Genomic DNA, 57,671 nt, shown 5'->3' with positions numbered 1-57,671 from the left:
ACGCGATTATTTACGAAGTACCAGTTCGGGCTTTTGCCGACAGCAATGCAGACGGCATCGGCGACTTTAGAGGACTGACAGAAAAACTGGATTACCTGCAAAACTTGGGAGTAACAGCAATTTGGGTACTGCCATTTTTTCCCTCGCCGCTCCGAGACGACGGTTATGATACATCTCACTATACCACCGTCAACCCGATTTACGGCACATTAGAGGATTTTAAAGACCTTTTAGAAGCAGCGCACGATCGGGGAATTCGAGTCATTATTGAGTTGATTGTCAATCACACTTCCGATCAGCACGCTTGGTTTCAGCGAGCGCGCCGCGCCCCGAAAGGCAGTAACGAAAGAGATTTTTATGTGTGGAGCGACACGCCGGAAAAATATCAAGATGCTCGGATTATTTTCCAAGATTTTGAAACATCTAATTGGGCTTGGGATGCGGTAGCAAAAGCTTATTACTGGCACCGTTTTTATTCCCACCAACCCGATTTGAATTACGACAATCCCGCCGTCCGCCAAGCCATCTTAGATGTAGTAGATTTCTGGTTGGCACTGGGAGTAGACGGACTGCGAATGGATGCGGTGCCTTACCTGTACGAGCGGGAAGGTACTAACTGCGAAAACCTGCCAGAAACTCACCTATTCCTGAAGCAATTGCGGCAGCACGTAGATGAGAAATTCCCGAACCGGATGCTGCTGGCTGAGGCGAATCAGTGGCCGGAGGATGCGGTTGAATATTACGCTGCTGGCGATGAATGTCACATGAACTTTCATTTTCCACTGATGCCGCGTTTATTTATGGCTTTGCACATGGAAGATAGCTTTCCAATTAGCGATATTCTCCAGCAAACTCCCCATATTCCTAATAACTGTCAGTGGGCCTTATTTTTGCGGAATCACGATGAATTGACGCTGGAAATGGTGAGTGATGAAGACCGAGATTATATGTATCGGGTTTACGCTCAAGACACTCAGGCGAGAATTAATTTGGGCATCCGCCGCCGCTTGGCTCCTTTGATGGGAAATAACCGCCGCCGCATCGAGTTGATGAATGCTTTGCTGCTGTCTCTTCCGGGTACGCCGGTGCTTTACTACGGCGATGAAATTGGCATGGGAGACAATATCTATTTGGGCGATCGCAACGGGGTGAGAACTCCGATGCAGTGGAGTGGCGATCGCAATGCCGGTTTCAGCCGTGCTAACCCGCAGCGACTGTACGCACCGCCCATTGTTGACCCTGAATATCACTACGAATCTGTTAACGTGGACACGCAGCGGGCGAATCCGAGTTCTCTTTGGTGGTGGATGAAACGCCTAATTGCAATTAGGCAGCGCTTCCAAGCATTCGGCCGCGGAACGTGCGAGTTTCTGTCCCCGGAAAACCGCAAAGTTTTAGCTTTTGTGCGGACTTATCAAGACGAACACATCCTCGTAGTCGCTAATTTGTCGCGGTTCGTGCAGACGGCAGAATTAGACCTTTCGCCCTTTAAAGGTGCTGTTCCGGTGGAGATTTTCGGTCGCACTGAGTTTCCGGCGGTTGGCGAATCACCTTACTTTTTGAGCTTGAGTCCTCACACGTTTTACTGGTTTACTCTTACTGTTAAACACGAAGATTTTTCCCTGCACGGTTATCATACAGACTTGCCGAGTTTGGCGGTCATCGGCAATTGGAAAAATGCTTTTTCTACAAGCCAGTTAAGCGATATGCTGCTCAATCTGTTGCCGGAATACTTGCGCCGCAATCGCTGGTATAGCGGTACAGACAGGACAATTCAATCCTTAGAAATAAGTGAGGTGGTGCCTGTTGAATGTAAAGATAGTGCCGGGGAGGAATCAAAAGTTTACGTTCTGTTTTTGCTGTTGAATTATACTGAAGGTATGCCGGAAACTTACGTTTTGCCTTTAGGTTGGGAAGAGATAAAAGGCGATGTGGACGATCGGGCGATCGCGCGCCTGCAGTTCCCAGAAACAAACAAGGAAGTCGGGGTACTATTTGACGCTGCCGGGGACAAAGGTTTTCTGAGCGCGCTGCTGGAGGCGATCGGCAATTCTCGCAGTTACAGAGGTGTTGCAGGTCAACTGGTAGGAATTGCCGACAGTGCATTCAGCTCAGAAGAAGATTTATCGCAGCTCGACCCTCACCTGTTCAAAAAAGAACAAAGCAATACATCCGCAGGTTACGGCGACCGCTTCGTCCTGAAAATATTGCGAAAAGTCGAGGAAGGAATCAACCCCGAATTAGAAATCGGACGCTTTTTAACAGAGCGCAACTCGATCCAACATTACGCTCCAATTGCCGGAGCATTGGAATATCACACACCAGCAAAACAAGTCCTTACAGTCGGAATCCTACAAAAATTAATCCCCGACAGCGTAGATGCTTGGTCTTATACATTAGACACACTGCGCGACTATTTCGAGCAAGTAATGACAGTAGAAGCAAAGCATGCCGGTGAGAATTTATCTACCGCCCCCGAAAATTATTTACCGAACGCTTTGACCGGACAAACGCAGCGGCAGCAAAACTCGCTAGTAGCCGATTTATCGCTAGAAATTCCGGAATTAGCTCGCGAACTCATCGGCTCTTACTTAGCATCAGCCGAACTTTTAGGTCAGCGGACAGCCGAACTTCACCTCGCTTTAGCTTCTGACACAGAAAATCCCGCTTTTGCCCCAGAAAACTTCACCTCCTTTTACCAGCGTTCCATTTATCAACACATGAGAAATCTGGCCGGAAGAACTTTGCTGGATCTGAAAAAACGGATGTCCAAACTGCCACCAGAAGTACAAAAATCGGCTCACAAGCTCCTCAACCGCGAAGAGTTAATCATGGAACGTTTCAAGTCTATTTTGAACTTGAGAATCACGGCCGATAGAATTCGGTGTCACGGGGACTTTCATTTCGGACAAGTTCTTTATACAGGCAAAGACTTTGTAATTATTGATTTCGGAGGAGAACGGAATCGACCGTTAAGCGAGCGGCGGATGAAGAGGTCGCCCCTGCGAGATGTTGCGGGAATGCTGCAATCTATAAGTTACGCTGTTACTTTGGCACTCCGCAATGAAGTAGAAAGTGGGATGATTCGCCCGGAAAATCTCCCGGAGATGCAGCAGTGGGCGAACGTTTGGCTCCGCTGGGTCAGCCTAACTTTTGTCAAGAGTTATTTGGCGACTGCCGCCGATGCAAATTTCTTGCCAAAATCTATCCCGGAACTACAAGTTTTGCTGGATGCTTACATTTTGGAAAAAGCGGTTGCCGAACTAGCATACGAACTCAATTACCGCTTGGATTTGGCCGAAATTCCGCTGCAGCGGATTCTACAATTGCTAAATTAATAAGGGCGGGTTATCTATACCCGTTAGGGTGCGTGACTTTCTAGCCACTCAAGTGGCAGCGAGATGCTGGAGAGTCACGCACCTTACACCATACCCAATCTACTTTGATAACGATTTGATCGGCGAATATAATTCGCTCTTCTACAAACAAATTCCGCGCCCAGCGAGGCTAGAAGAAAAGATGGTAAAAAAGTGATTTCCTATTACTTAAAATAAAGAGCGGCTTGATATAAAACTTGTTCTTGATGAGTTAACAAAGTGCAGTCAGAAAGCGGGTAAGCCACACAAGTAACAGCGTAGCCAGCTTGCAATTCTGACGGCTTCAAAAACTTTTGTTCGCTTTGGTCTATTTCACCACTCAGCAGTTTGACAACGCAAGCAGAACACTCTCCTTGCTTGCATCCGTTGGGCAAGCGAATGCCGGCATCTTCTGCCATATCTAAGATATACTGGTCGTCTGGTACTGCGATCGTGCGATCGAGCGCGAGAGCCTCATTCACCAACCGAACTTGATAAACTGCCATTTTTTTCTTATTCCTCGCGAAAGCGAAAGGGCGGGTTTACGATGCTGTTAGTCCTAGCAAATATTTCGGGGAAAACCCGCCCATACAACTAGAAAGGGCGGATTTATATCGTGTATATCTAGACAATTGCTTCCTGATAATCGAGATTTTCATCTAGATAAATAGCCCGAATATCCTCCGGCAAGTTAGATTCTAAACTTTGATATCCTTTTTGCAGCAAAGCCTTTACCTGAGCGGGCGAAATAGCTTCGCCTTCTGCTTGCAAATAAGCTGCAATGCGAGTTTCGCTCCAGCGGAAAGTCTGAGCCATCAACACCACTAAACGCGGCAGCGGGGCTAACAATTCTAAGGCTTGTTTGACGTAACACCACAGGGGAGGCGGAGCCGATTGCAAAGAGTAGTGAATTGACTCAACAGGGGGCAATTGCGCTTGATTTATGCAGACGGCCGTGACATTAATCAGCCAGTTTTGGAGACTGAGATTTTCGCCTTCAGACTCTTGGATTTCGCGGCGCAAATCCAGACCTCGCAGTTCGTGATAGATGTGCAGCCAAGTGTGGGCAAATAGGTAATCTCCTTGTACGGGCGATCGTACGGAATGGCGAATCAGGGAGTGTACAATTTGAGCGTAGCGGCAAAAAATCGCCGTGAAGAAGCGACCCTGATCGGGATGGTTTTGAAACAGAGTCAATAATTCCTGGTCGCTGTGATGGAACAGGGATTTGACCACAGGATGGTTGAGTTCGGAAAAATTAGGTGTTTGCACAATTGTTCTGGAATAACTTTGAGAATAAATGCTGGTGCAGCCCGATTCTACACGATTTATTGATCGACATTCCACAGTTGAGGATAATTTTCTAGCGGTGCGGTGTCCCCAGAGCGGTATTTCTACCATTTTGTCCCTCTTTCAAGATAATATATACTTTTCACTTATGCGATCGAGCTTTTCCGACCTCAGAAAAGTTATCAAAAACTCTGGCTATATTACTTCCCATAAAAAAGAATCTTCACGGGAACAATGCGTGTCGGTTCATGACGAGAAATTAAAAGCGAGCGCTTACTTATATCGTTTCTGGTATCATCATAATGATACCGAGCACACGGCAGTGCCGTGTCCCTACCCCGATTAATTGTAGGGACAGGGCACTGCCGTGTCCTGACTGTGGGTAAGATTAATTCCGATGCTACCGGAGTTGATATTACTACTATAAATAACCATATCCTCCACCCCCAGGAGTCTCAATGACAAACACATCCCCAGCCCGCATTTCCACACTCGCCGTACTCCCCAATTCCTCAACTTTACCATCAACCATTTCAACATAATTCCGCCCAACTTTCCCCGCTTCACCCCCATTCAAACCGCAAGGAGAAATCACCCGCCTCCCCGATAAAATTCCCGCCGTCATCGCCTCCCGAAACCGGACTCGCCGCACCACTCCATTACCGCCGCAATGATATCCATTCCCCCCGCTATTAGCCCGAATTGCAAAACTTTCTAACAACACCGGAAACCGCCATTCTAATACTTCTGGGTCAGTTAAACGCGAATTAGTCATGTGAGTTTGTACCGCATCCGTACCATCAAAATCTGCACCAGCACCCGTACCGCCGCAAATAGTTTCATAATATTGATAGCGCTGATTCCCAAAGGTGAAATTATTCATAGTTCCCTGAGAAGCAGCCATCACTCCCAAAGCACAATACAAAGCATCGGTAATATTCTGCGATGTTTCCACATTTCCGGCAACTACCGCCGCTGGATAGCGAGGATTCAGCATACAGCCTTCCGGATTGATGATTTCGAGAGGTTTCAAACAGCCCGCATTTAGAGGAATATCGTCATCTACCAAGGTGCGGAAAACATACAAAACAGCGGCTTTGCACACGGCTGCGGGAGCATTAAAATTGTTTGTTTGTTGACCTGAAGTGCCAGTAAAATCTATTTTCGCACTGCGCGCAACTTTGTCAATTGTAATCGCTACCTTAATTTGTCCGCCACTATCCATCGGATAAGTAAACTCGCCATCACTCAAAACATCAATTACCCGCCGTACCGACTCTTCCGCATTGTCTTGTACGAAGCCCATATAAGCTTGCACAGTCTCTAATCCATAATGTTCTACCATCTTGAGCAGCTCTTCTGCGCCGCGCTTGTTAGCAGCAATTTGTGCTTGCAAATCTGCTATATTTTGAGCGAAATTGCGAACAGGAAAATTACCCGTTGTCAGAATTTCTAGTAATTCTTTTTCTCGAAAATTTCCCTTCCTTACTAACAGAAAATTGTCAAGCAATACACCTTCTTCCGTTACTGTTGTACTGTTAGGAGGCATGGAACCGGGAGTAATGCCGCCGATGTCGGCGTGGTGTCCCCGCGAGGCAACATAAAACAAAGGAAGGGAGGAATCCGGATCAAATACTGGAGTAATAACGGTGATATCTGGTAAATGCGTGCCGCCGTTGTAGGGATTGTTAGAAACATAAACATCGCCCGGTTGAAGCGCATTGCCTTGTGCTAAAATTAAAGCTTCAACGCTTTCGCTCATCGAACCCAGATGTACGGGAATGTGCGGCGCGTTGGCAACTAATTGCCCGTTTTTGTCGAAAATTGCACAGGAAAAGTCGAGACGTTCTTTGATGTTGACTGACGAACTTGTGTTTTGTAATGTGACGCCCATTTGTTCCGCGATCGCCCGAAACAAATTATTAAAAATTTCCAGCAAAACCGGCTCGGATTTAGCCGCAGATAAACGCGAATGAACGCCGATATTATCTGCGTCCATCTGCGTGCATCTGCGGTTCAAAATTAAATCATTATTTTCGGTGATTTCCCCTTCCCAGCCCGGTTCTATGATATTAGTTCCCGTTGCTTCAACAATCATAGCAGGGCCTTCTATGCAGTCGCCCGATCGCAAATCGTCTCTCTGATAAACAGGCGTTTCCCGCCACCCGCCAGCAACATAGGTTTGCACGGTTGAAACTGGTTGCACAGGCAAGATGCCCGTCCCACCCGAGGGGGAAATTGTGGATGCTTCCGGCACATCCATTCTTTCTACAACTTCCACCGAAACCGCTTCCACAATCAGCGGTTTTTCTGGCATAATAAAACTGTAACGCTGTCGGTGGGCTGCTTCAAATTCAGCCTGCATCGCCTCCATATTGTCAGCAAAATTGACCGCCAAAACAGAATCACTTCCCTGATATTTTAAGCGCAACTTGCTAACAACTAAAACCTCTGACTCATTCTCTGTGTTCTCTGCGCCTCTGCGGTTCAATTCCCTCTTTCCCTCAGCCTCCAATTCGGTTAAAATATAATGCAAATCAGGTAATAATTCTGCATTTAATTGTTGCTCGATCGCCCTTTCGCGAATAGCCCGCACATCAGCCAAACCCATACCGTAAGCCGACAACACACCCGCATAAGGGTGAATAAATACCCGTTTCATCCCCAAAGCATCGGCGATCGCACAAGCGTGTTGGCCGCCCGCACCGCCGAAACAGCACAATGTATACTCGGAAACATCGTAACCGCGCTGAAGCGAGATTTTTTTGACAGCATTTGCCATCTTTTCCACCGCGATCGCCAAAAAACCCTCCGCCACCTCTTCGACCGTCCTCTCGCCCCCAATTTCCCCCGCTAATTGCCCAAATTTTTGCTTTACTACGTCAGAGGCGATCGGCAAATCTGCATTCAATCCAAATACTTTCGGGAAAAAATCCGGTTGAATTTTCCCCAACATCACATTGCAATCAGTCACCGTCAAGGGGCCGCCTTTGCGATAGCAAGCAGGCCCAGGATTGGCCCCTGCAGACTCCGGCCCGACGCGGTAGCGAGCCCCGTCAAAAAAGACAATTGAACCGCCGCCGGCTGCTACAGTGTGAATTGCCATCACGGGCGATCGCAATCTCACCCCAGCAATTTCCGTCTCAAATTCGCGTTCGTATTCGCCGTTAAAATGGGCAACATCTGTCGAAGTTCCGCCCATATCAAAGGTAATAATTTTATCAAAACCTGCCTTTTTGCTCGTTTGAACTGCACCGACAATTCCCCCAGCAGGCCCCGATAAAATACTGTTTTTTCCTTGAAATTGTGCCGCGTCCACTAAGCCACCGTTCGATTGCATAAACATTAATTTGGGGACTTGGGCATTGGGACTTGGGCATTGGGCATTGGGCATTAATAATCCCTCGTTCCCGGAATCTGCCTCTATTAACTGACTGGTTACTTGTTCGACATAACGCCGTAAAATCGGAGATAAATAAGCATCGACAACCGCAGTATCTCCCCGCGAAACCAGTTTCATCAGCGGGCTAACTTCGTGAGATACTGAAATTTGAGTAAAGCCAATTTCTTTCGCTATTTTAGCAACTTGTTTTTCGTGTTCCGAGTAGCGGTAGCCGTGCATGAATACGATCGCACAACTGCGAATTCCCTCATCGTATGCTTGCTGCAAAGACGGGATAAACTCGGGATTGACAGCAGTTAACTCCTCACCTTGAGCGCTGTAGCGTTCTGCAACTTCAATAACTCGATCGTACAGCATCTGGGGCAAAACAATGTGGCGCGCGAAAATATTCGGGCGGTTTTGATAGCCAATTCTCAGCGCATCGCCGAAACCTTTAGTAATTAACAGAATTGTGCGATCGCCCTTTCGTTCCAGCAAAGCATTTGTCGCCACCGTCGTCCCCATTTTAATCGCTTCAATTTGTGTAGCGGGTATGGGAACATCTGCAGCAATTCCCAAAATGTCGCGGATTCCTTGAACTGCGGCGTCGGTGTAGTGTTCCAGGTTTTCCGATAGCAGCTTGTGAATGACTAACTTACCGTCGGGGTTCTTGGCGACAATATCCGTAAAAGTGCCACCGCGATCTATCCAAAATTGCCAGCGAGTGCGATCGGGAGAAGTAGGATTCATATCTCTTTTTTTTGAAATTTTTGCTTGATTAATTTATAAGTATTCAACAAACTTCTGTTCGAGTCAATTCATAAAATTCATAACTTCTGGTCATAAAAGTCATAATTTCTGGTCGCTCAAACTAGCAGGCGCTCGATCGTGTTAATTATAGATGTCGAATGCCCTTGACTAACCCCTGACAAACACCAGCCAGAAAATCCAAATCCAAAGTCTCAATCCTATCGCTTTCTCGATGATAATGCGGATTTCGCATATTAGCAGTATCAGTCACCATAATAGCCGGATAACCATTATCCCAAAAAGGAACATGATCGCTGCGGCGAGTATCGGGGACAATTAAACCTCGATTCGGCACCGGCAGCCACTCGCAGGGCTGACCAGATTGGCGAATTTTGCCACTCAAATTAATCAAATCGGGAACCGTCTGCAAAGTGCCAATTAAAGCAATAAAATTACCACTATTTGGATAAAAATATTTCAAGCCAGCGGGATAGCTTTGAGAATTAGGATTATGGTTGCAATAACCCAACATTTCCAAAGAAATCATTAACCGGATTGACTTTTGCTGTTGCTTGTATTTAGCTGCATGAAGACTGCTTCCCAAACAACCGTATTCTTCCATATCGAAGGCGACTAATTGCACTGGATATTTGAGCGGCGCAGATGCGATATCCCTTGCGATTTCCAGCAAAACAGCCACACCAGTAGCATTATCATCGGCCCCAGGCGATCCGGGTACAGTATCGTAATGAGCACCAATTACGATCGGCGGCAACTGCTTTTTACTCGCCCGATCGAAGGGGGGTAAATCCAAGATAAAATTGTGATGAATTCGGCCACGCACGGAAAAATCGTCAATTTCTACAGTCCCCCACTGTGCCAACTGTTCGCGGATGTATTGCTGGGCATAAAAATGCCCTTCGGATGCCAAGCAAGGATTGCGATCGCGTACAATTTGAATCAGATGGCTGTGCAGGCGTTCCTTGAGATTCATGCGATCGGAGATACAATGACTACACTAAGATTATATGGGATTGAATTATGATTGGAGAAGTCAGAATCGAAAATTATAAGTCCATTCAAAAGCTGAAACTAGAGTTAGGACGAGTTACCGTATTGATCGGTGAAAATGGCTGTGGCAAGAGCAATATTCTAGAGGCGATCGCCCTTGCTTCTGCTGCGGCTGATGACAAGCTGGATAACGAGTTTTTAGCATCTAGGGGCATCAGAGTTACAGAACCTCAATTTATGCGATCGGCTTTTGAAATGGAAAACTTGGTTAAAGATATCAAAATTGAGTTAAGAGGGAATGAGGGACAACCATTTAGTTGTATTTTGCAAAATGATAATTCTCCCTATTCTCAGTGGGTTAGTAAAAACTTTTTGGGTGATAGTGAAACCTCTATAAAAAATGCTATTAATATTGTTATTCAAAAATACGGTGGAGCAGAAAAAATAAGAGCTATTTTATTAGACCAAACCGAATCTTCTGAACAAGAATTTTCAAAAATTCTCAAAGATTCACAATCATTTATTAGAATTATTAACCTTAATGAATTTATAATTTTTTCTCCTGAAAACCAAGCTTTACGAACTTTTGAAAAAGAAGGTCAAATTCAACCATTAGGGATTAATGGAGAAGGTTTGTTTAAACTATTAAAATTTTTAACTTCCGATGATAACCAAGAGCAGGTTAATGAAATCAAAAAAAAGCTGCAATTGATAGATTGGTTTCAAGATTTTGAAGCTACTCTAAATTTATCACATCTTCACAATTTTCTCCAAATTAAAGATAGGTACTTATCTCCTGATTTAACTTACTTTGACCAAAGAAGCTCTAATGAAGGCTTTTTATTTTTGCTTTTTTACTTCACTTTATTTATTAGCGCTCTCACTCCTAAATTTTTTGCAATAGATAACATTGATGCTTCTCTCAACCCCAGATTGTGTCGCAGATTAATGCAAGAATTAGTCGACTTAGCAAAAAAACACGACAAACAAGTTATATTCACAACCCACAACCCGGCAGTTTTGGACGGTTTGGATTTAGATGATGATGAACAGCGGCTGTTTGTGATCTACCGCAACCAATTAGGGCATACTAAAGCTAGACGCATTCTCAAACCTGAACCTCTCGAAGGACAGGAACCTGTAAAATTATCCGAGGCTTTTTTGAGGGGCTATATCGGCGGACTTCCTAAGAATTTTTAATATGATTAGTTTTGGATTAATTAGTGAGGGATTGACTGACCAGATTGTGATTGAAAATATTCTAGCAGGATATTTCAAGAATCCCGATCTAGATATTAGACCGCTTCAACCCGAAAGAGATAAAAAAGATGAAAACAAATTTAAAGGTTATGGTAGTTGGAGTCAAGTTTTTGCTTATTGCCGTTTAAAAGATTTTCAAGAAGCGTTTCAATTTAATGACTATATAATTATCCAAATAGATACTGATGTTTCAGAAGAGCATGGTTATGATATCCCACAGCGACATGAAAATGGCGAATTCACTCCTAAAGAGTTGATTGAAAAAGTTATCGAAAAGTTTAAAGAGGAAATTGGCGAAGATTTCTACAGTCAATGTCAACAGCGAATCATTTGGGCTATATCAGTACACTCTATTGAGTGTTGGTTGCTGCCACTGTATTATAAAGACAACAAGAAGTCTAAATTCAAAAAGTGTTTAGAAACCTTAAATAAGGAGCTTGTCAAGAAACATAATTTTACAATTGACGCCAAAAAGCCTGAATATTATCGGGAAATTTCCCAACAATATCGCAAGCATAAGGATTTGATGGCTTGTTACCAACACAATCCCAGTTTGACAAGTTTTGTAGTAGAGATTGAAAGCAAGAAAATTGTTATTCCTTTAGAAGACGAGTGGTAAATTTAGGCAATTTTGCCTAAACTTTTCCACCTGCTAAACTTCTGATTCCAATTCGCTAACCCGCAACTGCACGGGTAATTCTACAGAATTCAACTCAGACGACTCTAACAATCCTGTTGCTTCAACTTCTGCACTCGCTTCGCCGTGCCGCACTTTTCGCAATTTCTCACCCAAAGTATCCCGCTGGTTAATCAAATAAATACTCACCAAAGTCAGCCCGACTCCCATCGATTGTAGCGGATTGAGCACTTCGCCCAAAAACAAATTGCCGAATAGCAAAGCAAAAACAGGCGTAAGAAAGGTAAGAGAACTTAAACTGGTTAGACTTCCACTCGAAGCAAAATAAAAGAATAAACCGTAGGCGATCGCACTTCCGAACACAGTAGAATAAGCTAACGCCATCCAGCCGGAAAAATCAATATTCACAAACTGTTCGGACTCAGTTACAGCCGAAATTGCCAACAGTGGCAAACCACCCAAAATCATGTGCCAACCAGTCGCCACCACCGGGTCAACATAACGGCAAACCCAGCGCACCAAAACCGTACCCACAGCCATCGACAAAGCAGCCAACAGCATCAACCATTCTCCACCCTGAAACAACTGTTCGATACCCCCAGAAACCTCCCTGTTTTCAGGATGAAAAAGCCCCAAAATCCAGCCATCGGGCAACCCGATCAAACTGATGCCCGCAACGCCAATAACTAATCCCAACCAGCCCCAAAAACCAATTTTTTCTTGAAACAGCCACAAACACAAAATCGCCACTGCTAGCGGTTGAGAATCAATCATCACCGAACCCAAACCCGCACCGGTTCTCGCCAAACCTTCAGCTAAAAAGCCTTGAAACAAAGTAGCGTCAACCAAAGCAAACAGGGAAATCCACAGCCAAGCTTTCCAACCCTGCGGCTGCGGTTTTCCCATGAATGCCGCCGCCAGCAGCACCAACACGCCCGCAGGTACTAAACGCACAAATGCCACAAACAGTGGCGTTGTGTGCGGCATCACCCCCTTCATGGCTACCATCGCGGTTCCCCACAGGAAAAACGGCGCAATTAGCAACAGCGGGGCAAAAGGCAGTTTTGAATCGGTAAGCTTTAGCTGCATGGCGGAGACTCCAAATAATTGATGAGATTGATTCTCGTGGGGATGATGTAGTTTTGTTAAGCAATTTTTACAATTATATATTGGTGTTGAGTTAAATGCGATCGCACAAATCTTGATCGGCCATTAGGAATAGGCAAGATGCCTGTTGCACAAAATCAAGGTGGAACAGGCATCTTGCCTGTTGCAAACAATCTGGAACGGGCTCTTCGGTCTGTTGCGAACACAGGCACAACATCTACCCCTATGAATAAGGCACACTATAAGAAGTTAGCTACAAAAATCCGTAACATTGCCTGTACACTGCCCATGATTTGGCCATTCAAGCCCCGCTACCGCAAACAAATAGCCCGTATCGAAATCACCGGAGCCATTGCCGGAGAAACCCGTAAACGAGTCCTAGAAGCTCTCAAAACCGTTGAAGAACGCAAATTTCCCGCCTTGCTGCTGCGGATAGACAGCCCCGGCGGCACTGTCGGCGATTCCCAGGAAATTTACAGCGCGCTCAAGCGTTTGCGCGAAAAAGTCAAAATTGTCGCCAGTTTCGGCAATATTTCAGCTTCTGGCGGAGTTTACATCGGCATGGGAGCCGAGCATATAGTTGCTAATCCCGGTACAATTACCGGCAGCATTGGCGTGATTATCCGGGGCAACAATCTAGAACGGCTGTTAGAAAAAGTAGGCGTTTCTTTTCAGGTGATTAAATCGGGGCCGTATAAAGATATCTTGGCATTCGATCGCGAATTGACCGATCCTGAACAGCAAATTCTGCAAGACTTGATCGACACCAGCTACCAGCAATTCGTGGAAACGGTTGCGGAAGCCCGTTCATTGGCTGTTGAGAAAGTGAAAAGTTTTGCCGACGGTCGGGTTTTTACCGGTCAGCAAGCCTTAGAATTGGGTTTGGTCGATCGACTGGGAACAGAAGAGGACGCTCGTCGCCTTGCAGCCGAACTCGCAGGCCTCGACCCTGAAAAAACCGAGTCTTGCACCCTAGAAAAACAAAAACCTTTCCTAAATCGCGTCTTGGGGAGTAGTCTGGATATATCCGGGCTTTCAGCTTACAATAATGTTCTGGAATTCGAGCTTTCTACTAGCGGTTTGCCGCTGTGGATGTATCGCCCGTGATTAAATAAATTAGTCATTGGTCAGGAGTCAGTAGTCATTAGTTACTCCCTGGATGATTGGGCGATTGAAATCTGTTGACCTCAAACTCAAATGTGGCGCATCGCCCGTCATAAGCGCTTCGCGCTGGCTTCGCCTACGAGTTTGAGGTCAAACTACACAAACCAAGTCCACTCCTAGCGGACTAAAAAATAAACTGAGTATTTAAGCCTAATTTAGTATAACTACTTATTAGTGACTAATAACTACTGACTAATGACTAATGACTGATGACAACTAACAAAAAATGGAGGAAATTGGCGTGGAGTGGCAAGTGCGCGCGATTCGTGGGGCAACTACTGCTAGTGATAATTCGGTCGCAGCAATTCGAGAAGCGGTGAGAGAATTGTTAGATGAATTAGAAGCAAAAAATGATATAAATCCCGAATTAATTATTAGTGCTACGTTTTCTGCAACTCGTGATTTAGATGCTGTGTTTCCGGCGGCGATCGCCCGCGAACGTCCCCACTGGTGTAATGTTCCTTTGTTGGACGTACAGCAAATGCACGTTGAGGGTTCTTTGCAACGCTGCATCCGGTTTTTAATTCACGTTAATTGGCCCGCACACGTTGAAATTTATCATCCTTATTTGCGGGGAGCTCAAAATTTGCGGCCGGATTGGAATTTAGCGGTTGCGGGGGCTGGGGAAAAATAATAGATTCACTTTAGGCTTGATTGAAAAGTTAACTCACCATTACAGGTGGGTTTTTTTACGGGATTTGACACAGTACAAAACCTGCCCTGCGGATATATGGTTAAAAGCTTTTATTATAAAAAAAACCCGGCTTCTCAAAGAAACCGGGTTTTTTGTCAATCAGACGCTTTCTTGTGATGCAGCCTAATCCCTAAAAAAATGTCATATATAAAATTCCAAAAGTCCTTTTTCCCTTCCAATATTCCCAAACTTTGAGGAGAACCTTTCTCATCCAACAGCGGCTTGACAGCTTCGTAAGCAGGCTTGTAATTGTACCAAGGAATAGAAGGCCACAAGTGATGAATCAGATGATAATTCTGCCCCAAAATCAAGATATTTAGAATAGGACTAGGATATACTCTGGCATTTTTCCAACGATCGCGATCGTGAAATGGACGGTGCGGCAAATAATCAAAAAATAACCCCAAGGCTAATCCCACTACTAAAGCAGGAGAAAACCAAAAATTCAGCACGTAACCTAAATGGTCGTACTGAATGGCGATATAAACCACCCCGATCACAAACAAACGGCTAAAAAACCATTCCAATAGTTCGTATTTCCGCCACAGTTTGCGCTTAAAAAAGAAAATCTCGTGGTAAAAAAACCTTGCAGCAATCAACCACAGAGGCCCGCCCGTAGAAACATAATGGTCGGGATCGTTATCTGGATCGTTAACGTGAGCGTGATGCTGCATATGTACCCGTGTAAACACCGGAAAAGCAAAACCCAACATCAGCGCGCTACCGTGTCCCAAAATAGCGTTAATTGTACGATCGCGATGGGCCGCATTATGAGACGCATCGTGAATCACAGTTCCAGCCATGTGCAAAGCCAACACGTTCAGCGAAAAACAGCACCACTGCGGCCATCCCCAACACCAGAAACCCAAGTTAGAAATCACGAGAATCACTACTGCACTCAAAAACAGCAGCAGTGTCGGATTAAAGTCACCGGGAGGACTCAGAAACTCTTTCGGCACTGTCAGCGGCCGTCCTGCCTCCGACATCTTTGTTAAGACTCCTTAATATTTCACACTTGCGTAGTATAAGATACAAGCCAGACAATAGTAAAGTTTTATGAAAGAACTGAGTTCGATCGCCAGAAACTAGCCTCTGCACAAACAGGAAAGTATTGCTGTTGTACAAGGATACCAGTCCTAGATTAGCCAAAAGGGCTGAGCAGACTACATAAAATAAATGGGTATGTCTGTATTTATGTCAAGCCTGAGAGCGGAAAAATTTGCAAAAAAGAGCGCTCCCGAAGAAAAAATTACCGATGGGTAAAAAGTCAGATATTCTATATATTGTTCAATACCTGCTTTTTTGACGACTATCAAAATTTTTAAGAGTTGAGACTAGCGTCATTGCTTGTAGTGCAAAGATGAAACGTTAGCCGAAATTTAAACAAGAAATCCACCTGCCTCCCCAGAACACCGCTGATGCAATTGCCAAAAGCCCTACGCCGGACTAAAATCGTCGCCACCATTGGCCCAGCAACTTCGGACCCACAAGTGCTGCGTCAGCTCATAGAAGCCGGTGCCACAACTTTGCGACTCAACTTTTCCCACGGAACAGAAGAAGACCACCAGCGCAGCATTCGCTTAATCCGGCAAACGTCCTTTGAACTCAACCAGCCGGTCGCCATCCTCCAAGACCTCCAAGGCCCGAAAATTCGTTTAGGGCGCTTTGAGACAGGCTCTATAGTTGTCAAAAACGGCGATCCTTTCATTCTCACCAGCCGCCAGGTTCCCGGCACCCAGCTCATTTCTTCAGTCACCTACGATCCCCTAGCAGACGAAGTTCCAGAGGGAGCAGTGATTCTGCTCGACGACGGGAAAGTGGAAATGCGCGTCGAAAAAGTAGACCGCACTTCGCGGGAATTGTACTGCCGCGTCGTCGTCGGCGGGCCGCTTTCTAACAACAAAGGCGTGAATTTTCCGGGAGTTTACCTGTCGATTAAGGCGCTGACTGATAAAGACCGCAAAGATTTAATGTTCGGGCTCGACCAAGGTGTCGATTGGGTGGCCCTGAGCTTTGTACGCAATCCCCAGGATATGCTCGAAATCAAAGAGCTAATTGCCAGTGCGGGCAAGCAAGTACCGGTGATTGCAAAGATCGAAAAGCACGAGGCGATCGAACAAATGGAGGAAATTCTCACCCTTTGCAACGGCGTGATGGTCGCCCGTGGCGATTTGGGAGTGGAACTGCCCGCCGAAGATGTGCCGATTTTGCAAAAGCGGCTGATTGCTACCTCCAACCGCCTTGGTATTCCGGTAATTACCGCTACCCAGATGCTCGACAGCATGGTCAACAATCCCCGTCCCACCCGCGCCGAGATTTCCGACGTGGCCAACGCGATTCTTGACGGAACTGATGCGGTGATGCTCTCGAATGAAACTGCTGTCGGCAAGTTCCCCGTCGAAGCGGTGGCGACGATGGCGAGAATTGCGGTGCGGATGGAGAGGGAAGGAATTAAACGGAATATTAGGAATGTAGAAGATATTGGTCGATCGATCCCCAACGGCATCAGCCAAGCAGTCAGCCAAATCTCCGAACAGTTGAACGCGGCGGCGATCATGACGCTGACTAAAACCGGCGCTACAGCCCGAAATGTCTCGAAATTCCGACCGAAAACTCCAATTTTGGCAGTTACTCCTCACGTAGACGTAGCCCGACAACTGCAATTAGTATGGGGAGTCAAACCCTTGCTGGTGTTGGATTTGCCCTCAACCGGCCAGACATTTCAATCTGCGATGACTGTCGCCCAGGAAAAAGAGTTAGTGTGCGACGGAGATTTAGTGGTGATGACCGCCGGTACTCTGCAAGGGGTTGCCGGATCAACGGATTTGATCAAAGTTGAGGTAGTGACAGCGGTTTTAGGCAAAGGCACCGGTGTCGGTTTGGGATCGGTGAGCGGCATGGCCAGGGTTGCTCGCACTGCTGCGGATGTGGCGAATTTCCACGCAGGAGACATTTTGGTAGTGGAACACACCAGCGTCGCTTTTGTGGAGATGATTCGGAAAGCAGCCGGTGTGGTGACGGAGGAGGACAGTTTGACTTCTCACGCCGCGATTATCGGTTTGCGGTTGGGCGTGCCGGTGATGGTGGGCGTGAAGAATGCCACGCGGGTAATTCGGGACGGAACGATGCTGACGCTTGATATGCAGCGGGGTTTAGTTTATTCCGGGGCCAGAGGCGGCTCAACTGACACGGAAGTGACCGTTTAACTGTTGGTGAGCTAGGAGTTTTGGAGTTGTGAATTAAATTCTACAACTCCTTGCTTTTTCAGCTTAGGTTGTGCTACAATTCAAAATTGTCTGTGCCGATGTAGCTCAGGGGTAGAGTATTCGATTCGTAATCGAACGGTCGTGGGTTCAAATCCCACCATCGGCTTTGGGTTTAAGGGATTTTTGTCTATGCTTTAGTCTATGACTGAGCTCAAACTGAGCTCAAAACGCAGTTTAACTACTCAAAAATGCTCTCGGCAAAGTAGCCGAGAGCATTTTTATTTGCCCTAAATCCTTGTGTGGTGGAGATGGTGAATTTTTTAAATCAACAGTTAAACCTAAGTTCGTGAAAATGGCGATCGCCATGAACCGAGTTAATGACCTGGCAGTCACAAGTTCGAGCCACAAAATGCGTGAATGGCGATCGCGTGCATCAGCCAATCATCGCGCAAAAATAGGGTAAAATTGCGATCGAAGCGTCACACTCTGTTCAACATTCAGCAGCCCATGCAAAAAGTATCGGAGATGAGAGTAGAAAACTTAGATGATCGGGGCTGAGTAGCAGGTCTAATTGATCACCTAGGAATCTTCCCAAAAATCGGTAGTCCTGCATATAGCAATCCTAAGTGATTTTCTAGATTTCTAAAATCTGAAAGTCTTGCTATACAAGAAGTCTAGGAAGACAAGAGGAAGTTGTGTTGTGAGACTCAGATCGGATTGCTATAATTCGTTGATGCGATTCCTTGGGAGGGAATATTTCTAGTAGTCGCATACTCCAAACCCTGCCTCAATAGTTTAAAGTGAAGGATCTCACCAGTTAATTAAGAGCAGCGAAAAGATGACCCAGAATCCTATCAATCAGCTTGGCGAAACTATCCCCCAAACACTAAATGGTTATGATCCTAATGTGTTTCCAGCTTTTCATCAAATGCTCTCTACTCACTTTCCAGGGGCATTACCCATGAGCAAGTACATGAGAAAGACGTTCCAAAGCTTGAGTACCTACGGTTTTTGTGATGAAAATACGATGGGAATGATAGCAATTTGTCGGGATGAAATCGCCGAACCTCTATTCGCCGAAGTAATTCGATACTGGGGGAAAACCTTTAATTGTTGCAGTTTAGCTGGATTTGTAATGATGGGCAAAACTGGGTTAGCTTCTGCGACAGACCATACCCCTATAGTTGATGGCATTCGTCGTTTTACCTTTTATGCCATGCCCCACATCGCTATTTCTAGACATGGCGATATTGGCATGGTTTATCGAGATGGTATTCAAAAAGCTTCCCATGCCTGTGGAGCATTAGAAGCGATTGTTGAAGAGTTGGCAGCGGGGCACCTGAAGCTAGAAATGGATATGCAGGATATTGAACAAACAATTATTCGGCAAAAAATTCTTTCAACCATTACCTATGGAGATAAACCCGATTTAATAGAAATTACAAAATTGGCATCTCGAATTATTTCTGAGGATGTCGAACATCTTTTAGATACCCTGGATCGCTCTATTTTTACCTATGCCGTTATGACCGGCATTCAAATTCACGGCCCCCTGGGCACCCACTGGATTTATCCGCAAGATTTTTATGTTGTTGACAGCGATATTCCGGGAGGAAAAAGAATACTTCAAACTGTTCGATAATCTCTACTAAAAGGAAGATTCAAGGTGCGCTAGCATAAGAAATTATTAGAAATTATTAGAATATATAGCAAAACCATTTGATTTGTAAACAATCGATTCAATCATCACAAGCGTTTCAGGTTGTTCTACATTCATGACTCAAATAGACTTGCTATAGATCCCATGTGATTGGATAGTGTTTTAGAGAATTAAACAGTTTTTCTGACGCTACGAGATATTCTTTGTCTCAGGGTATTATTAAATCTTTCTATAAAGTTTGTCATACCCGTATCCTTTCTTACTAATCTGTGTCTTTTTTGAGGAAAAAGTATCCCATAAGGACGCCAAAAGTTTGTAGAACTTACAGCACATTGACGATATACTGCGAGCAATGCTGTGTCCTTACGGGAAGCTTTTTTAGATTGGTATTAGTTCCGATCGCACAATTTCCACTGCAAAAACGCGAGCAAACTCAGCGATAACGAGCGATCGCACTCGATCGACCTCAATTCCCGGAATAAACTGCTCCAAACTGCCAACAGGTCGATCAGGAATCCCGCAAGGTACAATTTGCCCAAAGCCTGCAAGATCCGGACAAACATTTAAAGCAAAACCGTGCATCGTAATCCAGCGGCTGACTTTAATGCCGATCGCACCTACCTTGCACCCATCCACCCAAACCCCAGTCATACCGGGAACCCGCGAACCCTTCAACCCCAAAACTTCCAGCACCCCCAACAGCACTTCCTCTAACTGCCGCAAATACCAGTGCAAATCTTGTTGGTGACGCCGCAAATTTAAAATCGGATAGCCCACCAATTGGCCCGGACAGTGGTAAGTCACCTCGCCGCCCCGCTCAACTCGGTGCAGTTCCGGCTGAGTTTGGCCCGGGTCAAATTTCAGAAATTCCAACTTTGCTCCCATTCCCAAAGTGTAAACCGGCGGATGTTCCAGCAAAATCAGGACATCGGGCAAATCTGGATTTACCCGGCGTTCTTGCACGAGTTTTTGCTGGACTTCCCAAGCTTGGGAGTAGGGCACTTGTCCCCAATCGAGGAGTAAGCAGGGTTGTGCATTTAACTGTTGAGGGATGAGAGGAGAAATCATGAAAAAAATCAAGAGTGTATTTACGGAATATTGGCGCAGCTTAAATCAAGAATTGTCAACATATAATAAAAGATTTGGAAGATAAGTGTTTTCCAGAATACATAGTGCTACTGTGTAAAATATACCCACGTTACAGAAGGGAGGGAGCTCTATGAAGCTTGTTATCCAGGGTAAGAATATAGAAATCACCGATGCGATTCGCGAGTACGTCAATCAAAAGGTTGAAAAGGCAGTTAGCCATTTTCAAACTTTGACTACAGAAGTGGACATACATCTATCGGTGGCTCGTAACCCCAGGATCAATCCTAAGCAGACTGCTGAGGTGACAATTTATGCTAACGGCAGCGTGATTCGGGCTGAAGAAAGCACGGAAAGCCTGTATGCTAGCATCGATTTGGTTGCCGACAAGATAGCTCGTCAACTGCGAAAATTTAAGGAAAAACGCCACGACAACAAGACCCAGAGTAGTGCCAAAACGGTTACGGTAGTTGAGGAACATCCTGTAGTAGCAGATCTGATTGGCGATCGAACTCCCGAACTTCCTGCTGAGGTGGTGCGGACTAAGTATTTTGCCATGCCTCCAATGACGGTGCAACAAGCTTTGGAACAATTGCAGATTATCGATCACGATTTCTATATGTTCCGTAACGCGGAAACCGACGAAATTAACGTACTCTACGAACGCAAGAGTCACGGTGGCTATGGAGTTATCCAACCCCGCCACAGCAACGGTAACGGTAATAGCAAAAATGGCAAAACTGCCGAAAGCGCTACATCGGAAAAATCGAGTGTTGCAAAAAGCTAGATAATTGCTGAGTGCTCATTGTTAATGGCTGCAAGCCGTTAGCAAAAAAGGACTAAAGTCCTTACTACAAACCACGAGTTTTTAGTAAGGACTTTAGTTTTTTATTTGTTTTTTAGACAATAGACTTGTATTGCATTCACTCTTCTTGAAATCATCTGCGTCTATCTGTGTTTATCTGCCTTCTATCTGCGGTTGACTTATCCATCACAGATTTATGCAAGAACTCTAATGATTCGGAGTAAGCACTTTGCTGATATTTCTTAAAGAAAATGGATGAAAAATTATGCTATTGGAGTTAAGACAATTGAAGATTCAACCGGGTCAGCAATTACTGGTTGAGGATGTTAACTGGCAACAATTTGAAAGTATTTTGGCGGAATTAGGAGAACGTCGTGCTTCCCGACTTTCCTATAGTAACGGACGGTTAGAAATTATGGTTCCTTTGCCAGAACATGAAAAAGCCAAGGAAATTATTGGCGACATAGTAAAAATTTTGTTAGAAACACGACAAATAGCATTTGAGTCATGGGGTTCGACAACGTTGAAAAATGAAAGCATGAGTCAGGCTGTCGAACCGGATACCTGTTTTTACATTCAAAATCAAGCAGCCGTTATCGGTAAAAATCGCCTCGATATGAGTGTTGATCCGCCCCCAGACTTAGCTATAGAAATTGATCTCACCTCTCGCACGCAGTTGGATAATTATCAAATTCTAGGAGTGCCGGAACTTTAGCGATACGCACGGCGAGGGCTACACTACAAATCAACGTATTGCAAGCCGAACAATATATTGAGTCTGATGTGAGTCCCACTTTCCCCAATATCTAGATTGTTCAACTGGTGAATGAGTACACTCAGCAGAGTCAAGTTGCTGGCCGAACCCGCGCTACTCAAGATTTTAAAAAGTGGGTAGGGGAAAATCTCTAGTCTCAGAACTTTCTTCCTTACTAAAAACCCTTAGTTCGCAGTCAGGAATTTAGTTTTTTCTTGTTTTTTAGACAAGGAGGACTTTCGTCCTCACTACCAACAATATATTTAAGTAAATCCCTCTAACCTTTGATGGCTTCTAAAGTTTTGAGTGCTTCTGCAACGTGTGCTTTGAAGTCTAACATTGAATCAAAAATATGCTTGACAACGCCTTCTTTGTCAATGACATAAGTTACTCGACCGGGCATAATCCACAGGGTAGCTGGAACGCCGTACAATTGCCGAACTTTATTCCCCGTATCACTCAACAGTGTAAAAGGTAACTGATATTTGGTGGCGAATTTCTCGTGAGACTGCTGCGAATCATCGCTAATCCCAATTACTTCTGCACCTGCGTCTTTGAAAACTTCGTAACTATCTCGAAAAGCGCAAGCTTGGGTTGTGCATCCGGGTGTGTCGTCTTTGGGGTAAAAGTAGACTATGACGTTTTTTTTACCTTTAAAATCTTTGAGGCTGACTGATGTGCCAGTTTGAGAGGGTAAGGTAAAATCGGGTGCGGTGTCTCCTACTTTGACTGTCATGTTTTTTAACTGATTAGGTCTGTTTGGGTGAAATTTTAACTTTTGTTATTGTACTGTCTTTTGGGACGAATAGTTCGCAGGTGCGATCAGGCAATTCGACAGCCTCCGATTTTTGCTTTCTCGCACTCCTAAAAAAAAACCATTTTTACCAAATCTGGATGCAGCCGACGATTCGCAGTTACGGGTATTAATTGAAGAGGCTTTTTTGAACCGCACATCCACGGGGATTAAGGAAGATCCTGATTAACAATGAGAGGGGCGGCGCTGAAGCGTTACCACAAAGTTAATTGTTATGGGCCTTTAGTTAAATTTTTTAATTCCCGCCATATTGGAGGAATTTGACCGGAGTGTGTGCGGGGCTGGGTGAGGATTCCTTGAGTGGGACTGAACAGCAATGATAGCACAAAGAATCCCCAGGCAACTAAAACTATTGCGGGGCCGGATGGCAAGTTATAGAAGTAGCTGAGATACATTCCGCTAATGCTGGAAATAACTCCGATTATTGCGCCTAAAATCATTACTTGGTGCAGGCGAGTGACTAGGAGATAGGCGGTACTTGCAGGTGTAATTAATAGGGACAAGACTAGCACTACGCCAACGGCTTTAAGGCTGGCAACTATTGTGAGCGCGATGAGTACCATCAGTCCGAAGTTGAGCAGGTTTACTGGCAAACCTGTTGCTTGCGCTCCTAATGGATCGAACGTGTAAAATAGCAGTTCTTTGTAAAACAATACTACAACTAATAAGACTACGGCGACTATGACGGCTGTGTCGATCGCATCTTCGACCGTAACGCCCAGGATGTTGCCGAAAAGAAAGTGGCTGAGGTCGATTTTGTGGTCTTTTTGGACGATCGTAATTAGGGTGATGCCGAGGGCGAAGAATGCGGAAAATACGATGCCCATTGCGGCGTCTTCTTTAATTGTCGATCGAGCTTTGATCCAAGCTATGATTACTGTACTCAAAACTCCGGCAATGAACGCGCCGAGAAAGATGTTTGCTCCGAGGATAAATGCGATCGCCAATCCGGGCAAAACCGAGTGGCTGATGGCGTCTCCGAGCAAGGCCAGCCGCTGTACCATTAGGTAGCTGCCGACGATCGCGCAGACGATGCCGACGAGAATGGCAATTATGAGCGATCGCTGCATGAATCGGTACTGCAACGGCTCAATTAAGGTTTGTATCATAAAATTATAAAATCACAGTTAACTAATTACTAACAATCAAAGCAACCCGCTTCAATCGGAGATTTACAGCACTTCCGGATATTATGAGGTACAGTATAATCGACTAAAAAATAATTTTCCCCTGAAAGCATATTCAGTAGATTTGCGAAAAAAAATAGTAGCAGCACATAAGCGAGCAAAAGCTGTCTATCCGAACAATAGCAGTAATATTTGCTGTGAGTAAAAGCTTAGTTCAAAAGCTTGTCAAACAACAAAATATAGAGGGAAATGTACAGCCAAAACCTAGAGGGAAACCGAGGTATAGTCATTTGAATAATTCCGAAACAGAGATAACGAGAAATAGTGACAGCAAATGCCGATGCAACCTTAGTAGAGTTGGGTGAGCTATTTGCCCACAGAACAGGAAATTGGGTGGGTAAAACAGCAATGTGTAGCGCGTTACAGAAGTTGGGATTAAATCGCAAAAAAAAAGGGTCAGGAGTAGCCAAGCAGGGACAAAAAGAGTGAGGAAGAGTTTTATTTTCTGTGCGGATAGGGGGACACCTAACTGATAGCCGTTTCAAACAAGAATGCAACTGTAGGCAATATCCAAACCCCGATAGTCATCCTTGATTCGCAATCTAAAATCTAAAATCTAAAATTGTAGGACGCACCCAACCAGTTTCAGTTTACCTGCTTCGACAAAATTAAATTAAGCACGTTTAACTCGTTGGAACTTAAAAGATATTTATCTGTAAAAATCTTTTCTCTACTTTGCTCTAAACTGTAGCTTCTAAACACGATAAATGGAAAATCTCGATACTTGTGCCCGATCGGCATTACACTATCTACAGGGTAGATCGATCGCACATAAGCCGACAAGATATCCCGATACCGCCTGTCTTCCGGTTCTTCCAGCTTACTGTCAGCAAAATACTCCTGCATTTCCTCCCCGCTAACAAAAGCAAACAGGGGTATGGCATAATAGCGATCGAACTGCTGACTCTGCTCTTCAAAATACTGAGTTTTCTCCACATCGCTGTTGAGAAATTGCAATAACTCGATCGCACCTCCTCTAATTGCCGATCGTACATTCTCCGGGTACGACTCGCTATCCCTGATGCGATACATTTTTTGCAGCAACTGATTATCTACACATTTCTTGATTTCCTGATGCAGTCGCATCTGGTAGTTTTCCAGCAAATTTTGCTTAGCTAGAGGTACTACCAACAAACTCCCACAAACATGACCAATCTCTAAATTATCATAACTCAGCAAACCTGCAAGAGGATTACACTTGTCCAAAAACTTCCGATTAAAATCCTCCCGCATTTCCAGGTAAGAATCGCCCTTTTGACGAGACTTATCAGAATTCGTCAAAACGAACTCCCCGCGACCCAAAAGCTGTTCCAGACTCCTATAAACCTCCTGTAACAACCTATTTCCTCGGTGGCTTTCGCTTTTTAACGTCTTAATTAGAGAAGCCATTTTGCTGCTAAAAGTATCCCCCACTGCGGAAACCGACTTTCCACCAATCGGAATCATCAAAAACTTATCCCTACCTAAATAACCGTATCCCGAAATTCGCGTCATCACCGCCGTCTTGAGAATTAGCAATAAATTTAACAAACTCAATTTGCTTTCTTGCAGGGAAAGTTCCGCATCATCAGCGTAATAAACTGCGGTATCAGATAGATAAAAAACCAATTCTTTGTCTTCACCATCAAGGGTTTTACCTGACTCATCTTCCCCGCGTCCCCGATAAATCACCTGTATCACTTCCATCAGATTTTTCTCTATTTGGAAGCGGGGAATATCCACTAAAATATGCTTAGTTTTCGGGAAAGAAAGTCCACGACTTCCCGAGGCAGTCATAAAGATTACTTTAGCTGTAGTTTTGAATTCCTGTATTTTTTGTTTCTCCTCTTCCGAGATATTCGCGTGAATTTCCAGATAATCGGTAAAAGGCTCAAACTTTTCGCGACTCTCTTTAATTTTTTCAATTAATTCTGCCAATCTTTGCTTGTTTTGAATATATACTATAATTTGTTCCACACCGGGGATTGCTAATCGCTGATTGATATCCTCAATTATTTCAGACTGTACCCGCTTGAGTAAATTACTATTTTGTTTCAAAGGGGCATCTTCCTGATATTTAACACTTTCTACAAATACCTTGTAAGTTATCTCTAAACTGCGCGCCGGGTAGGAATTCGCATTGATCACCTTTGCAGGTAGATTCTTAAATTTAAAAGGAATGACTTGTAAAGGTTCAATTATATTAGAATTTTTGGCTAACTTTTTAAAGTAGATTTTATCGGGTTCCGGTGACGTGTTATCAAGGTGTTGTTTAATCACCTCGGAGTCCACAATCGAAGCATCGGCTACAATAATTTTAGTATTAAAGCCGTGTTCCAGCTTGTGCAACTCATGTTTTTTGACAATCTTAGCAATTCCATCTAAAAACTCAACCCCACCATCATCTCCAGTAATTTCATCGATCATAATAAAAATATGTTTGATGCGACTGGATATTTCTTGCATCTTAGCGGGAATGACAAATTTATCCCGTTTGTTGTAAGTATCTTGAAATATATTTTCTAAATAATCAAGGGTATTTTGTCTATTTTCTTTCATTCTCAAAGATTGGATAGAAACCGTAGCGACAATATTATTAGAAATTTTACAGTTAATTACGCTATAAATTCCATTGCAAATGCTATTTAGCACTCCCATAGTTTTGAGGCTAGCTGGTTTAATTACGGTTTCATTCTTTCTTTCAATTTCTCGCTGGTGGTATTCTTTTACCTGAACCTCGGGATTATCTTTGAGAAAATGAACCGTTTTTTCTGTAAAGTTTTCGCTACGGCTATTGGAGGCGTACTTGACAGTACGCCGGCCAGCATTACTTGCAATAAGGTCTGAGTTTGTGTTAATACAGAATAACCGATCGTCGCACAGGAAACCAGTCTTTGTATCTTTAAATTTTTTGATAATATCCAAGTTTACTTGCTTGCGGGGACTGACGTACAGGAATAAGAAACCGTCGTCGATATGGGTTTTGAGGAAATTGGCGATCGCAGTTGTTTTACCTATTCCCGGATTCCCAGTCAAAAAGATATAAGTTTCATCAGACTGAAGCGCTTTCACAATCAATTCAGCGTGAGCACTTCTCAAATGTAATCCGCGAGAAATTTGCAACTCATCTGCCAGTTTATCTGATATAATATCTATTGAATTAACAAAATTGTCTATCCGCTCAGTATGAGGTAGAGGTTCAGTGACATTTTTCCCAATTCCTAACAAAGAATCAACAAACTTTCTGCCTTCTTTAAAACTGCGAGCCGCGTTGAGTTGAATAACATCTAAAACTTCGCTGCGAGCATCGCTAATCTCTTTACCTTTCGGTTCATTCTGGTAAATCTGGGCACAAGTTGCTAATAACTTGATTTTGTCCTTGCGTAGGGAAATTGTGCTAATATTGCGATCGCCATAACCAACCACATTAAACAAAACCTCAGCATCGCTTGAAATTATACCAGTTTGTTGTAGAAATCCATAGAAACTGTGAGCATAGCTACCAGCCTGAATTAACTTAGTGCTTTCCTTATCCTTATACTTAAAAGCTGTAAAAAATCGTTTTAAATCCTCCGAGAAATCCACACCTAAAGTGCTGGTATCCATCCGCAGATTAGAAAACACACTTTTCGATCGCAAATAGCTAATTTCTCTCATCAAATATTTCCGTATCACCTCTATTTCATTGAGATCCTCCGGTTTTGGAGCTAGCGTCGGAGAAAACACAGACAAATCAACGCAGAGAATTCTAAAATCATTGCCATACTGTAACAGCATCAGCGTATCAGCCTGCAAAAACTCGCCTTTTTTCGAGTAGCGACGGATGTAGGAGTTAATCTCATCATCTGATAAACTCGGTTTGGCGGTTTTTAACTGAGACAATAGCTCTTTAAATGCTTCTTTCTCACCCTTGTTATAGGTTCTGATACTGTTAGCATCACTAAAACTGCACTGACAGTACAAAATTTTTAAGCGCTGCAAATTCCAGCCAGTAGATTTGACGTAATCCCGGAAAAAATTTAACCCACCAATAAAGCCTTTTTGGACAAAAAACAGGCTCCATTTTTCAACAACCTCAGCATCTAAAATACTCAGCAGATTAGCTTCTCTGATTATTTCCGTCATCATCTTTGGCAATTTGAGATGCTGCAAATCCAGACTGTAAGAATTACCAAAATTGTGAGCTAGCTTTTCCTTTTTAATATATGCCAAAATCCCAATATTAAATCCAACCTCAAACAGCCGTCCAAAATCTTCACTTATCATTATTTTGTACCTCCCTCAGTTACGCTCAATACTTCTCTTACCTTATTCAAAAAAGCCAGCGAGTTAAAATCCGCACTCCCGCCTCCATGACTAAACACAGATAGAGTACCAACTGAATCATCGCCGATAATATGAGCGTAAGGATCGAGTTTCAAACTAATGTGTTGACGGGCTTCATACCTAGAAAAGTGGAAGATGGTTAAATAGTGCAGTAAAGTATCTTTAATTTCACCATCGTACATCAAACCTTGGCGAATATCTTGGTCATCCAGAGTGCCTTCATATATCTTCAACAGTGTCGAGTAAGAAATCACACCGTTGTAAAAGTTCTTTTCCCCTTGCTCTACTTTGATACCATTAAACAGATTAAAAAACATCACAGCTTGGTGACTGGGATCTTTTGATAAACTTTCCAGTTCCGTGGTATCCTGAATGTAGAAAGATTCTCCCTTGTGTTGTTTAGGACTTCGGACGTAATATTTATCAAAAAATACCGGATAAATCTTGATATCTTGCCGATCTCCTTTCAAAGTTTGGATTAGTTTTTTTGACATAAAAAACAATTGCTCGTCTTCATCAGTCTGGGTAATGTGTAGTGTGCTTGTATAAGGTGCTTGTGCAATATATAGGAAATTGCGATATCCATATTTATATAGTTGACTGACAGTATCTTCTAGGATTGACGGCTGACTGTAAAGGTGTTGAACGCTGTAATTTTCTGACAAAGTTTTCAGCATTCCGACTTGAATTGTATCCTCTGATAGGCGTTTAATTCCCGCAACTTCGCCTAACAAACAGGTTTTTCTCTGAAAGCGATCGCTATTACCTTTTCTTGCATCGCTTTCGCAACTTGATACGACAATAATTGCTAAATTGTCCAACTCTGGAGATAGTGGAACATTCCGAAATTTAAACTTTTTAGGCAATATTGAATACAGGGAACTCAAACCGTTGCGAATACTGTAACCATTCGGTTTTTGCTTGACACGAAAGCCTTGAGAAGTCGAGCGGTATTTTTCACTAAACAGATGAGACAATGTTTTAGAAACGTTAGCCATAAACTTTTCAGACGGCGAAGGGTTATTCTGGTCGCCTTCGTGAAGTCTCACCATCGGAATAAACAAATTCTTTTTCTGATTGTGTAACAAGATTTGCAGGCAAATATAAGACAGAAGCGAAACACAAAATTTGTAAACAAATGCTGCATCTGGTTTCAAACCGTCCTTGCCGTCTAAACGTTTATTGTTATAACGAAACAACAGCAATTTATACTCCTTGGAAAAACGGCTGTTATATACATTCATCAGACTTTCAGGAACCCAAAGTACAGGCAAAGTATCGATGTCCTTAATGTTATATTCCATGCTGAAATTCTGGAATTCATCAGTAGGGAAGTAGCGGACATCTTCGATTGTGATATTGACTGGTAGCTGACAGATAGCTGTTTCGTTGATGCTCGATTGTTCGACGGCGATATACTGGAGTGATTGTTTGGGATTTCGTTGCAGAACATCAGTGAAAAATCGACCAGTCGTTAAAGCGTTATCGATGTCTTCTAGGATGCCTCTTTTGACGCTGATATGTCGCGGTTCTGTGCGACTTGGCAAAATTGTTTGCCTATCTATAAAGTTTTTTAATAATTGCTTGAGACTGTTTATTTTAAATTCTATATTATATTCAGTTAGCCCTCTTTTGATTCCTCTAAATATCGCCTTTTTCTTTTCTTCATCAGAACCTCTGAGTACAGAGATTACTGCTTCAAAGCTTTGTCTAGGATCGTAATTTAATTCAGATTCAGGTTTGTAATCCGGCGCTAAAGGATTGCTCAGAGAAGCAAATACAAAATAGTACAATAATGCTATTTTTAAGACCTTGCGAATAAAGGTTTCGCTAGTGTAACTATCGGCTAATTCGGCTTTATGTTCCTCACTTTCAGGATTGAGCAAATTCAGGTTATAATCAAATACAGGTTCACCGCCGCGGGCTTGAACTTCGTTGCCAAATTTCAGTTTTAAACCAAAAATATATTTACGTTCATTCAAATGGCTGTCTGTGGTTTCTCCTAAATAACCTGCTACAATCGGAATGATGGGAAGTGCATCTAAGACTTCCGCTCTGGAAAACATATCTCTGTAGTTAACAGTGATGCCAGCATAATTGACATTATAATAGCCGTCATCTTTTGTGCGATCGCCAATGTATACTTCGAGCAACCTGAGACGCCGGATCAAGTCTTCTAAATAGACGATACCAACACTATCTGTGCTGCTATTGCGAATGTTTTCTAGCAGATACTCTAAATAGGTAATCTTAGCTTCTTTATTCAGCTTACCTAGAGTTTCTTTGTCTACAACTTTGAGCAACTTATGGAAATCAGAATTTTCATTTTGCACCATCTCATCAAGCAGATGATGCAGTTCTTGCTTATCGCTGTTAGTGTCAGCATTTTCCTCAATGTAATTCTCTAAACCCTCCTTCAGTTGTTGCTGAAAAATGTCTGAATCTCGCACGGCGATAGTTAATTTATGCAGCTTTAAAATTGCCGTTGTTCCCACAGTATTTGGGCGCTGCAAAGTTAGCTTCTTTTTTGCTAAGGTAGGAGAGGATTTGGCAAAATCGTATTTGAAACCTAAGTCGGTGCCACTTCCCTGAAAAGACCGTGATTCTAAAGGCTCAATTAAGCTAGCTACGAAATTTTCAATACCATCTCCTCCCACAACAGATGCTAAATGTTGTCGCAAATGTTCTCTAATTTGTCTAATTTGAATGCCAAATCTAGTTTCAACTTCCGCCGGAAAATTGACTGTAGCCGAACGTGCTTGACGTTCACAAGAACCCAAAGGTGGCAAGACTTGCGAAGTGGCTATTTGATTAGCTGCCGCGTCAATATCTATTAGCAGACGACGCTTATCAGCCGAAATGCTAAAGAGATTGTTTTCCTGCAAAACTTCTAAAATCTTGGCCAGCAAATCGCCATAGTCCACTGGAACTAAATCGCTGTCATCCAATCTTAAGATGTTCACCCTGTTAACCCCTTCAAAAAGCTTGAATCCACTCTTTCACATCGTACTCAGTCCAAACCCCATTTACCCAATAAGGATCGGCTTCCACCAATTGTCGCACCGCCGCCTCATCTTCGGCTTCGTAAATTGCAAAAACTTTAGTTAAATCTTTTGTAGGCCCGATCGTACTTAACACACCCGATTCCTTCTGCTTAGCCAATCCGGCTAAATGAGCGTCCCGAAAGGGAGCGCGTTTTTCTAGAACATCTTCGCAGTAACTTCCCCACATCACATATTTGGTCATATTTTTGAGCTTTAGATGAATTTGTTTAAAAGTTATTGTACAATAAGAGTAAGAGGTTTTAACTAAAATTTTAAGAATAAGATTAATGAACTGCAGAGGGCGCAGAGGAAGAGGGGAAAGAGAGATGATTGTTAGATAGGAGAAGATTGCTATGACTTTATTAGACATTCGCCTGTTGACGGTTGAAGAATATCACCGGATGGCGGAAATTGGGATTCTTGACGAAGATGAACGAGTAGAATTACTGGCGGGACAGATAGTAAAGATGGCAGCCAAAGGAACAGCCCACGGTGCGGCGATTGCGCGCACGAAGATATTACTGGATAACCGTTTAGGAGAGCAGATTTTTGTGCGACTGCAAGACCCGGTTCGGCTCAATAATTACTCTGAACCCGAACCCGATATTTCTGTAGTCATACCAGATCCACTTTACTATGAAGACCACCATCCAACTCCCTCAGAAATTTATCTGATTATTGAAGTTGCCGATACTACGCTGAGAACAGATTTGGGGATAAAAGCAAATCTTTATGCTCAATCTGGAATTGCAGATTATTGGGTTTTGGATGTTAATAATCGGCAACTTCACGTTTTTCGACAACCGAGTCAGGATGGTTATCTAAGTCAAGTGATTCTGGCGGATGATGGGAGTATTTGTCCTTGGCAATTTCCTGATATTTCCTTCGCTGTGCGGGATATGTTGCGGCCCTTGGTGTCAATTTAACGATTTTTCCCTGAGTCCGCCAGGGAATTCATTCCCTGGCGGTTTATTAGTGAGTAGGAGCCTATTTTAGCTTCTCAAACTAACGCCGAATTTTTCAACTAAAATATCGCGAACTTTTTGTTGTGCCGGTTCGACATCGGTTTCGCTCAAAGTTCGATCGCCCGCGCGGTAAATTAACCGAAAAGCCAAACTCCGCTGTCCCGCCGGCACATTGTCGCCCCGATATTCGTCGAACAGTTCCACGGAATCCAGCAAACTACCCGCCGCCTTTTTCATCGCACTCTGCATCTCAACAACCGGAACTTCAACTGGTGCGAAAAATGCAATGTCTCTGTCAGAAGCGGGGAAACTCGAATAACCCGCGAACTTGCGAGTTAAGTTGCTCGATCGCTCTAATTCACCCAACAGCACCGCTAAATCTAATTGAAACACGTAAACCTGCTCCGGCAAATCCTTTTCCTGCTGCAATTGCGGGTGCAACTGTCCAAAAACTCCTAAATGTTTCCCGTTTAACGATAACGCCGCCGTGCGGCCCGGATGCAAGCGTGTATTAGAGGAATCACTTTGATATTCCACCGCCAAACCCAGCCCCTGAAAAACGCTTTCCAAAACCCCCTTGGCCTCAAACCAAGTCAAAGGTCGATCGCGCCCTCCCTGCTGCCATTTCCACACAGTCGGATCGCCGCCGATAATCCCCGCAACTGCATCGGCTTCCTTCATTGCATCCCCATCTTTCCAGAAAATGCGGCCGACTTCAAAACCGTTTAGTGCCCCATTTCCCTGTTCCAAATTGTACCCGAAAGCATCAATCAAACCCGACAGCATTTCAGTCCGCAAAGCCGAATACTCCACAAACAGCGGATTCGCCAGCACCACCTGATTGTCTCCCTCAGTTTTCACCAAAGAATAGTGCATCAACTCCGTCAACCCGGCCGCCCGAAAAGCCGATCGCACATTCCGAATTGCCGCATATTCCGGCGACAGATAACCGGCCGCCGTTTTGCTGGGCAAAGTATCGCAGAAATTGTCATAACCGTGGAGTCTGGCAACTTCTTCAATTAAGTCAATTTCCCTTTCTAAATCGCGGTAACGGTAAGGAGGAACAGTTATCGCCAACACCCGTTCTTTTTCCGTGGGAACAACTTCGCAGCCCAAAGCTGTCAGAATATTTTTCACCTCTTCCGGTTCCAGATATTTAGAACCGCCGGTTTGTCCTCTTTTCAACTGCCCCAAAACCAGATTTACTCGGTCTAAACGCAATTCGAGCGATCGCGAAAAACTCAAATCATCGCCGGAACTCGCCGTTTTCTGCACCGTCGCAGCGCCTCCAGCCAACTCCAAAATTAGGGCGACAGCGCGGTTGCAAGCAGTCGTCAAAGCCGCCTGATTCACCCCCCGTTCGTAGCGGATCGATGCCTCGCTCCGCAGGCCTTGAGCGCGCGCAGAACGGCGAATCGTTGCCTGGTCAAAAATCGCTGCTTCCAAGACTAAATTTTGCGTTCCTTCGTGAACTTCCGTATCTTCGCCACCCATTACCCCAGCTAAGGCAACAGGTTTGTCGCTAGCAGTAATTAACAGATTGTGAGCTTGCAAATTGCGGTTTTGTCCGTCCAAAGTTTTGAAGGATTCCCCTGTTTTGGCAAAGCGGACGCCGATGCTGATATCTTGAGTACCTGTGAAAGATTGTAGGCGATCGCGATCGAAAGCGTGCAGCGGCTGGCCCCATTCCAGCAAAATATAATTAGTCACGTCAACCACATTATTAATCGGCCGCACTCCCGCCGCCTGCAACCGCTGCTGCAACCAAGCTGGAGAAGCAGCAATTTTCACACCTTCTATTGCCGTGCCGATGTAAATTGGGCATCCTTGCGGTTCCGATATTTCTACTGCCAAACCAGGACTTTCTTTGCCCTCAATCGCAACACCATTCGCTGCGGGAATTCTCAAACTCGCCCCAGTCAGCGCCGCCACTTCCCGCGCCACGCCCACCATGCTCAAAGCGTCTGCACGGTTGGCAGTTGCTGTCAAATCTAAAATCACGTCATCTAAACCCAAAAGTGGGCGAATATCGCTGCCCAATTCTGGATTTTCTAAATCGAAAATGTGAATCCCGGCTGACTCTTTAGATAGTCCCAATTCGGCCAGAGAGCAAATCATTCCTTCGGAAGGAACGCCCCGCAATTTAGCCGGTTTAATCTTTAAATCAATAGTCGATAAATAAGTGCCCACAACCGCGACAGGCACATAAATGTCTGCCCTAGCGTTCGGTGCGCCGCAAACAATATTCAAAGCTTCTGAGGAACCCACATCCACTTGACAAACTCTCAATTTGTCTGCATTCGGATGCTGTTCGCAGGCAATGATTTTGCCCAAAACTACGCCGCTTGCCCACGGGCGGCGGTCTTCAATTTCTTCCACTTCAAACCCAGCCATTGTCAGGGTTTCGGCTAATTCTTCCGGGGATATCGCCACATCCACCAATTCCCGGAGCCACTTTAGAGATATACGCATAATTTAGTCAGTAGTTAGTTGTCAGTGCTCGGTAGTTATTAGTCAAAAGTCCGCGCCGACAGGCTACGACTTTTGACTCCCAGAATTTATTCGGGAAAGCTTTTCTTAGCATACTAATTCAATTTTGTCAAGACTGTTATGGTACACATAAGCAAAAAGAAGGGATCTGCCCCAAGGTAGATGTCTACTGGGGGATGAGTAGCATTCTTATTCAGAGAATGAGGTATGCTAGAGACATCTAACAATGCAAAAAGCACCTAAGTTTAGAAAGACTTTACACAAAAAAGGACAACTTTAGCAAGTCTTTAAACTATCTTCAAGGATAATCAACCGAAAAAACTCAGACCAGCGAGATAATCAAAATAGGGAAAAGATATCGGCCTAAAAGACTTAGGTGCAATTCCAATTCGCCATCGAAGGCACGGCCAGCCGACAACTGATAGATTAGTATGTCTACCAGAAGTAGGAACAGGCTATTTGTGCATTCGAGCGACGCTGACAAGATCAGAACAACATAGGCAAACTCAATCAATATGAGCTACTGCGTAAATCCGGGCTGTCCCCATCCTCAAAACCCTGCTGACTCTATTCTTCAGTGTCAGACTTGCGGTGCGCGGTTATTGCTGCGTGCTCGCTACCAAGTCATTGAACCGTTAGGACAAGGAGGTTTTGGAGCTACATTTCTGGCAAAAGACATCTCATTGCCCGGTCAACCGAGTTGTGTAGTCAAGCAACTGCGACCCAGTAGTTCGTCGCCGCGAGTTTTAGAAATGGCGCGGGAATTATTTAAGCGAGAGGCGAAAACCCTCGGCCAACTGGGCGACCACCCCCAAGTACCGAGGCTGCTAGACTATTTTGAAACGGAACAGCAATTCTACTTAGTTCAAGAGTATGTTAAAGGCTCGACTTTGAAACAAGAAGTCAAGCAGTCAGGCCGTTTCAACGAATCGGATGTTAAAAAATTTCTATTAGAAATTCTGCCAGTAGTGCAATATATCCATAGCCAAGGAGTAATTCACCGAGACATCAAACCCGCAAATATTATTCGCCGAGTTCAAGACAGCCACTTAGTTCTGATTGACTTCGGAGCGGTAAAAGACCAAGTTAGCCAAACAATATTATTAGACCCCGCCGACCAAAGCGCCAACACGAAATTTTCAGTCGGCACATTTAGTTTTGCCCCCCCGGAACAAATGGCGCTGCGGCCGATATTTGCCAGCGACATCTACGCGGTGGGCATGACTTGCTTGTACTTGCTGACAGGAAAATCGCCCAAGGATTTAGATTTTGATGGAGTAACCGGCGAAATTGTTTGGCAGCCCCACGTTCAGGTGAGTCCAAATTTTGCGCGGATTCTCGAAAAAATGCTCAAGCCGATGGTTGGGCACCGCTTCCAATCGGCAGCAGATGTCCTCAGAGCTCTCTCGGGTCAATTTGAAGACCCAACTCTTATGGATGGCTTGGCAACTCAATTCAACGCCTCTTCTCGTACAGTTGAAGAACCGACAATATTTAATGACGAGGGTTCTTCCTGGTCACCGCCCAGGAGCAAAATCAATGAAGATTTACGATCGAACCACACCCGCGCTGGTAGAACTTCCTTCAGCCAATCTGGGAACACGGGGATGCAGCCGAGAGTTTCCCGAACTCTGGCTGAGTCCGGCAGAACTTTCGGAACCGTTGGACCTTCTAGCGGGAATTTAGCAGCGTCAAAGCTATCTAAAGTTGCTCCTAAGTGGGACACCAATAGCGTGCGAGCGGCATATTTTAAAGGCAAGCGTGATTTTGCTGACTGCGAACTGTCGGGTTTGCAACTGCAAAAAGCGCAGTTAGCGGGGGGGAATTTTTATCAGGCTAGGTTGGTGAAGGCAAATTTGCAAGCAGCGGATTTGTCGGGGGCGAATTTGGGTCACGCCCGGTTAATTCAGGCGAATTTGCGAGATGCTAACTTGACTGAGGCTTATTGCAGCACTGCCAATTTTGAAGGCGCGGATTTCCGAGGTGCTGACTTGACGGGGGCTTATTTGACTAAGGCGAATTTGCGGGGAGCAAATTTGTGCGGGGCGAATCTTACGAACGCTACAGTTTCTGAGGAACAACTGGCAATGGCAAAGACCAATTGGCTTACTGTTAAGCCGGATGGCAAGCGGAGTTTTGGATTTTAAGAAATCATTAGTCATTGGTCAGTAGGCAGTAGGCTGTAGGCAGTTGTCATAAGTTAACAGTCAACAGTCAACAGTCAACAGTCAACAGTCAACTTCCCACTCCCCCAGTCAGGTGAGTCGTCAGGAGGAAGTTCGATCGCCCCAAAGCCGCCTAAATTAAAAACTAGGAATGGAGGATTCGATCGCACTAAACATGAAACTGCTCAACCCCCGCACTCGAATGCTTCTGTACACCGGCATCCTGGCCCTGGCCTACTTTGTTACCGGAAAACTCGCAGCGTCGATGCTGGGACTGGTGAAAGCCGAACCCTCCCCCGTTTGGCCGCCCGCCGGTATTGCTCTAGCGGCACTGTTACTGCAAGGGCGACGGATGTGGCCGGGAATTGCCCTCGGTTCGGTGCTGTTAAACTCTACCGCCGGTATACCGTCGGCTGTCATTGTCACATCAGCCTTTAGCGTCACCCTACAAGCGCTGGCTGGAGAGGCTTTGCTGAGGGAGAGCGGATTTTCTACCAAACTCGATCGATTGCGAGATGTTCTGGCTTTAGTGGCGGGCGCTGTCATCGGGTCTACTTTCCTCGGCTCTATCCTCGGCAACTTGGGAACGTGCATTTTTGGTTGGGCTCAGTGGAGCAATTTCTCTCGCAACTGGTGGACTACGTGGCTCGGAGACGGCATGGGAATTTTGATTGTGACGCCTGTGCTGCTGACTTTGAACCACGCCGTTAATAGTTTTAAATTTCCATTAAAACCCCGCATTATTTCAAGTTTTATCGCACTTTTCAATAAGCAAAATAATCAATTACTAATTGCCAATTCTCAATTATTAATTACTAATTCTAGGCACAGAATTACTGCACCTGAAAACCGCTACAATCTTGTATTTTTAATTATTAATTATTCAGAAATAGCGCTCTGGCTGACTCTCTTGCTGAGCGTGAGCTGGCTGTTTTTTTGCTCAAAAACACAAGCGGCGATCGCTCAGTATCCGCTGGAGTATCTGCCTTTTCCTCTGATAGTTTGGGCCGCCCTGCGGTTTCAATCGGCGGGAGCGATTTTTGCTTATTCGATCGTCTCTTGCATCGCGATTTGGGGAGCAGTACAGGGAGGCGGCCCGTTTTTGGCCAAAAGTGATAATCTCAAACAGGCGGTTTTGTTTTTACAAGCTTTTACCGGCACGATCGCCCTTGTGGCTCTGATGTTGGCCGCCGCCGTAGCAGAACGCCAGCAAGCGCTGGTGGAGGTGCGCCGCACGGCCGCCATGCTGCGCGATCGCGAAGCTAGTTTAGCCAACGCTCAGCGCATCGCTCAGTTGGGCAATTGGGATTTAAATTGCGCCGCCCTCACAGCAACTGACAACTGCGAAGAATCTGCAGAACATCATATATCCAATATCGAATTGCGGTGGTCAAACGAACTTTACCGCCTCTTAGGTTTTGCTCCTGGAACTGTCAAACCGACACCAGAAGTTTTTTTGCAAGCTGTACATCCAGAAGACCGAGAATTGGTGGCGCGATCGCAGCGCCAAGCTATGTTGGAGCGCCAAGCCTATTGCATTAACTACCGAATTGTGCTGGCAGATGGCTCCGAACGCACTGTCTGCGAACAGTCGGCAATTGAGTCAGGGGCGATCGCCGCCACAGTCCAAGACGTTACCGAACGCCACCGCGCGGAAACCGCTTTGCGGGCGTCCTCCGATCGCGATCGCTTGCTCTCAGAAATCGCCCTGCGAATTCGCAACTCCCTCGACCTCGAAGAAATTCTCAACACTACTGTTGCCGAAGTCCGGCAATTTTTCAAGGCAGACCGCGCTTTCATCGGTATTGTGGACGCGGACGGGGTAAATCTTCCTAGCCCGGTGTACGGTAAGGTTGTGGCCGAGTCTGTGGATGCCCAATGCCGTTCTCTTTTCGGGTGGGTACTCGCTGACGAGAATCACCTCGAAAACCAGAAAACTTTTTATGCTAACAACCGCGTCCGAGCTATCTCCGATACTGCTAGCGTTGAACTCAGCCTTTCAATTGCCCAATTGTACAGCGACTATCAAATTCGCGCGACGTTAAATGTGCCGATCGTCCTGGGGGATGAATTGTTCGGGATCTTGGCCGTCAACCAGTGCTCCGGGCCCCGCCAGTGGCAGGAATTTGAAATTGATTTGTTAGAAAAACTCGCTACCCAAGTGGCGATCGCTCTCCAGCAAGCTCAACTTTTACAGCAGGTAAAAGCTCTCAATGCCAACTTGGAATTTCAAGTGGAGGAACGCACCCGCCAACTACAGCAAAAAATGCACGAACTGCAAGAAAGCAACCGCCTGAAAGACCTATTTTTGCACGCAGTTTCTCACAATCTCCGCACTCCTGTTATGGGAATGTTAATACTGCTGAAAAATTTGCTCAACAAATCGCCTTCTGACTCTGTACAAGATGTTCCGGTTTCTCGATCGATTTTGCAGCGGATCGTTCAAGCTAGCGAACACCAGTTGACTATGGTTAATGCCCTGCTCGACGCTCACGCTAGCGAGGTGAAAGGTATTGTTATCAATACTTTACCGCTGCATTTGTCGTCTTTAGCTTCAGTCGTTGTTGCCGATTTAGAACCGATGCTAGCCAAAAATCAAGCAACTTTGACTCAGGAAATCCCGGCGGATTTGCCACAAGTCAATGCCGATCGCCAACACCTGCAGCGCGTGCTAGAAAATCTGTTGACTAATGCTATTAAACACAATCCTCCGGGAGTCAATATAACTTTTAAAGCCGAGGTAATTGCAGTTGAAAAAAGGCTAACTTATGAAGAAAATTCACAGGCTTTAACACCGCTAAATGATCCGATCGCCCGCTGTATCGCTAACGGGATATCTGCCGCGGGCGATCGTCCTAGGATAGGCGAGACCACCCAGAAAAATCAGGAAACCCTGGCCAAATTTAACATCGACGGCAGTTGCAAAATGCCCCGCTATCAGGGTCAAATTGGCAATATCGGCAGCAAATTGCCCGGAGTCACCGTAAAAATGGTTCGCTGTACTGTAACAGATAATGGAGTGGGAATCAGCGCCAAACAGCGGGAATCTCTGTTTGAACTTTACGTTCAAGACCCTAATAGCCGACAATTAACAGGGCTGGGTTTGGGATTGTACCTGTCTAAGCAAATTATCAAAGCTCACGGCGGCTTCATCGGCGTCGAAAGCACTCCCGGCGGGGGTTCGACTTTCTGGTTTTCGCTACCTGCTGTTAACTCGGACGATCGATCTTTGTCAATCTAAAATCTAAAATCTAAAATCTAAAATGGTATGAACTATTTGGGCAATGCAAAATCAGTTCAGGCGTTAACGGTTTACGAGGTGTGGCGCGATCGCTTCCTCCGAGAGCGGCTGCGCCCTGCTGTGGGAATTGCCATCTTTTTTGCCTTCACAATAACGGTCTATTTTCTGGGCGAAAGATTCTTCGCTCGCCAGGAGTTTAAAAGTGTTTATTTGTACACGAGCGCGGCTGTAGAATTGGGTTTGTTGACCTGTTTCGTGTTGCAAAAAACCTCCTTCGGACAGCGCTACCCCGGTTGGCTATTTTTGGGTTTTTCGTGGTCGCTGACGCTCGTTGTACAGCTTGGGTTAGCCGTCGCACAAGCCGGGGAAGTACCGATTTTTACCTGGACTTTAGCGTTTCTGATCCAAGCTACGCTGATGCCCGTCCGCTGGCGCCTCCACCTGATTTCTCAACTCGGCGTTTTGTGTTGCCACGTCGGGATAAATTTGGTTTTAAATCTAAGTTTTGCTAAGTATACTCCTTTTAAGTTGACCGGGTTGTACTTATATTTGTTTTGGTTTTGTTTGATATGTGACTTGTCCGTTTATTGGTACGAATGTCTGCAACGGAAAGAGTTTAGTACCAGGCGTGAGTTGGAATCTGCTTACCAGCAGTTAGAGGTGGCCGAGGCGAAGTACCGCAGCATTTTTGAGAATGCGGGCGAGGGAATTTTTCAAAGCACTCCCGATGGCCGTTATATTACTGCAAATCCAGCTTTGGCGCGGATTTACGGCTGCGATTCCCCGGAAGAAGTGACGGAAAAGTTTACTGATATTGAGCGGCAGTTGTACGTCGATCCGGCTCGCAGAAATGAGTTTTTGCGAGCGATCGAGGAAAGCGGCACAGTATCGGATTTTGAATCTAAAATTTACCGCTCAGACGGCAGTATTGTCTGGATTTCTGAGAAGGCGCGGGCGGTACGGGACAGCAGCGGCGCCGTGCTTTATTATGAGGGTTTAATTGAGGATATCACGCAGCGCAAACAGGCACAAGAATCGCTGCGGCTGTTTATCCACGCTCTTTCTCACGACTTGCGAAACCCGGTGGCGGGAATGTTAATGGTGCTGAAAAATTGGCAGACGAAACCTGGGGATGCGATCGCAATTCCCCGTTCTATTTTGGAGCGGATGATTCAAGGTAGCGAGCAGCAATTGCGCTTGATAAATTCGCTGTTGGAAGTTCACGCCGGGGAATTGCGTGGTTTGGTTTTGCACTGCGAGCGGGTTGATTTGAGGGCGATAGTTGAAGCTGCTGCTACCGATTTGGAGCCTTTAATAAATGAGGGTAAAGCTACTTTTAAAAATTTGGTTCCGGATGATTTGCCAGCCGTGAAGGCTGACAAGACTCAGTTATGGCGAGTCTTATCTAATTTGATTGCTAATGCTTTGAAACACAATCTACCCGGGCTGAATTTAACAGTTTCGGCGAAAGTAATTAAGGCGGATAAATTAATTATAAATCCAAGCACAGCAAAACCAGACATCGACAAATTACCGATTACAAATCCCCAGTCCCCAATCCCCAATTCGGGAACTAGGATGATTTACTGTACCGTGGAAGATGACGGGGCGGGAATATTGCCGGAACAGTGCGAACATCTTTTTGACCTTTACGTTAGGGGTGAGCAATCCCGACACTCGGTCGGTTTGGGTTTGGGTCTATATCTTTGTCGGCAAATTATTGTTGCTCATGGCGGCACAATAGGGGTAATTAGCACTCCTGGTGCTGGGGCAAGTTTTTGGTTTACTTTGCCGCTGGCTGAGAATTCCCGGTGATTTTTTTGTATGTTTAATTACATTTTATTTAGCAATCGTGCCAGATATTTAGAACGTTATTAATTGCTGAAACCCTTGCGAAATATGCTTCTTCCTTCGGCTATACTTGTATTGTGCCGTCGCAGGTGGCTTTTTGAGTGGGTTCAAGCCAAATTAGTCGATCGGACTATTTCGAGTGGACTATTGATATTAATTTAAAACCGTGGTATAGTTACCCAAATGTTTTTCAATGAAAAATAAATTTTCGATCTTCACATTTTCTTTAGAAACATCATTTAATCTAGAAAATCTCTAAAACTAGATAAAAAGTATGCAATTTATGTTTGTAGAGCAAAGCTCAGAAAATACAGCTAAAGACGATGCAGCTAAATATAACGAGCGGTCGTTCTCAACTTTAATTAGGACGCTGCGTCTTTCCCAAGGCTACTTTTCTTTCGTTTTAGTCAACTGCAACTCGCTGGCTTTGCGGCAGCAAATAGTCGATCGGCTGCAAGTAAATTGTCCCGTGAAACCGCAGCAACTGTTTTTGCCCAAATCGGCGACAACTCTCTACAGGACAATCGCAGCAGAAATAGACGGGGAACAGCCTCCAGCTTTAATGCTTCTCGGTTTAGAATCAGTGGAGACGATCGATCGATTGCTCGTTTCTACCAACCTACTATGCAGCGAATTCAGCAAAACATTTTCGTTTCCCCTCGTCTTTTGGGTGACGGATGAACTTCTGAGAAAAATCATTCGCACCGCCCCGGATTTATACAATCGGATGACGACAATTAGATTCATCAGTCCTTAGTAATCAGTCGATCCATTTTAGATTTTAGATTTTAGATTTTAGATTTTAGGTTTTTAACAGTCAACAGTCACCAGCCAACAGTCAACAGTCAACAGTCAAGTGTTAAATTCCGCTTCCCAAATCAGGACTAATTCTCGCGCCGCCGCAGTTCCCTCAGCAGGAAAACCTGCCAAAAAGTCTTTATCAGCCCCCACGTCGTAAGGCCCTTCCTTAAACTCCAAAATAACAGTATCCTGTGTCAAAGCTACTAACGTGTGAATAGTGCCCTCTGGCAGTTCGACAGCGCGAGTCGGGCCGGCCGCGCTGACTCGCAAGGATCGCAGGATTTGACCGTTTTCGTTCAAAATAATAATACCCACTTCTCCTTGAATCACGGCAAAAAACTCAAAACCGTTAACTGTCGGCGGGCGCAGGTGTCGGTGAGGGCGGACGTAAGTGCCTGGTTGGAGTACGTTGACAAACCGCTGCACTTTTTCAGACAAATCGTGGAAATTGTAGTTTTGTCGCTGGCGGGGATTGCGGCGGGAGGAAGCGGCAACCTCGTCTAGCAATTCTTGCGTCAGCAATTTGATCGGAGGGGACTGCACAACAGATATCCTGTATTTAATAGTTTTTGAACAAATGGGCTAGTCTGGGATCATCGTTATCAGCATCTCTTGACACATGGAAATCGCAACTCAGGTGCTTATCACTAAGGCAATGCGTTTGTCAAGTATCTTTAGAAAAAGTATTAGCCCGATCGCCCTTTCGACTATTCTAGTCTGCGCCAGTAGCGTTTCTGCCTCTGAACCGACGGCGCCACTGTTGGTTCAGCAGCAATTCTCACAGCAGCAAGTTAAAGAAGAAATTCGCGATCGAGTTCAAGAAGAAGTTGACATTGCTTTCGGGCGCACGGCGGCACTGCTTAACGGGCTGATAATTGCCCTCACTTTGTTTCCGACAGCAGTCGGAGTCGGGGTTTGGTTTCTGTGGAGCAAATTGTCCAAGCAGACAACAATTGCCCGCCAAGAAATTGAAAGTCTCCATTACGATACAATCTCTCAATTAAAACTATTAATTTCGGACGCTGAAACTATCTTAGGCGAAATTCAACAGCAAAGTCACCCGGCAGAGGCAGAAACAGACCTTTTATTCCCCGATGCCCAAATTCAAGAATTTGCTCCGGTTAACTATGGCAATTACCAAAAGTTATTGACGGCGGGCGACTATGCTAAACAGGGAGATGCTTGTTTCTTTGAAAACCGTTATCAAGATGCGATCGCAGCTTACGATCAGGCCCTGCAAATTCAGCCGGATTTAGCCGATACTTGGAATAACCGGGGAGTAGTGCTCACAAGAATGCAGCGGTATCCAGAGGCGATCGCCTCTTACGAACAAGCTACTACAATTCGCCCCAATTATCCCGACGCTTGGAACAATCGAGGCGTAGTATTGTTGGAGTTGCAGAAGTACCAGGAGGCGATCGGCTGTTACGAACAAGCAATTCAAGCCAAACCAGATTATGCCGATGCTTGGAACAACCGAGGCGTTGCTTTTTCCAAAATGCAGGAGTACGAACAAGCAGTAATTTCTTACAATCAAGCCCTACAAATTAAAAATGATTATACTGACGCTTGGAACAATCGAGGCGTTGCGCTCTCCAAATTGCAACAATACGAAGCGGCGATCGCTTCCTACGACAATGCTGCTAAAATTCGACCTGACTTTTACAGAATTTGGTACAATAAAGCCCGATGTTATGCCCTACAAGGTAAAATTGAATTAGCCATTGAAAATTTAAAGCGCGCCCTCAATCTCAATCCGAATGTGTGTAAAGAGTTGGCCAAAAGTGAAGCTGATTTGGAGAAGATTCGTGAACACGATGCGTTCAAGCAGTTGATAAGTTAATAGCTGTAATTCTAGGCTGCGTGACCACAAATCATTTCAAATTTATCACGGGTGACTCATAAAAGTCACGCACCGAAAAATTACGCTATCTACATTCGATCTATCAATTCATCAGAAGTCATACCAAGTCTTGTGCTATCTCGATTACTTTTGCCAATATTACACTTTTTGCAAAGAGTTTGTAGATTACTGATATCGTTAGAGCCACCTTTTGAGCGGGGGATAATGTGGTCAACTTCCAATAAAACTCCATCTTCTTTTGACGATCTACCACAGCTAAGACATTTCCATTTATCTCTAGCAAGTACAGTCCACCATTTACCTGCTCTCACAAAAGAATAACTGTCTAGTTCAGGCATTTCTGAAGAATCAAAATCTTCCTCCTCGCTTTCTTCTGTTTCTATGTCATTTTCGGGATTTCTGCTATCTAAATAAAATTCTTTGAATTGCTCAAGCCTATTTTCAAGCTGAGGTTCTCGTCCTTCACCAATAAAAATAAATGATTCTGCTAAAGCGTATAAGAGGATGAATGCAATAACTATTTCATACAATCCTCGCCCTCGCCTGACAGGAAAGTAGTATTTTGGTGATATCAACCTTATAGCCTCTGATCCTACTTCATCAGGCACAATTGCCTGATGAAGAGGCAGAACTTCAAATTCAGGATTATACGTCGTATGTGAAATACGTGCTACCGATAATAGTGGCATTAAAACCTCGCTATACTTAGCGACAAGTTTGGAAATTCTTGCCACGTAAGCATCATCTACGCCTTGACGAAATGGCATTAGCTCAGCATGAATTGTTCCACTAGGAAATACCTTAAACGTCAGATAAGTGGGATGATGAAAGAATGGCTGTCCATTTCTCTTGAGAATTTTGAGCGGTTTGTCACCCCGTTTTGCAATAATTCCAATATGAACAAAGCCATAGTCTTTGTTCTCCTTTGCTTTATCTCGATGACTTGGAGAGTAGGCAAAAGTCATTCTCTCGTATGGATTCACATCGTAGACTAGCGCCACAACATCAAGTGTATAACGCAGTAACGTCTCTAGCCGAGGGAAGAAATAATTTTGCAGTGTTGAAAGCTTGGTTTTAGTGTCAGGGATATTGAAAATTTCAGTATCTCTCTCTTCAAAAATTACTTCATTAATATTGTGACTATCTGGCACGTTTTTGACTCCATGTATTTCACGAGCTATTCAATCACCCCGATGGAGATCTGGCTAGTTTGCTGTATTCCTAACTTGTGGTGTGAAATCCAATGTGACTTTTCCTTCACACCTAAAATTTATAGAGATTGCTGTTTCCTTAGACTAAGCAAGCCAAATATTTATTATAGCGAAATTTTTCGTATAGTCAACTCCTAAGTCACAAAAAGCCGAAACTTAGAATTAGATTTACAAGTTGATACAGTACGGTCCAAAAGAAGTCGTTCTATGCCAACTGTTCTCACACGAGAGGAAGTTATAGCAATTATTCATCATTTATCGGGGTCCTTAACTGCTCGTAAAATTACTTTCACGATTAGATAGTTGACATGACCCCGACGGATAGTATGCGATCGCTCAAGAGTGCGGCATTTACTGGCGCGAAACCGATGACTAATTACAAATATTTCTGCAACAACAAACCCATTTTCTCCTTAGTTGCCGCCGGCACTTGAGCCAGCCGAGTCAGAATTGCATATTTTAAAGCTGAATGTGCATCAGATACGGGGGGATTTTCTGTTAGTCTACGGACTGTTTCTTGAATGACTTTTTGAGCATTCTCTGCATTGCGGTGCAAATTTGCTATTACCATTTCTACAGTTACGCTGTCGTGATCTTCGTGCCAGCAGTCGTAATCGGTGACTAATGCTAAAGTTGCGTAGGCAATTTCTGCTTCTCTAGCTAATTTTGCTTCGGGCAAATTTGTCATTCCGATGACTGTCGCCCCCCAACTGCGGTAAAGGTGGGATTCTGCTTTTGTGGAAAATGCGGGGCCTTCCATGCAGACATAAGTGCCGCCCCGGTGCAGGGTAACGTCGGTGAGGTTCAAGGATTCGATCGCACTTGCCAATACTTTTGCCAATTCGCCGCAAACCGGATCGCCGAATGTGATGTGAGCGACTATTCCTTCTCCAAAAAAAGTAGAAACTCGATTTTTTGTACGATCGATAAACTGATCCGGCACTACCATATCTAAAGGTTTCGCCTCTGCTTTCAGGGAACCAACCGCCGACGCTGAGATTAAATACTCAACTCCCAAACTCTTCATGGCATAAATATTTGCCCGGTAAGGCACTTCTGACGGCAAAAAAGTGTGATTGCGGCCGTGTCTTGCCAGAAATGCTACCGGCGTACCATCCAATGTTCCCACAATTGCGGCATCCGATGGCGCTCCAAAAGGTGTATCAATTTTCACCTCTTCAATATCTTTGAGGGCCTCCATTTTATACAAACCGCTGCCGCCGATTATTCCGATTTTTGCTTGTGCCATTTTTACTTTCTGCCTGAGTTTTACAAGAGTGATTCTATCGGGCCATCGTTAACTTGGCGTAAAGATAATTGAAGATTTCGTGACAATAGTCACCCGACATACACTATAATGTCACTAAAAATATGTGATTTCAATCACACTATAAGTTCACCAAATCTTTAAAAATAAAGGTACACAGTTATGTTATCTACTTTTAGCCTGTTAAGATCATGACAGTCAGCTCTGCTAACTTCCCCAAAATCTCGATCGAGGCGATCGTCCAGCGCATCTTTGCTTTTCGGCAAATTACCCCCCTTGACAGACGGCTGCTGAAGTCAGCAATGCTAGCCGAAAAAGGTCTTAACGAAAAAGACCACTCTCACATCAACCGAGTGTGTCAGGGCATCCGAAACGGATTGATTTTAGTTGTGGAATAACTTTGCTACACTATCTCTTACTAGCTCAAGAAGCTATTTTAAAAGTTGTGTTTAAGTCTGTATCTCCGGGAACTCAGTTCGGGCGATGTTTTACTATTTTTCGGCGCGCGATGAATCTACATCACAAATAATATTATTTCCCTCTTATCGTTCAAAGTTCAACAGCCAAAAGCCTGTATAAGTCATGCCACTATCATCGGGCTGCACTAACAAAAAATGTAATCCTTTACTTAATTGCTTGCGCTGTTGGTAAATTTGGGCGGCCGCTTTCACCTCGCTATCTTCAAAAGTAGCAACAACCCACCTATCTACTAACCCAGCTTCCAATATCAATCCGTCGGGTTCTCCAGCGATATAATTCAAAGCAAAAGGTTTGGCGTCCTGAAGCCATCTAGCCAAGCGCATAGACTGGCGTCCACCGTCAATCACAACTCCCGGTACGGGTACTGTTGAGGCCAAGCCCAAATTCAGCGGTAACAGCAATTCTGGCATTTCCAAAATTGGCAGGGGACGCCCTTGGAAAGCCTCTTCAATGTCACCGGCGGGTAGGGAAGCAAAACGCCAGCCATCGCCCCAGAGGTTTTCGGGTAAGGGTACGGGCGGCGGCGAGTCGAGGGCGATCGCACTGTAAGTTTCACCTGTATAGTTAGGCATACTCGAATATTCTTTTGCGCGTTGTTGCAGCAGCAATTTCAGAGCCACTGTGCGCCGAGTCGCTTCTACCTTGACGCCCAAAACTTTGCCCGCAGCTTCGATTAAGCCCAGAGACTGAGGCCTAAATACTTGAATTAAGTCCGGCAACTTCTGAGTTTGAGCTTGCTGCTGCAACTGCGAGGCTAGCCAATTAGAATTTGCGTCCCCCTGGCGGCAAACAGCGCTAAATTGAAAACTGCCTTCGGAGTCGCAAATTAAGAGTTCCCACAGTGGTTTGCCAGTTTCGTCTTGGAGAGGGCGGCGGTAAAAATCGGCTTGCCAAATACGCATAAATAATTAAAAATTAAAATCTCTAACTCGATTATTTTAGTATAGCCTGGTGACAATCCGATACAATACCGAACTCTCAAAAAAAACTTCTAGCGATATATTCTCAGTTCATCTTTAAGTTTTATTTCAATATAGCAATCCTAAATCCTTTGTAAATTTCTTACTCCCTCCCCTTACCAAAGGGAGTGTTGGGGTGGGGTAAAAAAATTACGACTGATGCGAGGATTGCTATATCTAACACCAGTCAAAAAAACGGCAACTGTAGGCCCGCGATCCAAACCGTGGTAGTAATCAGTAATTCCCCATTCTAAAATCCAAAATTCAAAATCTAAAATCTAAAATCTAAAATCGAATAAAGGCTCGCTTAGCCATTTTCCCTTAGCAATTAGCCATTCCCCAATTTATTTAAGATGGTGAACCAAATACATATCCAACTCGCCTTTATTTTTAGCATAAATTTTTCCTCGGTATTCGCATTCAAAAAAATCTCTAACTAATTTGAACGTGTCGTGAGAGATATTGATATTTCCAGGTACGCCGGAAGATTCCATCCTAGAGGCAATATTAACTGTATCTCCCCAGACATCATAGGAAAACTTTTTATGGCCAATTACCCCAGCAAGTATTGGGCCTGAATGAATGCCAATGCGGATATCCCAATAAGGGATATTTTGTTGAGCTTTCTGCAATTTCCGCAAATCCATGAACTGTCGAATTTCTATGGCAGCAAGTACAGCGTCAAAGGCGTGTGTTGGGCGAGGCGTAGGAATTCCGGCAGCGCACATATAGCTGTCGCCAATAGTCTTCAGTTTTTCCATAGAGTATTTATCCATCACGCGATCGAAATAAGAAAAACAATAATCTAGTTCGTCAACTAACTCTCGCGGCGTCATTTTTTCAGATAACAGAGTAAAGCCTTTAAAGTCAGTAAATAAAACCGATACGTTATCATAATAAAGTGGTTCGACTTTGCCGTTATTTTTGAGTTCCTCGGCAATTTCAACCGGCAGCACGTTCAACAGTAGCCGATCAGATTTGTGCTTTTCGGCATCGAGTTCGGAATACAGGCTATTTATCTCTTTAAAACGTTCAGCATTGCGGATAGCTGAGGATAGTTGCAAAGCCAAAAGATAGCCAATTCGTAAATCTTCTTGAGTGTAAGCTCGTGGCTTGGTTGTGGCAAAATTAATTGTGCCTAAAATCTTACCTTCACTTTCCAAAGGAATGATAATTTGCGAAGCGTAGGGAGATAAAATAGCAGTAGCACCCGCTTCTTGAATTAATTGAGGTTGACGTGTGGTGAAAGCCTTGTGAATAGGCCCACCCTCTGGGAGGGCTCCAATATCTACAGGGATATGCCGGCCAAATAAGGTCATGCAAGTGTTAGTGCTGTGCAGGCAAACGCTACAGTGTTCAAAGTCTAGCAACCATTTGGCTTGCTTGCCTAGTACCCGCAAAATCTGGTTGAGATCGAGGGTGCGGTTAATGGCAGTGGCAACTTCGTTGACAGCTGAAATGCGGATGGAAAGCGCTTGAGCTTCTGCTAACAAACGCCGGGCTGTCAACAGAAGTTCTTCTCGATCTTGATCTTCTAGCCGATCGCCCATAATATGGGTATACAATATAGATTACAAAGCATCTATTTCGAGGGCTATTGCATCAGTATATCGGTTGACAAAGCTAAACAAGTCTGCTGTCGCAATAATCTCAAAGATTTCTGAATCATCAAGTCCTAAATCCCGCAGGTTTCGGTAATCAGTTTCTGTCATTTCCAGGGGTTTTGTAGCAGCCAGTAAGCCAAAGGTAATTACGGCTTTATCACGTTTTGGCAAAGGGCAGTTTGCAAAGTCAGAAACTAGGGTTCGCAGTAGTTCTTCGCTCATCCCCAAGGCTGACAATCCGTGCAGGTGAACTTGGAGAGCGTACTCGCTATTATTTGATTGGGAAATAGCGACGCCGACCATTTCTTTAAGCGTGCGAGGTAAGTCTCCTTGCAGAATCGTTCCCCGGAATTTTTTCCAATTTGCTTCTAATAGGTCAGGGTTGATTGCCATTGACTTGAACAGGTTGGGGACGATGCCAAACCCCAAGTCTGTCAATATTTCTTCGTACACTGCTTTCGCTTTAGGATCGGTAAGTTGCTCGTATTCTACAAGTGGAAAGTGTGTCATTGTTTTGTTTAAATTTACGGCAGTTAATTTTGGTTTGGATTTACGTATTTGTTATGTAACACCACTCAAAGGGCGATGTTACGAGTTATCTTGGCTTGAGTGGGATTGATGATAAAATGCACCGCTGTCAGCAAACCGCGAATCATGAAGATGAGTTAGCAACAAATCTGATTCTTGAGGCTGGATTAAACCTGTAATTATAGCAGTAACAGGAGCCCATAAAATTCTGTTGCGATCGGGTTCTAGGGCTAATTTTAGATTCTCCCAATGGTTGTTGTCAAGTGTCGGCAATTCATCGGGCGCGACGGCGTGAAATCTTACCACAACTCTTGAATTAGAGATTGCTGTTCTGTTCGCTAATTTTTAGGCAAAAAACACTGTTCGATCAATCAATCCGGCTCCACAAATGCCCTGAATCTTATGCTCCGGCGCGTGCACAGGGGAAGAAACAAAACGCTGTGCGATCGAGTTTATTGAATTAGTCAGACGCTCGATCAACAACCCATGCCCCAGCCAAGCTACGCTAACGCCTGCGACTGGAGTTATTATAGATAAACTGTAAACTTCTATCATTGTCGCTGCATTTGCTATGAACCCTGCCCTGACTCAATTTGGCGCTCAGATGTCCCACCTCACGGGAGTTCGGGCAATTATGAAAGATATTATTGAAACTCTCAGAGCCGGCAGCGGGCAGGAGTTTATCAATTTGAGCGCCGGAAATCCGGTGATTTTGCCGGAAGTCGAGCAGTTGTGGCGCGACTGCACTGCGGAACTTTTGGCGAGCCCGGAATACGGCGAGGTGGTTTGTCGCTACGGTTCCAGTCAAGGTTATCAGCCGTTTATCAATGCGGTTTTGGCGGATTTCAACCAGCGTTACGGATTGAATTTGACAGATCGCAATATCTTAATTACTCCCGGAAGTCAATCGATTTACTTCTACGCAGCCAACGCTTTCGGCGGCTACACTACCAGCAAACAGCTTAAAAATATTGTTTTACCGCTGAGCCCAGACTACACGGGTTACGGCGGCGTTAGCTTGATTCCCGAAGCGGTAGTCGCCTGCAAACCCACCCTCGATATTGATGCAGCCGCGCACAGGTTCAAATACCGCCCGGATTTCAGCCAACTGTCGATCGACCAAACCACCGGTTGCGTCATTTTTTCCCGTCCCTGCAACCCCACCGGCAACGTTCTCACCGACGACGAAGTTAAGAAAATTGCCGATTTAGCGGCAGCTTTCGACGTGCCGGTGTTCGTTGATTCCGCCTACGGCCCTCCGTTCCCGTCCTTGAATTTTACTGAAATGACGCCGATTTTTGGGGGCAATATCGTGCACTGTATGAGTTTGTCGAAAGCCGGATTGCCGGGAGAAAGAATCGGAATTGCGATCGGCGATGAAAAAATCATTCAAATATTAGAATGTTTTCAGACCAATATGTGCATTCATTCGCCGAGATACGGACAGGCGATCGCAACTCGTGCCATTGCTTCCGGTGCTCTTGCCGACATCTCCATCAACGTAATTCGGCCGTACTATCAAAGTAAATTTGCGATCGTAGAAACCACTCTAGAACAAGCAATGCCGAAAGATTTGCCGTGGTTTTTGCACCGGGGCGAAGGAGCAATTTTCGCGTGGTTGTGGCTGAAAGATTTGCCAATGACTGATTGGGAACTGTATCAAGAGTTGAAAAAAGTCGGCGTAATTGTCGTGCCAGGAAGTTCTTTCTTCCCCGGTTTGCGGGAAGATTGGCAGCACAAACATGAGTGTTTACGCATCAGTTTGACCGCGACAAATGATGAGATTGAAACTGCCATGAAACGCTTGGCTCAAATGGTAGAAAAGCTTTATCAGTCAGTTGACAGTTGACAGTTGACTGTTAACATTCCCCATACTTCGGGTACGCGGTTCCTGAGCGACTCGTGCTGAGCGTAGCCGGAGTAAGTCGAAGGGCAGTACAAGTTACCAATTACCAGTTACCCATGACCGCTGAACATGACTTTTTCCTTGGCAGAGCGACTACAATTGAAATAATAATTAGCAGGGCGGTGGGTTATGGCAGTGCAATTACTCAAAAGGTTGTTGACCGTAGAAGAATATCATTTAATGGGCAAAGCTGGTATTCTTTCCGAGGGCGATCGGGTTGAACTGATAGAAGGAGAACTTATCCAAATGGCAGCCATTGGAACTCGTCATGCTTCCTGTGTGAGACGATTCATCGGACTGTTCAGCGAAATTCCCAGAAACCGGGCTTTTCTGGATGTGCAAAACCCCATCCAGTTGAGCGAGCGAACCGAACCCCAACCTGATGTAGTATTGCTGCAACCCCGGGCTGATTACTATTCAACAGCACATCCAGTACCGTCAGAAGTTTTGCTGTTAATAGAAGTATCCGATAGCACGGTTGATTACGATCGAGATGTGAAAGTTCTGATTTACGCTCGATCGCTAATTCAAGAAGTCTGGCTGGTAGATATAGAGGCACAATGTTTAGAAGTTTACCGCCAGCCAACTCCTAATGGTTACAGTTTAATCCAAAAATTTTGGCGGGGTCAACAAGTTGCGTCGCTCGCCTTTCCTGATGTGGAAGTGAATATCGATTTCGTACTGGGATAGATTCGGATTATAGGTTATAGAAAACATTCCCAAGTCGCCATTTTTCAATTAAACCACCCGATAAACAAAACTCAGAGTTGCCCAAACATTCACATCCAAAGCCAAATCATCCGTCGAGATTCCCACTTTCTGCACCCCCGGAATGCTAGCCGCGTGCAAATCTTCGAGTACCGCCCGCGCCACATTTAAAGGATTCAACAACACTCGAATTGGCAGGGCATCCCTCGTTTGCTGCGTTTCGGCTTCTATTGCAGCCAGAGTTTGAGCGAAGGGAGTCTCACTAAATATAATAATAATTTCCGCAAGTCCGATCGGCGCAGATACCGCCCACCCGATCGCCCCAGCCGCCGGCACCGTCACATTCTCCCCAGGAGCGATCGCCCGCGACATAACTCCCACAGATTCTTTGCCCTCAGTGCCGAGCACTGACAGCCGTCCCGCGCTGTCCGAGCAAAACACCGCAAAGTAAACCGGGCGATCGCTGTCGTTATACAAACGGTAGCAAAATCGGCTGCCCTCTGGCAAACTTAGTATATGAGCGCTGGCGGATTTCTCACTTTCCCCGCTCAGCGGTTCCAGCCGATAATCATCGCCGGCCCGCACCGGCTCTCGCTGCGCCACAGCCCGCGCTTGCGGTGCAAGAGTTGCCAGAACCGCCCGCACCTTCAGGCGTGAAGACCCCTCATTGACTGTCAGCCGCAGCAACTTCCCAGCCTGCAGCGCTTTCAACTGCGGAGTCAATCGCTGCACCGCCACCTTGACTGCTTCTCCGCCGTCGCCCTTAGTATCGGGAATCAGCATTTGAGCCAAAGAAAACAAACCGTAACGGCTTTGAGACAAAGCAGGCTCGTGAGCCGAGACTGTTTCGGCTAAAGTCGTTTCCGGGACTCTGCCGAACCGACAGTCAGCCGGTTGCTCGCTGCCTACCGCCGCAAGTTGCGGCAAAGTCGAGAAAGCACTGGTGGCGTCCACCCGCTCGATGCGTTCCAAACCAGAGTCCAAAGCTACTGTCAAACCGATGTTTCGCGGCAATACCCGAATTTCTTCCCTCACCAGTTCGCCGACTGTTAATTGGCCGAAAGTTCGATCGAACCCGTCTAAAACTTGGGCTTTAGCAGAGAGGCCCGTGCGTCCCCGCAGCAAAAGCCTCGCGCCCTCCGAGGAATCCACAGCAAACACAGAACCCCCGCAGCACTCCAAAACCCCGGGCGACAACCCCCCCAGCCACAACTGCACAGTTTTGCCCCCCTCTTCCACCGCCGTCACAGCGCCGTCAGATGCAGGGGAATTCAAAATTAAATTTGAAAAATTCACCGCCGGCGCGGCTGTTAAATCGTGATGGCGAATTTGCGGTTGCTGTGATAACCCCGCGATTTGCTCGACATTACCCGCGGCGCGGCTGAAACTGACGCTGAAGCTGCTAGCGGGAGTTGCCCACCACAAAGTTTGGGTGAGGGCGTAGGTAAACAAACCTGCGGTAAATCCGTTCCACTCTTGTTCGGCGGCGAGTTGGGAATCCGCACCCGCGGCAAGTACGGTGGCCGCAGGACGGAGATTTGGGCGGGAGCGGAGGTCTTGGGCGAACGTTAATTCTGCGAGGCTTGGCTCCCCGATGGTGGGGCGGGGGCGGGAGCGTATGCGAAAGTTGCCGTTTTTGGGGAAACCCGGATAGGTGTAGCTGGTGTCGAGGATGGCGATCGCATTTTCTGTTGCGAGCGATCGCATCAACAGCAGCAGCGTTTCCTCTAAAATATCGTTCACCGCCCGGTTTGCTAACAGCGGCAAAACATCATCCGCCGGTACCAAACTGTTTTGCATTATTCCCCGAGACTCAGCCAAACTGACTCGACTACCGCAGCCGCTAAAGTGAAAAACTACCACGTCACCGGGTTTTGCTTGTTCGCTCAAGTGAGTCACAAAAGCCGTCTCGATATTGTCCCTGGTAGCTTGAGCGTCAGTCAAAGTCAGAATGTCCGACGGCGCAAATCCAAACCGATATATCAGCAGTTCCCGCTGCAATTCCACATCCGTGACGCAGCCGCGCAGGGGCGAGTCAGGATATTTATCAACACCCACCAACAAAGCCAATTTGCGGGCTGTCGGCTGGGCTAAGGCTTGGAGGTAGCGATCGTCCCACCGCAGCCACAAAGCCTCGCTGATTCCGATGGCGGCCAGCACCCGGCCAGCTTGCTGCAAAAATTCCCGCCGCTTCAGTCCCATTTTTAAATAGCTTTGAATTTTAAGTTTTGAATTTTCAATTAAATTCCCCTCAATAATTTTAGGGGAATTAATTAGATTGTGAGTGTTTAGTATTAAGGGAGTTTTTAAGTTTTAACTTTTGAGCTTTAAGTTTAAAACTGTAAAATTTAAACTCAAAACTCAAAATTCACAACTATTCAGAATGTCGCCCACACCACATTTCAAGATCTAAATCTCGTAATTGAAAATATTCATTGCCTTGGCTAATTCTGCCGCGACTTCCGGCCGGGAAAACTGGGGCGGCGGCAATTTTCCAGCGCGCAGCATTTCCCGAACTTTGGTTCCCGACAAATGCACCCGTTGTTCGGGAGTGCTTGGGCTTGTTTTAGTGGTAGCCATTTGTTCTGTCAGTGTGCAATAGAAAGCGTGCTCGAATTTCATCGGCACAATTCCCAATTCTCCGGGTTCAAATTCATCAAAAATATGTTGGGCATCGTAAGTGCCGTAATAATCGCCAACTCCAGCATGATCGCGCCCCACGATAAAGTGAGTGCAGCCGTAGTTTTTGCGGATTAAAGCATGAAAAATTGCTTCTCGTGGCCCGGCGTAGCGCATCGCCGCCGGATTAATTGCCAAAATTACGCGATCTTTTGGATAGTATTTTTCTAGCAGAATTTCGTAGCAGCGCATCCGCACATCAGCGGGGATGTCATCTTCTTTTGTCGTCCCGACTAGCGGGTGCAGAAACAAGCCGTCTACTGTTTCTAAGGCGCATTTTTGGATGTATTCGTGTGCCCGGTGGATGGGGTTTCGGGTTTGGAAACCGACTATGGTTTTCCATCCTTTTTCTTTGAACAGTATTCTCGATTTCGCCGGGTCAATTTGGTATTGGGGAAACCGGGCGTCTAGTTCGCGTTCCAGTAACCAAACGTCGCCTGCGAGGTTAACGGGCCCGGATTGGTCTACTACTTGGACGCCCGGGTGTTTGAGGTCGTCGGTGCGGTAGACGTTGAGGGCTTCTTCTTCTTTGCTGTAGTGGTATTTTTCTGCGAGTTCCAAGAGTCCGACAAATTCGCCCGCCGGCGAGTCGAGGCGCACTAAAGTTCCTTCTTTGAGGGTGTCGGCTACTGCTTGGCTGACACTGAGGGTGATGGGAACCGACCAAGGAAGGCCGTTGGAGAGGCGCATTTGTTTAACGACCGATCGATAATCAGCTTCGTTCATGAACCCTTTGAGGGGACTCAGGGCGCCGATGGCGATCATTTGCACGTCAGAGATCGATCGATCCGAAAGCTGGACTCGCGGTAAGACTTCTGCTTTGTCGAAAAATTCTTGTCTTTGGTCTAGTGTGGCAATGCGGTTGACCAGGATGCCGCCGTGAGGGGCAATGCGGTCTGAATGCTGGCTCATGTCGATTTGAAGTTGTGGGTTTTAGCTGCCAGAATACATAGTATCAAGCGGTGGCTGCAAATCTACATTTTTTAATTGTTCTGGACTTGTGCAGAACGCTGCTTTTGTGGCGCTGTAATTCTTTAACTGTAAACTCGCGCGCTTAAAACTCTAAACTTTCCCGTCAATCGATTTTAGATTTTAGATTTTAGATTTTACATTGAAGCATTGACCCCACGGATCAATTCGGGGGGCAAGTTTCATAGGGTACACATTTTTTATTTCTGGACGGATGAATCTGGGGGCTTGTATCCTGGATGCTTTCCCCTCAAGTCTGGACTTGAAATTCTTCGGGATCTATTCCCCAATTTACCCAGCTAATCGCTTCTTTAGCAGATCGCACTTTTGGCGGCACTCGCAAAGCGTGAAGGTGTCCCGTACTCGGACAAGTCATCTTTAACAAATAAATTGGCTCTAAGCTGTTGCACATTTAAACTGTGATACACGCATTGCCCTTATTTTTGATTTTACGACCCCACTTAATTATTA

41 protein-coding genes, 1 tRNA gene and 2 pseudogenes (1 of these 44 running past the window's edge) are annotated in these 57,671 nt (G+C 45.2%); 20 read left to right on the top strand and 24 right to left on the bottom strand.

The features are described 5' to 3' along the window. Positions 1-3,338, top strand: the 3' portion of a protein-coding gene (gene treS / locus QT996_RS11905) for a maltose alpha-D-glucosyltransferase (RefSeq protein ID WP_333046752.1). The gene continues 31 nt to the left of window position 1, outside the view; only the last 3,338 of its 3,369 coding nucleotides appear in the window; its start codon lies off the left edge, out of view; it ends in the stop codon at positions 3,336-3,338. A 203-nt stretch (positions 3,339-3,541) separates the two neighbouring features. On the opposite strand, the gene QT996_RS11900 is transcribed toward treS, so the two are convergent. The 4 genes from QT996_RS11900 to QT996_RS11885 form a co-directional block, all read right to left on the bottom strand. Beyond that, positions 3,542-3,862: a 2Fe-2S iron-sulfur cluster-binding protein gene (locus QT996_RS11900; RefSeq protein WP_333046751.1), complete on the bottom strand. Its 321-nt coding sequence runs from the start codon at positions 3,860-3,862 to the stop codon at positions 3,542-3,544. Positions 3,863-3,980: 118 nt separating this feature from the next. Next, positions 3,981-4,628 (bottom strand): sigma-70 family RNA polymerase sigma factor, encoded by a 648-nt coding sequence (locus QT996_RS11895; protein WP_333046776.1) that lies wholly within the window; start codon positions 4,626-4,628, stop codon positions 3,981-3,983. A 439-nt stretch (positions 4,629-5,067) separates the two neighbouring features. Continuing rightward, positions 5,068-8,778: a hydantoinase B/oxoprolinase family protein gene (locus tag QT996_RS11890; RefSeq protein ID WP_333046750.1), complete on the bottom strand. Its 3,711-nt coding sequence runs from the start codon at positions 8,776-8,778 to the stop codon at positions 5,068-5,070. Positions 8,779-8,923: 145 nt separating this feature from the next. Then, positions 8,924-9,772, bottom strand: a complete 849-nt coding sequence (locus QT996_RS11885; protein WP_333046749.1) for a M28 family peptidase — start codon at positions 9,770-9,772, stop codon at positions 8,924-8,926. A gap of 47 nt (positions 9,773-9,819) precedes the next feature. Here QT996_RS11885 and QT996_RS11880 point away from each other — a divergent pair, with 47 nt between their 5' ends. Beyond that, a complete protein-coding gene (locus QT996_RS11880) occupies positions 9,820-10,989 on the top strand; it encodes an AAA family ATPase (RefSeq protein WP_333046748.1) in 1,170 nt (389 codons plus the stop codon). A gap of 1 nt (position 10,990) precedes the next feature. Continuing rightward, positions 10,991-11,668, top strand: coding sequence for a phage tail protein (locus QT996_RS11875; protein ID WP_333046747.1), 678 nt, complete (start codon positions 10,991-10,993; stop codon positions 11,666-11,668). Between the two features lie 33 nt (positions 11,669-11,701). Here QT996_RS11875 and QT996_RS11870 read toward each other — a convergent pair whose 3' ends face one another. After that, positions 11,702-12,775 carry a DMT family transporter gene (locus QT996_RS11870; RefSeq protein WP_333046746.1) on the bottom strand — a complete coding sequence of 358 codons (1,074 nt, stop codon included), beginning with the start codon at positions 12,773-12,775 and terminating at the stop codon, positions 11,702-11,704. A 306-nt stretch (positions 12,776-13,081) separates the two neighbouring features. On the opposite strand from QT996_RS11870, the gene sppA reads away from it, so the two are divergent. Together sppA and aroH are read left to right on the top strand one after the other, a co-directional pair. Then, positions 13,082-13,900: a signal peptide peptidase SppA gene (sppA, locus tag QT996_RS11865; protein WP_333046745.1), complete on the top strand. Its 819-nt coding sequence runs from the start codon at positions 13,082-13,084 to the stop codon at positions 13,898-13,900. A gap of 283 nt (positions 13,901-14,183) precedes the next feature. After that, the gene (gene aroH, locus QT996_RS11860; protein WP_333046744.1) at positions 14,184-14,591 is read left to right on the top strand and encodes a chorismate mutase; all 408 of its coding nucleotides are present in this window, start codon (positions 14,184-14,186) and stop codon (positions 14,589-14,591) included. Positions 14,592-14,746: 155 nt separating this feature from the next. Here the strand turns inward: aroH and crtR are convergent, their stop codons facing one another. Next, entirely contained in the window at positions 14,747-15,637 is an 891-nt protein-coding gene (gene crtR, locus QT996_RS11855) for a beta-carotene hydroxylase (RefSeq protein WP_333046743.1), read from the bottom strand. Between the two features lie 432 nt (positions 15,638-16,069). Here crtR and pyk point away from each other — a divergent pair, with 432 nt between their 5' ends. The 3 genes from pyk (at position 16,070) to QT996_RS11840 (ending at position 19,499) form a co-directional block, all read left to right on the top strand. Then, a complete protein-coding gene (gene pyk / locus QT996_RS11850; protein ID WP_333046742.1) occupies positions 16,070-17,857 on the top strand; it encodes a pyruvate kinase in 1,788 nt (595 codons plus the stop codon). A 94-nt stretch (positions 17,858-17,951) separates the two neighbouring features. Then, positions 17,952-18,023 (top strand) — tRNA-Thr (locus QT996_RS11845). A 672-nt stretch (positions 18,024-18,695) separates the two neighbouring features. Beyond that, positions 18,696-19,499 carry a hypothetical protein gene (locus QT996_RS11840; protein ID WP_333046741.1) on the top strand — a complete coding sequence of 268 codons (804 nt, stop codon included), beginning with the start codon at positions 18,696-18,698 and terminating at the stop codon, positions 19,497-19,499. 191 nt (positions 19,500-19,690) lie between these two features. On the opposite strand, the pseudogene QT996_RS11835 reads toward QT996_RS11840, so the two are convergent. Both QT996_RS11835 and lipB read right to left on the bottom strand, forming a co-directional pair. Further along, positions 19,691-19,873, bottom strand: a pseudogene (locus tag QT996_RS11835) (IS1 family transposase); the annotation flags it as partial. Between the two features lie 22 nt (positions 19,874-19,895). Beyond that, positions 19,896-20,585 carry a lipoyl(octanoyl) transferase LipB gene (lipB, locus tag QT996_RS11830; RefSeq protein WP_333046740.1) on the bottom strand — a complete coding sequence of 230 codons (690 nt, stop codon included), beginning with the start codon at positions 20,583-20,585 and terminating at the stop codon, positions 19,896-19,898. Positions 20,586-20,736: 151 nt separating this feature from the next. Between lipB and hpf the strand changes: the two genes are divergently transcribed. Together hpf and QT996_RS11820 are read left to right on the top strand one after the other, a co-directional pair. Next, positions 20,737-21,390, top strand: a complete 654-nt coding sequence (gene hpf, locus QT996_RS11825) for a ribosome hibernation-promoting factor, HPF/YfiA family (RefSeq protein WP_333046739.1) — start codon at positions 20,737-20,739, stop codon at positions 21,388-21,390. Positions 21,391-21,673: 283 nt separating this feature from the next. After that, entirely contained in the window at positions 21,674-22,123 is a 450-nt protein-coding gene (locus QT996_RS11820; protein WP_333046738.1) for a Uma2 family endonuclease, read from the top strand. Positions 22,124-22,439: 316 nt separating this feature from the next. On the opposite strand, the gene QT996_RS11815 is transcribed toward QT996_RS11820, so the two are convergent. Further along, positions 22,440-22,898 (bottom strand): peroxiredoxin, encoded by a 459-nt coding sequence (locus QT996_RS11815; protein WP_333046737.1) that lies wholly within the window; start codon positions 22,896-22,898, stop codon positions 22,440-22,442. Between the two features lie 290 nt (positions 22,899-23,188). Next, positions 23,189-24,085, bottom strand: a complete 897-nt coding sequence (locus tag QT996_RS11810) for a metal ABC transporter permease (RefSeq protein WP_333046736.1) — start codon at positions 24,083-24,085, stop codon at positions 23,189-23,191. A gap of 342 nt (positions 24,086-24,427) precedes the next feature. On the opposite strand from QT996_RS11810, the gene QT996_RS11805 reads away from it, so the two are divergent. Beyond that, the gene (locus QT996_RS11805) at positions 24,428-24,592 is read left to right on the top strand and encodes a hypothetical protein (RefSeq protein ID WP_333046735.1); all 165 of its coding nucleotides are present in this window, start codon (positions 24,428-24,430) and stop codon (positions 24,590-24,592) included. Positions 24,593-24,748: 156 nt separating this feature from the next. Here QT996_RS11805 and QT996_RS11800 read toward each other — a convergent pair whose 3' ends face one another. From QT996_RS11800 to QT996_RS11790, 3 genes are read right to left on the bottom strand one after another with little or no spacing between them, the layout of a single operon-like run. Further along, entirely contained in the window at positions 24,749-28,408 is a 3,660-nt protein-coding gene (locus QT996_RS11800) for an nSTAND3 domain-containing NTPase (protein WP_333046734.1), read from the bottom strand. After that, on the bottom strand, positions 28,408-31,431 hold the full coding sequence (locus QT996_RS11795) for a hypothetical protein (RefSeq protein ID WP_333046733.1): 3,024 nt from the start codon (positions 31,429-31,431) through the stop codon (positions 28,408-28,410). The genes QT996_RS11800 and QT996_RS11795 overlap by 1 nt, the downstream gene beginning before the upstream one ends. A gap of 13 nt (positions 31,432-31,444) precedes the next feature. After that, entirely contained in the window at positions 31,445-31,714 is a 270-nt protein-coding gene (locus tag QT996_RS11790; RefSeq protein ID WP_190741349.1) for a YciI family protein, read from the bottom strand. 151 nt (positions 31,715-31,865) lie between these two features. Here QT996_RS11790 and QT996_RS11785 point away from each other — a divergent pair, with 151 nt between their 5' ends. Continuing rightward, the gene (locus tag QT996_RS11785) at positions 31,866-32,438 is read left to right on the top strand and encodes a Uma2 family endonuclease (protein ID WP_333046732.1); all 573 of its coding nucleotides are present in this window, start codon (positions 31,866-31,868) and stop codon (positions 32,436-32,438) included. A 66-nt stretch (positions 32,439-32,504) separates the two neighbouring features. On the opposite strand, the gene pheT is transcribed toward QT996_RS11785, so the two are convergent. Further along, positions 32,505-34,949, bottom strand: coding sequence for a phenylalanine--tRNA ligase subunit beta (gene pheT / locus QT996_RS11780; RefSeq protein WP_333046731.1), 2,445 nt, complete (start codon positions 34,947-34,949; stop codon positions 32,505-32,507). Positions 34,950-35,482: 533 nt separating this feature from the next. Here pheT and QT996_RS11775 point away from each other — a divergent pair. The 4 genes from QT996_RS11775 (at position 35,483) to QT996_RS11760 (ending at position 42,981) form a co-directional block, all read left to right on the top strand. Next, positions 35,483-37,114 carry a serine/threonine-protein kinase gene (locus QT996_RS11775; RefSeq protein WP_333046730.1) on the top strand — a complete coding sequence of 544 codons (1,632 nt, stop codon included), beginning with the start codon at positions 35,483-35,485 and terminating at the stop codon, positions 37,112-37,114. Between the two features lie 169 nt (positions 37,115-37,283). After that, entirely contained in the window at positions 37,284-40,373 is a 3,090-nt protein-coding gene (locus tag QT996_RS11770; RefSeq protein ID WP_333046729.1) for an MASE1 domain-containing protein, read from the top strand. Between the two features lie 27 nt (positions 40,374-40,400). After that, a complete protein-coding gene (locus QT996_RS11765) occupies positions 40,401-42,188 on the top strand; it encodes a PAS domain-containing sensor histidine kinase (protein WP_333046728.1) in 1,788 nt (595 codons plus the stop codon). 310 nt (positions 42,189-42,498) lie between these two features. After that, the gene (locus QT996_RS11760; protein WP_333046727.1) at positions 42,499-42,981 is read left to right on the top strand and encodes a hypothetical protein; all 483 of its coding nucleotides are present in this window, start codon (positions 42,499-42,501) and stop codon (positions 42,979-42,981) included. A gap of 95 nt (positions 42,982-43,076) precedes the next feature. Here the strand turns inward: QT996_RS11760 and QT996_RS11755 are convergent, their stop codons facing one another. After that, entirely contained in the window at positions 43,077-43,568 is a 492-nt protein-coding gene (locus QT996_RS11755) for a WbuC family cupin fold metalloprotein (RefSeq protein ID WP_333046726.1), read from the bottom strand. A gap of 94 nt (positions 43,569-43,662) precedes the next feature. Here QT996_RS11755 and QT996_RS11750 point away from each other — a divergent pair, with 94 nt between their 5' ends. Further along, positions 43,663-44,868 carry a tetratricopeptide repeat protein gene (locus QT996_RS11750; protein WP_333046725.1) on the top strand — a complete coding sequence of 402 codons (1,206 nt, stop codon included), beginning with the start codon at positions 43,663-43,665 and terminating at the stop codon, positions 44,866-44,868. Positions 44,869-44,957: 89 nt separating this feature from the next. On the opposite strand, the gene QT996_RS11745 is transcribed toward QT996_RS11750, so the two are convergent. Continuing rightward, complete coding sequence (locus QT996_RS11745; protein ID WP_333046724.1) at positions 44,958-46,040, bottom strand: HNH endonuclease; 1,083 nt, start codon at positions 46,038-46,040, stop codon at positions 44,958-44,960. Between the two features lie 436 nt (positions 46,041-46,476). After that, a complete protein-coding gene (locus QT996_RS11740; protein WP_333046723.1) occupies positions 46,477-47,349 on the bottom strand; it encodes an S-methyl-5'-thioadenosine phosphorylase in 873 nt (290 codons plus the stop codon). A gap of 209 nt (positions 47,350-47,558) precedes the next feature. Here QT996_RS11740 and QT996_RS11735 point away from each other — a divergent pair, with 209 nt between their 5' ends. Continuing rightward, positions 47,559-47,765, top strand: coding sequence for a hypothetical protein (locus QT996_RS11735; RefSeq protein ID WP_333046722.1), 207 nt, complete (start codon positions 47,559-47,561; stop codon positions 47,763-47,765). 144 nt (positions 47,766-47,909) lie between these two features. On the opposite strand, the gene QT996_RS11730 is transcribed toward QT996_RS11735, so the two are convergent. The 4 genes from QT996_RS11730 to QT996_RS11715 form a co-directional block, all read right to left on the bottom strand. Further along, entirely contained in the window at positions 47,910-48,749 is an 840-nt protein-coding gene (locus QT996_RS11730; RefSeq protein ID WP_333046721.1) for a Tab2/Atab2 family RNA-binding protein, read from the bottom strand. A 401-nt stretch (positions 48,750-49,150) separates the two neighbouring features. Then, positions 49,151-50,371 (bottom strand): adenylate/guanylate cyclase domain-containing protein, encoded by a 1,221-nt coding sequence (locus tag QT996_RS11725; RefSeq protein ID WP_333046720.1) that lies wholly within the window; start codon positions 50,369-50,371, stop codon positions 49,151-49,153. A 6-nt stretch (positions 50,372-50,377) separates the two neighbouring features. Continuing rightward, complete coding sequence (locus tag QT996_RS11720) at positions 50,378-50,920, bottom strand: peroxidase-related enzyme (RefSeq protein WP_333046719.1); 543 nt, start codon at positions 50,918-50,920, stop codon at positions 50,378-50,380. Between the two features lie 78 nt (positions 50,921-50,998). After that, a complete protein-coding gene (locus QT996_RS11715; RefSeq protein ID WP_333046718.1) occupies positions 50,999-51,244 on the bottom strand; it encodes a hypothetical protein in 246 nt (81 codons plus the stop codon). Positions 51,245-51,509: 265 nt separating this feature from the next. Between QT996_RS11715 and QT996_RS11710 the strand changes: the two genes are divergently transcribed. Together QT996_RS11710 and QT996_RS11705 are read left to right on the top strand one after the other, a co-directional pair. After that, positions 51,510-52,787: a valine--pyruvate transaminase gene (locus QT996_RS11710; protein ID WP_333046717.1), complete on the top strand. Its 1,278-nt coding sequence runs from the start codon at positions 51,510-51,512 to the stop codon at positions 52,785-52,787. A gap of 186 nt (positions 52,788-52,973) precedes the next feature. Next, entirely contained in the window at positions 52,974-53,534 is a 561-nt protein-coding gene (locus QT996_RS11705; RefSeq protein WP_333046716.1) for a Uma2 family endonuclease, read from the top strand. 48 nt (positions 53,535-53,582) lie between these two features. Here QT996_RS11705 and QT996_RS11700 read toward each other — a convergent pair whose 3' ends face one another. The 3 genes and pseudogenes from QT996_RS11700 to QT996_RS11690 form a co-directional block, all read right to left on the bottom strand. Next, a complete protein-coding gene (locus tag QT996_RS11700) occupies positions 53,583-55,754 on the bottom strand; it encodes a caspase family protein (protein ID WP_333046715.1) in 2,172 nt (723 codons plus the stop codon). Between the two features lie 207 nt (positions 55,755-55,961). Then, positions 55,962-57,143: a sulfate adenylyltransferase gene (sat, locus tag QT996_RS11695; protein WP_333046714.1), complete on the bottom strand. Its 1,182-nt coding sequence runs from the start codon at positions 57,141-57,143 to the stop codon at positions 55,962-55,964. 307 nt (positions 57,144-57,450) lie between these two features. Then, positions 57,451-57,600, bottom strand: a pseudogene (locus QT996_RS11690) (DUF6745 domain-containing protein); the annotation flags it as partial. Positions 57,601-57,671 lie beyond the last annotated feature (71 nt).

This window comes from Microcoleus sp. S13C4, from assembly GCF_036700865.1.
In the GTDB taxonomy this organism is placed as follows: Bacteria; Cyanobacteriota; Cyanobacteriia; order Cyanobacteriales; family Microcoleaceae; genus Microcoleus.
This window is presented reverse-complemented; position numbering and strand designations above follow the sequence as displayed.

Bases quoted from the DNA above. Each gene is read 5' to 3' on its own strand.
- QT996_RS11775 (WP_333046730.1), top strand. From the start codon at position 35,483: ATGAGCTACTGCGTAAATCCGGGCTGTCCCCATCCTCAAAACCCTGCT.
- QT996_RS11720 (WP_333046719.1), bottom strand. From the start codon at position 50,920: ATGACACACTTTCCACTTGTAGAATACGAGCAACTTACCGATCCTAAA.
- sppA (WP_333046745.1), top strand. From the start codon at position 13,082: ATGATTTGGCCATTCAAGCCCCGCTACCGCAAACAAATAGCCCGTATC.
- QT996_RS11790 (WP_190741349.1), bottom strand. From the start codon at position 31,714: ATGACCAAATATGTGATGTGGGGAAGTTACTGCGAAGATGTTCTAGAA.
- QT996_RS11875 (WP_333046747.1), top strand. From the start codon at position 10,991: ATGATTAGTTTTGGATTAATTAGTGAGGGATTGACTGACCAGATTGTG.
- QT996_RS11730 (WP_333046721.1), bottom strand. From the start codon at position 48,749: ATGCGTATTTGGCAAGCCGATTTTTACCGCCGCCCTCTCCAAGACGAA.
- QT996_RS11840 (WP_333046741.1), top strand. From the start codon at position 18,696: ATGACCCAGAATCCTATCAATCAGCTTGGCGAAACTATCCCCCAAACA.
- QT996_RS11900 (WP_333046751.1), bottom strand. From the start codon at position 3,862: ATGGCAGTTTATCAAGTTCGGTTGGTGAATGAGGCTCTCGCGCTCGAT.
- pyk (WP_333046742.1), top strand. From the start codon at position 16,070: ATGCAATTGCCAAAAGCCCTACGCCGGACTAAAATCGTCGCCACCATT.
- hpf (WP_333046739.1), top strand. From the start codon at position 20,737: ATGAAGCTTGTTATCCAGGGTAAGAATATAGAAATCACCGATGCGATT.
- QT996_RS11880 (WP_333046748.1), top strand. From the start codon at position 9,820: ATGATTGGAGAAGTCAGAATCGAAAATTATAAGTCCATTCAAAAGCTG.
- QT996_RS11765 (WP_333046728.1), top strand. From the start codon at position 40,401: ATGAACTATTTGGGCAATGCAAAATCAGTTCAGGCGTTAACGGTTTAC.
- QT996_RS11890 (WP_333046750.1), bottom strand. From the start codon at position 8,778: ATGAATCCTACTTCTCCCGATCGCACTCGCTGGCAATTTTGGATAGAT.
- sat (WP_333046714.1), bottom strand. From the start codon at position 57,143: ATGAGCCAGCATTCAGACCGCATTGCCCCTCACGGCGGCATCCTGGTC.
- QT996_RS11770 (WP_333046729.1), top strand. From the start codon at position 37,284: ATGGAGGATTCGATCGCACTAAACATGAAACTGCTCAACCCCCGCACT.
- QT996_RS11870 (WP_333046746.1), bottom strand. From the start codon at position 12,775: ATGCAGCTAAAGCTTACCGATTCAAAACTGCCTTTTGCCCCGCTGTTG.
- QT996_RS11735 (WP_333046722.1), top strand. From the start codon at position 47,559: ATGACAGTCAGCTCTGCTAACTTCCCCAAAATCTCGATCGAGGCGATC.
- QT996_RS11760 (WP_333046727.1), top strand. From the start codon at position 42,499: ATGCAATTTATGTTTGTAGAGCAAAGCTCAGAAAATACAGCTAAAGAC.
- QT996_RS11810 (WP_333046736.1), bottom strand. From the start codon at position 24,085: ATGATACAAACCTTAATTGAGCCGTTGCAGTACCGATTCATGCAGCGA.
- pheT (WP_333046731.1), bottom strand. From the start codon at position 34,949: ATGCGTATATCTCTAAAGTGGCTCCGGGAATTGGTGGATGTGGCGATA.
- aroH (WP_333046744.1), top strand. From the start codon at position 14,184: ATGGAGGAAATTGGCGTGGAGTGGCAAGTGCGCGCGATTCGTGGGGCA.
- QT996_RS11885 (WP_333046749.1), bottom strand. From the start codon at position 9,772: ATGAATCTCAAGGAACGCCTGCACAGCCATCTGATTCAAATTGTACGC.
- lipB (WP_333046740.1), bottom strand. From the start codon at position 20,585: ATGATTTCTCCTCTCATCCCTCAACAGTTAAATGCACAACCCTGCTTA.
- QT996_RS11820 (WP_333046738.1), top strand. From the start codon at position 21,674: ATGCTATTGGAGTTAAGACAATTGAAGATTCAACCGGGTCAGCAATTA.
- QT996_RS11740 (WP_333046723.1), bottom strand. From the start codon at position 47,349: ATGGCACAAGCAAAAATCGGAATAATCGGCGGCAGCGGTTTGTATAAA.
- QT996_RS11785 (WP_333046732.1), top strand. From the start codon at position 31,866: ATGACTTTATTAGACATTCGCCTGTTGACGGTTGAAGAATATCACCGG.
- QT996_RS11815 (WP_333046737.1), bottom strand. From the start codon at position 22,898: ATGACAGTCAAAGTAGGAGACACCGCACCCGATTTTACCTTACCCTCT.
- crtR (WP_333046743.1), bottom strand. From the start codon at position 15,637: ATGTCGGAGGCAGGACGGCCGCTGACAGTGCCGAAAGAGTTTCTGAGT.
- QT996_RS11800 (WP_333046734.1), bottom strand. From the start codon at position 28,408: ATGATAAGTGAAGATTTTGGACGGCTGTTTGAGGTTGGATTTAATATT.
- QT996_RS11700 (WP_333046715.1), bottom strand. From the start codon at position 55,754: ATGGGACTGAAGCGGCGGGAATTTTTGCAGCAAGCTGGCCGGGTGCTG.
- QT996_RS11705 (WP_333046716.1), top strand. From the start codon at position 52,974: ATGGCAGTGCAATTACTCAAAAGGTTGTTGACCGTAGAAGAATATCAT.
- QT996_RS11710 (WP_333046717.1), top strand. From the start codon at position 51,510: ATGAACCCTGCCCTGACTCAATTTGGCGCTCAGATGTCCCACCTCACG.